At 43.2% G+C, this 57,671-nt stretch carries 52 protein-coding genes, 1 tRNA gene and 3 pseudogenes (1 of these 56 only partly in view); 34 read left to right on the top strand and 22 right to left on the bottom strand.

The features are described 5' to 3' along the window. Positions 1-518, top strand: partial view of a 5-deoxy-glucuronate isomerase gene (gene iolB / locus C0J08_RS17460; protein ID WP_212653182.1) — the 3' portion only. 298 nt of this gene lie to the left of the window's left edge; the window shows 518 of its 816 coding nt (coding positions 299-816); the start codon falls outside the window, past its left edge; the stop codon is at positions 516-518. A 96-nt stretch (positions 519-614) separates the two neighbouring features. Here the strand turns inward: iolB and C0J08_RS17455 are convergent. Both C0J08_RS17455 and C0J08_RS17450 read right to left on the bottom strand, forming a co-directional pair. Then, positions 615-1,184: pseudogene (locus C0J08_RS17455) on the bottom strand (transposase). A 79-nt stretch (positions 1,185-1,263) separates the two neighbouring features. After that, entirely contained in the window at positions 1,264-2,187 is a 924-nt protein-coding gene (locus tag C0J08_RS17450; RefSeq protein WP_212653181.1) for a DMT family transporter, read from the bottom strand. 105 nt (positions 2,188-2,292) lie between these two features. Between C0J08_RS17450 and C0J08_RS17445 the strand changes: the two genes are divergently transcribed. The 3 genes from C0J08_RS17445 (at position 2,293) to C0J08_RS17435 (ending at position 6,249) form a co-directional block, all read left to right on the top strand. Further along, the gene (locus tag C0J08_RS17445) at positions 2,293-3,144 is read left to right on the top strand and encodes a LysR substrate-binding domain-containing protein (RefSeq protein WP_349304792.1); all 852 of its coding nucleotides are present in this window, start codon (positions 2,293-2,295) and stop codon (positions 3,142-3,144) included. 178 nt (positions 3,145-3,322) lie between these two features. After that, positions 3,323-4,249: a substrate-binding domain-containing protein gene (locus C0J08_RS17440; RefSeq protein ID WP_212653180.1), complete on the top strand. Its 927-nt coding sequence runs from the start codon at positions 3,323-3,325 to the stop codon at positions 4,247-4,249. A 14-nt stretch (positions 4,250-4,263) separates the two neighbouring features. Further along, positions 4,264-6,249 (top strand): methyl-accepting chemotaxis protein, encoded by a 1,986-nt coding sequence (locus C0J08_RS17435; RefSeq protein WP_212653179.1) that lies wholly within the window; start codon positions 4,264-4,266, stop codon positions 6,247-6,249. A gap of 8 nt (positions 6,250-6,257) precedes the next feature. Here the strand turns inward: C0J08_RS17435 and C0J08_RS17430 are convergent, their stop codons facing one another. The 14 genes from C0J08_RS17430 to C0J08_RS17365 form a co-directional block, all read right to left on the bottom strand. Then, positions 6,258-6,539, bottom strand: coding sequence for a hypothetical protein (locus C0J08_RS17430; protein ID WP_212653178.1), 282 nt, complete (start codon positions 6,537-6,539; stop codon positions 6,258-6,260). Between the two features lie 127 nt (positions 6,540-6,666). Continuing rightward, the gene (locus tag C0J08_RS17425) at positions 6,667-7,599 is read right to left on the bottom strand and encodes a sugar ABC transporter substrate-binding protein (RefSeq protein ID WP_212653177.1); all 933 of its coding nucleotides are present in this window, start codon (positions 7,597-7,599) and stop codon (positions 6,667-6,669) included. Positions 7,600-7,672: 73 nt separating this feature from the next. Then, complete coding sequence (locus tag C0J08_RS17420) at positions 7,673-9,175, bottom strand: CoA-acylating methylmalonate-semialdehyde dehydrogenase (protein ID WP_212653176.1); 1,503 nt, start codon at positions 9,173-9,175, stop codon at positions 7,673-7,675. An 82-nt stretch (positions 9,176-9,257) separates the two neighbouring features. Continuing rightward, entirely contained in the window at positions 9,258-10,157 is a 900-nt protein-coding gene (iolE, locus tag C0J08_RS17415) for a myo-inosose-2 dehydratase (protein ID WP_212653175.1), read from the bottom strand. A 28-nt stretch (positions 10,158-10,185) separates the two neighbouring features. Next, complete coding sequence (iolD, locus tag C0J08_RS17410; protein ID WP_212653174.1) at positions 10,186-12,036, bottom strand: 3D-(3,5/4)-trihydroxycyclohexane-1,2-dione acylhydrolase (decyclizing); 1,851 nt, start codon at positions 12,034-12,036, stop codon at positions 10,186-10,188. An 11-nt stretch (positions 12,037-12,047) separates the two neighbouring features. Further along, complete coding sequence (locus C0J08_RS17405) at positions 12,048-13,985, bottom strand: bifunctional 5-dehydro-2-deoxygluconokinase/5-dehydro-2-deoxyphosphogluconate aldolase (protein ID WP_212653173.1); 1,938 nt, start codon at positions 13,983-13,985, stop codon at positions 12,048-12,050. A gap of 278 nt (positions 13,986-14,263) precedes the next feature. Continuing rightward, a complete protein-coding gene (locus tag C0J08_RS17400; protein ID WP_212653172.1) occupies positions 14,264-15,109 on the bottom strand; it encodes a sugar phosphate isomerase/epimerase family protein in 846 nt (281 codons plus the stop codon). 10 nt (positions 15,110-15,119) lie between these two features. Continuing rightward, positions 15,120-16,355, bottom strand: coding sequence for an NAD(P)/FAD-dependent oxidoreductase (locus C0J08_RS17395; RefSeq protein ID WP_212653171.1), 1,236 nt, complete (start codon positions 16,353-16,355; stop codon positions 15,120-15,122). A gap of 26 nt (positions 16,356-16,381) precedes the next feature. Beyond that, positions 16,382-16,702, bottom strand: coding sequence for a MocE family 2Fe-2S type ferredoxin (locus C0J08_RS17390; protein ID WP_212653170.1), 321 nt, complete (start codon positions 16,700-16,702; stop codon positions 16,382-16,384). A 96-nt stretch (positions 16,703-16,798) separates the two neighbouring features. Beyond that, positions 16,799-17,830: a fatty acid desaturase family protein gene (locus C0J08_RS17385; protein WP_212653169.1), complete on the bottom strand. Its 1,032-nt coding sequence runs from the start codon at positions 17,828-17,830 to the stop codon at positions 16,799-16,801. A 252-nt stretch (positions 17,831-18,082) separates the two neighbouring features. Further along, a complete protein-coding gene (locus C0J08_RS17380) occupies positions 18,083-18,892 on the bottom strand; it encodes an AraC family transcriptional regulator (RefSeq protein WP_212653168.1) in 810 nt (269 codons plus the stop codon). Positions 18,893-19,013: 121 nt separating this feature from the next. Then, on the bottom strand, positions 19,014-20,024 hold the full coding sequence (gene iolG / locus C0J08_RS17375) for a bifunctional inositol 2-dehydrogenase/D-chiro-inositol 1-dehydrogenase (protein ID WP_212653167.1): 1,011 nt from the start codon (positions 20,022-20,024) through the stop codon (positions 19,014-19,016). A gap of 45 nt (positions 20,025-20,069) precedes the next feature. Next, positions 20,070-20,969: a sugar phosphate isomerase/epimerase family protein gene (locus C0J08_RS17370; protein WP_212653166.1), complete on the bottom strand. Its 900-nt coding sequence runs from the start codon at positions 20,967-20,969 to the stop codon at positions 20,070-20,072. Positions 20,970-21,022: 53 nt separating this feature from the next. Continuing rightward, positions 21,023-21,829 (bottom strand): TIM barrel protein, encoded by an 807-nt coding sequence (locus C0J08_RS17365; protein WP_212653165.1) that lies wholly within the window; start codon positions 21,827-21,829, stop codon positions 21,023-21,025. 544 nt (positions 21,830-22,373) lie between these two features. Between C0J08_RS17365 and C0J08_RS17360 the strand changes: the two genes are divergently transcribed. From C0J08_RS17360 to C0J08_RS17350, 3 genes are read left to right on the top strand one after another with little or no spacing between them, the layout of a single operon-like run. Continuing rightward, positions 22,374-23,300: a sugar ABC transporter substrate-binding protein gene (locus tag C0J08_RS17360; RefSeq protein ID WP_212653164.1), complete on the top strand. Its 927-nt coding sequence runs from the start codon at positions 22,374-22,376 to the stop codon at positions 23,298-23,300. Positions 23,301-23,356: 56 nt separating this feature from the next. Continuing rightward, positions 23,357-24,910 carry a sugar ABC transporter ATP-binding protein gene (locus C0J08_RS17355; RefSeq protein ID WP_212653163.1) on the top strand — a complete coding sequence of 518 codons (1,554 nt, stop codon included), beginning with the start codon at positions 23,357-23,359 and terminating at the stop codon, positions 24,908-24,910. A gap of 28 nt (positions 24,911-24,938) precedes the next feature. Further along, complete coding sequence (locus tag C0J08_RS17350) at positions 24,939-25,982, top strand: ABC transporter permease (protein WP_212653162.1); 1,044 nt, start codon at positions 24,939-24,941, stop codon at positions 25,980-25,982. 230 nt (positions 25,983-26,212) lie between these two features. On the opposite strand, the gene C0J08_RS17345 is transcribed toward C0J08_RS17350, so the two are convergent. Further along, positions 26,213-27,244: a LacI family DNA-binding transcriptional regulator gene (locus C0J08_RS17345; protein ID WP_212653161.1), complete on the bottom strand. Its 1,032-nt coding sequence runs from the start codon at positions 27,242-27,244 to the stop codon at positions 26,213-26,215. A 71-nt stretch (positions 27,245-27,315) separates the two neighbouring features. Continuing rightward, positions 27,316-27,504, bottom strand: coding sequence for a hypothetical protein (locus tag C0J08_RS17340; protein ID WP_212653160.1), 189 nt, complete (start codon positions 27,502-27,504; stop codon positions 27,316-27,318). 189 nt (positions 27,505-27,693) lie between these two features. Between C0J08_RS17340 and C0J08_RS17335 the strand changes: the two genes are divergently transcribed. Then, positions 27,694-28,554, top strand: a complete 861-nt coding sequence (locus tag C0J08_RS17335) for a MurR/RpiR family transcriptional regulator (RefSeq protein ID WP_212653159.1) — start codon at positions 27,694-27,696, stop codon at positions 28,552-28,554. Between the two features lie 227 nt (positions 28,555-28,781). Here C0J08_RS17335 and C0J08_RS17330 read toward each other — a convergent pair whose 3' ends face one another. After that, positions 28,782-29,693, bottom strand: coding sequence for a LysR substrate-binding domain-containing protein (locus C0J08_RS17330; RefSeq protein ID WP_212653158.1), 912 nt, complete (start codon positions 29,691-29,693; stop codon positions 28,782-28,784). A 99-nt stretch (positions 29,694-29,792) separates the two neighbouring features. On the opposite strand from C0J08_RS17330, the gene C0J08_RS17325 reads away from it, so the two are divergent. The 3 genes and pseudogenes from C0J08_RS17325 to recA all read left to right on the top strand — a co-directional run. Then, entirely contained in the window at positions 29,793-30,953 is a 1,161-nt protein-coding gene (locus C0J08_RS17325) for an alanine racemase (RefSeq protein ID WP_212653157.1), read from the top strand. A gap of 1 nt (position 30,954) precedes the next feature. Then, positions 30,955-31,872, top strand: a complete 918-nt coding sequence (locus tag C0J08_RS17320) for an ornithine cyclodeaminase family protein (protein ID WP_212653156.1) — start codon at positions 30,955-30,957, stop codon at positions 31,870-31,872. Positions 31,873-32,412: 540 nt separating this feature from the next. Then, positions 32,413-33,291: pseudogene (recA, locus tag C0J08_RS17315) on the top strand (recombinase RecA); the annotation flags it as partial. Between the two features lie 111 nt (positions 33,292-33,402). Here the strand turns inward: recA and C0J08_RS17310 are convergent. Further along, positions 33,403-34,503 (bottom strand): MBL fold metallo-hydrolase, encoded by a 1,101-nt coding sequence (locus C0J08_RS17310; protein WP_212653155.1) that lies wholly within the window; start codon positions 34,501-34,503, stop codon positions 33,403-33,405. A gap of 93 nt (positions 34,504-34,596) precedes the next feature. Here C0J08_RS17310 and C0J08_RS17305 point away from each other — a divergent pair, with 93 nt between their 5' ends. The 18 genes from C0J08_RS17305 to C0J08_RS17220 all read left to right on the top strand — a co-directional run bounded on the left by C0J08_RS17305 (position 34,597) and on the right by C0J08_RS17220 (position 52,645). Further along, the gene (locus C0J08_RS17305) at positions 34,597-35,094 is read left to right on the top strand and encodes a GNAT family N-acetyltransferase (protein WP_212653154.1); all 498 of its coding nucleotides are present in this window, start codon (positions 34,597-34,599) and stop codon (positions 35,092-35,094) included. Next, positions 35,091-35,612 (top strand): GNAT family N-acetyltransferase, encoded by a 522-nt coding sequence (locus C0J08_RS17300; protein WP_212653153.1) that lies wholly within the window; start codon positions 35,091-35,093, stop codon positions 35,610-35,612. The genes C0J08_RS17305 and C0J08_RS17300 overlap by 4 nt, the downstream gene beginning before the upstream one ends. Before the next feature lie 325 nt (positions 35,613-35,937). Then, positions 35,938-37,221 carry an urea ABC transporter substrate-binding protein gene (urtA, locus tag C0J08_RS17295; RefSeq protein ID WP_212653152.1) on the top strand — a complete coding sequence of 428 codons (1,284 nt, stop codon included), beginning with the start codon at positions 35,938-35,940 and terminating at the stop codon, positions 37,219-37,221. A gap of 149 nt (positions 37,222-37,370) precedes the next feature. Next, positions 37,371-38,993 (top strand): urea ABC transporter permease subunit UrtB, encoded by a 1,623-nt coding sequence (gene urtB / locus C0J08_RS17290; RefSeq protein ID WP_212653151.1) that lies wholly within the window; start codon positions 37,371-37,373, stop codon positions 38,991-38,993. Continuing rightward, positions 38,990-40,123, top strand: coding sequence for an urea ABC transporter permease subunit UrtC (gene urtC, locus C0J08_RS17285; protein ID WP_212653150.1), 1,134 nt, complete (start codon positions 38,990-38,992; stop codon positions 40,121-40,123). Before urtB ends, urtC begins: the two co-directional genes overlap by 4 nt. Further along, positions 40,120-40,992, top strand: a complete 873-nt coding sequence (gene urtD / locus C0J08_RS17280) for an urea ABC transporter ATP-binding protein UrtD (RefSeq protein WP_212653149.1) — start codon at positions 40,120-40,122, stop codon at positions 40,990-40,992. The genes urtC and urtD overlap by 4 nt, the downstream gene beginning before the upstream one ends. Continuing rightward, entirely contained in the window at positions 40,989-41,696 is a 708-nt protein-coding gene (gene urtE, locus C0J08_RS17275; protein ID WP_212653148.1) for an urea ABC transporter ATP-binding subunit UrtE, read from the top strand. The genes urtD and urtE overlap by 4 nt, the downstream gene beginning before the upstream one ends. A gap of 53 nt (positions 41,697-41,749) precedes the next feature. Next, on the top strand, positions 41,750-42,688 hold the full coding sequence (locus C0J08_RS17270; RefSeq protein WP_212653147.1) for an urease accessory protein UreD: 939 nt from the start codon (positions 41,750-41,752) through the stop codon (positions 42,686-42,688). A 70-nt stretch (positions 42,689-42,758) separates the two neighbouring features. Further along, entirely contained in the window at positions 42,759-43,061 is a 303-nt protein-coding gene (locus C0J08_RS17265) for an urease subunit gamma (RefSeq protein ID WP_110575688.1), read from the top strand. A 60-nt stretch (positions 43,062-43,121) separates the two neighbouring features. Then, positions 43,122-43,439, top strand: a complete 318-nt coding sequence (locus C0J08_RS17260; protein WP_012068673.1) for an urease subunit beta — start codon at positions 43,122-43,124, stop codon at positions 43,437-43,439. Beyond that, positions 43,439-45,145 carry an urease subunit alpha gene (gene ureC / locus C0J08_RS17255; protein WP_212653146.1) on the top strand — a complete coding sequence of 569 codons (1,707 nt, stop codon included), beginning with the start codon at positions 43,439-43,441 and terminating at the stop codon, positions 45,143-45,145. Before C0J08_RS17260 ends, ureC begins: the two co-directional genes overlap by 1 nt. 22 nt (positions 45,146-45,167) lie before the next feature. Beyond that, positions 45,168-45,611 carry an urease accessory protein UreE gene (locus C0J08_RS17250; protein ID WP_212653145.1) on the top strand — a complete coding sequence of 148 codons (444 nt, stop codon included), beginning with the start codon at positions 45,168-45,170 and terminating at the stop codon, positions 45,609-45,611. Beyond that, on the top strand, positions 45,592-46,284 hold the full coding sequence (locus C0J08_RS17245; protein ID WP_212653144.1) for an urease accessory protein UreF: 693 nt from the start codon (positions 45,592-45,594) through the stop codon (positions 46,282-46,284). Before C0J08_RS17250 ends, C0J08_RS17245 begins: the two co-directional genes overlap by 20 nt. A gap of 81 nt (positions 46,285-46,365) precedes the next feature. Beyond that, on the top strand, positions 46,366-47,007 hold the full coding sequence (gene ureG / locus C0J08_RS17240) for an urease accessory protein UreG (RefSeq protein ID WP_012068677.1): 642 nt from the start codon (positions 46,366-46,368) through the stop codon (positions 47,005-47,007). 70 nt (positions 47,008-47,077) lie between these two features. After that, the gene (locus C0J08_RS17235; RefSeq protein ID WP_212653143.1) at positions 47,078-47,662 is read left to right on the top strand and encodes a HupE/UreJ family protein; all 585 of its coding nucleotides are present in this window, start codon (positions 47,078-47,080) and stop codon (positions 47,660-47,662) included. A 57-nt stretch (positions 47,663-47,719) separates the two neighbouring features. After that, positions 47,720-51,208, top strand: coding sequence for a hybrid sensor histidine kinase/response regulator (locus C0J08_RS17230; protein ID WP_212653142.1), 3,489 nt, complete (start codon positions 47,720-47,722; stop codon positions 51,206-51,208). Beyond that, positions 51,192-52,106, top strand: a complete 915-nt coding sequence (locus tag C0J08_RS17225; protein ID WP_212653141.1) for a response regulator transcription factor — start codon at positions 51,192-51,194, stop codon at positions 52,104-52,106. The genes C0J08_RS17230 and C0J08_RS17225 overlap by 17 nt, the downstream gene beginning before the upstream one ends. Before the next feature lie 125 nt (positions 52,107-52,231). Continuing rightward, entirely contained in the window at positions 52,232-52,645 is a 414-nt protein-coding gene (locus tag C0J08_RS17220; protein WP_212653140.1) for a GNAT family N-acetyltransferase, read from the top strand. 460 nt (positions 52,646-53,105) lie between these two features. On the opposite strand, the gene C0J08_RS17215 is transcribed toward C0J08_RS17220, so the two are convergent. Beyond that, on the bottom strand, positions 53,106-53,636 hold the full coding sequence (locus C0J08_RS17215; protein ID WP_212653139.1) for a peroxiredoxin-like family protein: 531 nt from the start codon (positions 53,634-53,636) through the stop codon (positions 53,106-53,108). Between the two features lie 124 nt (positions 53,637-53,760). Between C0J08_RS17215 and C0J08_RS17210 the strand changes: the two genes are divergently transcribed. Continuing rightward, complete coding sequence (locus tag C0J08_RS17210; protein WP_212653138.1) at positions 53,761-54,603, top strand: AraC family transcriptional regulator; 843 nt, start codon at positions 53,761-53,763, stop codon at positions 54,601-54,603. A gap of 1 nt (position 54,604) precedes the next feature. Here C0J08_RS17210 and C0J08_RS17205 read toward each other — a convergent pair whose 3' ends face one another. Further along, positions 54,605-55,549: a GlxA family transcriptional regulator gene (locus C0J08_RS17205; protein ID WP_212653137.1), complete on the bottom strand. Its 945-nt coding sequence runs from the start codon at positions 55,547-55,549 to the stop codon at positions 54,605-54,607. Between the two features lie 142 nt (positions 55,550-55,691). Here C0J08_RS17205 and C0J08_RS17200 point away from each other — a divergent pair, with 142 nt between their 5' ends. The 4 genes and pseudogenes from C0J08_RS17200 to C0J08_RS17185 form a co-directional block, all read left to right on the top strand. Beyond that, positions 55,692-56,213, top strand: a complete 522-nt coding sequence (locus C0J08_RS17200) for a cysteine hydrolase family protein (RefSeq protein WP_212653136.1) — start codon at positions 55,692-55,694, stop codon at positions 56,211-56,213. Positions 56,214-56,385: 172 nt separating this feature from the next. Continuing rightward, positions 56,386-56,462 (top strand) — tRNA-Ile (locus tag C0J08_RS17195). Positions 56,463-56,577: 115 nt separating this feature from the next. Further along, positions 56,578-57,372 (top strand): annotated as a pseudogene (locus C0J08_RS17190) (IS110 family RNA-guided transposase); the annotation flags it as partial. A 65-nt stretch (positions 57,373-57,437) separates the two neighbouring features. Continuing rightward, positions 57,438-57,671 (top strand): transposase (locus tag C0J08_RS17185; protein ID WP_212653135.1); only part of this gene is annotated, 234 nt, incomplete at its 3' end.

Below are 57,671 nucleotides of genomic sequence, written 5' to 3'. Positions count from 1 at the left end.
CCATTACCGATGTGGAAGTGGCTTTTTGTAAGGCACCAGGCAAAGGTGGATTCCAAGCGAAATTGATCACACCGGAGCAATGCCAATACGAAACGCGAGGCGTCACCAGCAACACTCGCCATGTGTGCAATATCTTATTCGGTAACGAACCTGCTGACAGCTTGTTAGTCTGTGAAGTGATTACGCCAAGTGGCGGCTGGTCAAGCTATCCGCCGCATAAACACGATACCGATGCGGCGCCTGCTGAAACGCAGCTGGAAGAAACCTATTACCACAAGATTGATCCGCCACAAGGCTTTGCCTTCCAACGGGTTTATACCGATGACCGCAGCATTGATGAAACCATGGCCGTGGAAGATGGTGATCTAGTCATGGTGCCAGAAGGTTATCATCCAGTTGGCGTGCCTCATGGTTATCAATCCTATTATTTAAACGTCATGGCGGGGCCAAGTCGTAATTGGATTTTTCATAATGATCCGGATCATGAATGGATTATTGAGCGAGATAAAAAAGCTTAAAAGCCCAATCGCAGTCATAAGTGTGGCTGGTTTATTACTTTTTACCACTAAACGAGACAATTGAGCCTTGGCCTTGGTTAGTGGTTTTTAAACGGATTAACCTCTTACAGCTTTTATCATATGGCCGAATCGAAACACGTTGGTAATAGCAAGAAACATGGCGAGCTTATTGTTATTCTTTTGTTAGCCTACTATAAATAGCTCTTCTAAAACTAAACTGACACTTGATGATTCTAAATGATGTCCGACTTTTGCTCGAATACATGCTTTGGTACCTTTTAGCTCTTCTCGCTTTGAGCGCCACAATAGCCAGAATCCGCCGATATAAAACACTCTTCGCTGTGGAAGGTTGGCTTTTTCGGCGAAGTCATGGACATTGGCTGCTGTGATACTCACTCTATGAGTTAACTCCGTTCTAGCATCAATAGCAATATGGGCTTTGAGACAAATACCTGTGTCAGACAACCATCTATTCACTTCTTTAAAAACCTGACTTGAGAGTTTAATAAATGCCTGGAATTCATGATTGTGGCGTGATCAGGCATGGAGTTTTTTAACGATAAGTCAGTAAGTAAACGCTTCACGTTAATCCCAAGCCATAAATTCATTCATGCGAGAAAGGAAAATTTCTTTGCGTGTTTTATGATGTTTGTTGTTGAATTCGATGTCGGCAAAGGTGAGTCAGTGCGACATGGCTGAGACTCGAAGCGCTATTATCTCATAAGAGAGCTTATTTTCATCTTTCCTAGTTTTTCATTGCAGTTCGACATTTTAAGCCCTGACGCCATTTAGCAAAAGGTATATTGCCAATAAGGGTACCGGTTAGAATTAGTATCAAAGCAATCATTAACCCCAGTGTCCAATGCTCACCAAACAGTGGTACGGCTAATACGCTGGCAAACACAGGAACCAAGGCCATCAACCCACCCATTTTCGTTGCACCTAGAATATGTACTGCGCGTCCGTAAAATACCATTTGTACTGTGGTTGCCATTACGCCTTGGTAGAAAGCCTGTAAACCGATCATTTTCCAAGACGCGTCAGTCAAATGTTGTGGCAAAAACAATATGTAAACCGGTGCAAATAGTAGCGTTGTGACAGCAATAATACCTAATGTTGCCTGCCAAGGCGCAAATTTCCAACGGCGAAGCAAAACAGTAAAAATACCCCAAAATACGCAGGCGATTACAAAGCTGATATCTCCTAACCAATAAGATGCGTCAGACAGCATTGTCTCAGTTAGTAAGGCGAGAATGCCTAAACTGCTTACTAGAATACCAACCCAAGATGCAACTGTGTGGCGCTCGCCCGCTAAGAAATAGGCAAATACCGCTATCATGATTGGCATTAACCCTGGCAAGAGTAGCGCAGCGTGTGTTGCTGGTGCATGTTGAAAGCCATTAAAAACAGATAGCGCATAAGCCAAGCCACCAATGCTGCCTAAAACAAACATCCGCCATTGCAAAATTGTTTTACGATGTTGCCAAATGAATGGAAAAAATAAGATAAAGGCCGTTCCAAAGCGTACTATCATCATGTCTGGTAACGCTAACGATGCCAATGCTCCGGCCTTAGATACCAATATAAAACCTGTCCAAATGGCAACGGCCGCTAAAGCGTACACCAGCCCAGCAACTGGCAAGGGGGATTTAACCGTTGATTGATTCATTTTTTGATCCTCTTGTTTGATTTTTTTACATTATAGAGTTACCTTTTTTTCATTAATAATGAATAATAAAGAACAATACCTTCATTAAATATGAAAGAGTGAGTCATCATAGATATTTCAGACCTGATTGTTTTTAAGACCGTTGTTGAGCATAAAGGCGTTACTCGGGCAGCAGAAGCTCTGCATCGAGTGCCATCTAATGTCACCGCTCGGCTTAAAAAACTGGAGAGCGAGCTCAATATAGATCTCTTTTTAAGAGAAAATAATCGCCTGTCTGTTACCTCCGCAGGTCTTCGCTTGCTGGACTACACTGATAAAATTTTGCAGCTGCAAAAAAGTGCCATCGCAGAATTAACACAGGCGGAACCGTCTGGATTATTACGTTTGGGATCTATGGAAAGTAGCGCTGCCTCGCGCTTGCCAAACATACTTTCGCGCTATCACGATAAGTACCCAGCCGTGCAAATTGAACTGATGACCGCTGCGTCTATGCCGTTAATTGAGAGAGTTTTAGAAGGCGAACTCGATCTTGTTATGACTTCTGATCCACCAAATGATCCAAGGCTTTCTTGTACTCATTGCTTTGATGAAGAGTTGGTGCTTATTATGCCGTTGGCTTGGGGAGAGCAGGAAGAACTACCTGATACTTTAACCATGGTGGGTTACAACAAAGGGTGCTCTTATCGAGATAGGCTTGAAAAGTGGTTAAAAAGCCAAGACCGTACTTGTGAACGCATCATCGAAATCCCCAGCTATTACACCATGATCAGCTGTGTGATTGCTGGAATGGGTATTGGCATGGTGCCGCGCTCGTTATTGGCATTGCATAAAACCGGAGGCTTAGCGTTTCGTCCCGTCGAAACAGAAATAGCTCACGCGCAGACGTATCTCGTATCGCGCAAAGACAACCCATCCAGCGCGATTAGCGCTTTTGTAGAGTGTACGTTACAGGCTTAGCAGTTCACTTTTTTATTTCAGATATTCTCTAATTTGTTCATACTTTCCATAGTCTCCATAAAAACGACAAATACTTACAAATAGATAAATAAACCTCACATGTATTTATGAGCAAAAATCCTAAAATACTTCTTAAATTACTATGAATATCCATTAAAAATAAAAAGGTGATTGCATCATGATTCAACGACTGTGCCTTGCTTTTATGTTAGTGAGCTTTGTTTTTCAAGCGCATGCGAGCTTAATTGCTGTGAGTTTGCCAAGATACAACGATAACTTTATCAATCTATTACGCACGAATATTGAGTCGACCATCGATAAAAGCGGCCATGATGTTTATATCGATCAAGCAGAAGACTCAAAAGAAAAGCAATTTGCGCAGATAAAGCGTTTCGCGGAGGCAAAAGTGGATGCTTTGATTGTGATCCTAGTGAACCCTTCGAAGGACTTCGCCCAACCCATCGTAGATTTAGCCACGAAAAGTAACATACCTTTGGTTTTCGTCAATGTGAAACCGGATATCTCTCCGCTTCCAAATGGTGTCGTTTACGTGGGTTCCAATGAACTTGAGTCTGGCACTTTGGAAATGGAAGAGCTAGCTCGCTTGGCAAATTACAAAGGCAATGTTGTTCTTCTCATGGGAGAAGAGTCACACCCTGCGGCTAAGATTCGTACCTTAGACGTGGATACTGTCATAAAAAAATACCCAGATATGAAAGTGATTGTTCGAGAGCGTGGTAACTGGGAGCGTAATGAAGGCTTAAAAATCACCACAAAATGGCTTAAAGAATACGCGGGCCAATTTAATATTATCGTTGCGAATAACGACGAAATGGCTATTGGCGCGATAACTGCTATAGAAGAAGCTGGCCTAAATCCGCGTGATTATTTGATTGGTGGCGTAGACGCCACAGCTGATGCATTGAAATACATGGGGGACGGAAAACTCGATGTCACTGTGTTTCAGGATGTTGCTGGGCAAGCACAAGGTGCCGCCAATGCCGCTATTGATATGGTAAATGGGAAATCTGTGTCGAAAGAAATCTGGGTGCCATTTAGATTGGTAAACAAAAATAATCTTCATCAATTTACCAACGATCATTGAGATTGGAGCCAAATATGTCTTTATCTATTATTCAAAGGATCTACATCGGCTTCGCGATTCTCATATTGGCCCTGATTCTTCTGGCTTCATCGAGTTTACTTTCATTGGATAAGTTAAACGAGCAACTTGTCTCCATGACCGATAAAGCCGTGCCTATGACTATTGACGCGGGAAACTTAAAAACTACATTGTTGTTAGCAGATCGTCAGTTGAATTTAGCGATTAGTGATAATTTTAAAAACGATATTAACAGTAAAGATCAGCAGATTATCGCATTGTTTAATGACTTTTCTAAGCAGTTGAGGGAGTTAGAGCAACGCAATAGCACTATAGAAACGGCGGACGATTTGAACGTTATTCGTGATAATTCTCGCTTGATACAAGAGCAAGCAGATGTCATTTTAAAAGCGCATGTGCAATCGTTAAAAACCCGTGACGCAGTTTTACAGCAACAAAATACAGTCAATCAATTAGCGTCGCAGTTGGATTATTATCTGCGTAAATACAGTGCAGGTTATTATCCGAATGATCCGAACTGGAAGCTGGAAATAACCACGTTAAATCGCAGTGTATCATTGATTACAAGTGGTTTTAACGATTACCTCGTTACTGGGGATTTTGGTTTATTAGCGAAAAATTTAGATGGTCAAGATGTACTGGTAAAACGTAGCTTTGATAACCTTGCTAAAATAGATAAAGACAAGGGGCGCTTGTTTAAGCTGATGATCGACCCACTTTTATTCCAAATGCAATCACCTGACGGTTTGTTTTCTCTATATAAGCAACAGATTTTACAACAGAAACAAGCGGCAAGTGACATTGGTTCGCTCACTAATCAAATGGAAAAAGTGCTAGCGCAAATTGATACCTTGGTTAACGAACTTACTTCCAGTATGGAAAAGGTCAAACAGGCCTCTGCAAAAGATGTGGCTTTAAGCCAAATGATACAGGCTTCTATTGGTGGGGCGGCTATTTTTGCTGCCATTTTGGTTGCATATTTAGTGGCGCGTAATCTACGTAAATCTTTACAACGCTTTCGCGACACTATCCTGAAAATCTCAAACGGGGATTTGACAGTAAACTTTGCTGTAACAGGTAAAGATGAATTGTCTGAACTGGGGGGCTACTTACAACAATTGATTACCACGTTACGAGAAACATTTGGTCTGTTAGCCATCACCTCTGAACGTTTGCTGGAGACAGCTGAGCAGAATGCCAGATTCAGCCAAGAATCCAATGCCAGTGCTAATTCTCAGAAGGAAGTCGCCAATCAAACAGCGGATGCTATGGAGCAAATGGAAGAAGCGGTACGTGAAGTGGCCAACTTATCTCAAGAAACGATGAGAACCGCATCTCAAGTTAAATCATCGATGACGGAAACACGGCAGCAGATCCAAAATACGATTGACTCTGTCCACTCTCAAGCAAAGCAGATTAATCGTGCTAGTGAGGCGTCAGAAGAATTAAATCAACATGGTCGTCGTATCGATAGCGTCATTGAAACCATTAAAGACATTGCGGAGCAAACAAACCTATTGGCACTGAATGCAGCAATTGAAGCTGCTCGCGCTGGTGAACAAGGTCGAGGTTTTGCGGTTGTTGCAGACGAGGTTCGCTCTTTGGCAGGTCGTACTAAACAATCGACAGAAGAAATTCAAACGACAATCGAAAAAATGCAGGGCTTAATTAAAGCCACTGTTGATGTGATGAAAGAAAGTCAGGATATGACAGGAAGCATGATATCGGTTTCGGAAGCGTCTTCAGCAAGTATCGATAAAGTCAGCTCCAGCGTAGAGCTAATCGTATCGATGAACGAGCAAATAGCCAGTGCGACAGAAGAACAAAGTTACACCGCAAAAGAAGTAAACGAACGAGCACAACATATCAGCAGCAGCGCAGAGAAAAATGCGCAAGGTGCTAAGGATTTGTCTGCGATTGGTAATGACATTCGTACACTCACAGAAGAGTTACAGTCTTCTATTTCTCGTTACAAGGTTTGAGCATAACTTCAAAGTTTCAAAAGGGCTGATGGCCCTTTTTTGTTTATGTTTAAAAAATTCACCATCATTGCTTTTTTGACGCCTTTGTCAATCATTTGGTGTATTAAGTCAAAGTTATGTTTTAAGTACATATCAATATTGTGCTGTTCACATTGCAAATACAGGGAAGTGATAACTTTAAACATGATTTGATTTCTGATGACTCTGAATAGGACTGGTTTGCTCTTATCCATAATAGTGGATGCCTCTGAGTTTATTTTGAAGTCATTTACTGCACTTTCCAGACTCACAAAACCCCCGCCTTCGAACAGTGGCATTGTTAATGATTTAAAAAAAAGCCCACCAAATGGTGGGCTAAAAAGTCGCTTACTAGAGAGTTAGACAATAACAATCTGCGACTGAGCTAAGGTATTCCCATTACTTTGAAGAGTATTGGGAAAGATTCTGTTTTGTTACCAGTTCAAAGGGCACCCAAAGATTACGATCTACAGGGTCGCCATGAACCATTTTATAAGCGGTTTGAACAGCTACTTGGCCTTGTTTTGTTGCATTCTGAAAAACGGTGATACTCAGTTCACCAGATCTCATAGCCGCTAAGCCATCAGCTGTTGCATCAATGCCAGCTACAACAATATTGTCGATGTTAAGACTGGATGCTTCTATTGCTTGAATGGCACCGATGGCCATTTCATCATTGTTGGCTATGACTGTATTAAACTCTATGCCAGAAGTAATCCAATTGGTCATTAGGTCGTAGGCTTGTGTTCGAGACCAGTTAGCCACTTGCTTATCAAGAATTTTAATGCCTGAGCATTCAGGACGTGACAATACTTTTTCTACATCTTTAGTGCGTGTTAGCGCTGCATGATTCTCAAGAGGACCTATGATGACCAACGCGTTACCTTTACCATTTAATAGACGACAAACTTCTTCTGTTTGTAAAGTGCCTGAATCTAGCTCATTAGAGCCGACAAAACTGGCGGTATCAGGTAATTGATTAATGTCGATAGGTGGATGATTTACATAAACTAAAGGTATGCCCGCTTCATTTGTCATTTGTGTGATTGCCATAGTGGAATCACCATCTACAGCGTTAACGATAATGGCATCAACCCCACTTGCAATGAAACTTTGGACTTGGTTTAACTGACGTCCAATATCACTATTGGCATCTTCAAATTGTAGTGTTATATCGTCATTTGATTGGTCCGCAGACTTCATTCCATTGATCAAAATATTTAAAAAGGGGTTATCAAAGGATGTCATGCTTATGCCTATATTTGTGGCCTGAGCGTTGCTTATTGTTCCTACTGATAAAAGTAGCAATGCTATTTTATTTATTTTGTTCATGCATAACTCCTATTAAATAACGATATAAATATTGAAAGAAAATGAGCGGTGTAGATACACCGCTCACTGATGTTTACTTCATAGTTGGCATTGAGAATTCAGCGCCAGCACGAAGACCTGTTGGCCAGCGTGCTGTGATGGTTTTCATGCGAGTGTAGAAACGAACACCATCTGGTCCGTGCATGTGTAATGGACCAAATAAAGAGCGTTTCCAGCCACCGAAGCTATGGAAGGCCATAGGTACTGGAATTGGCACATTCACGCCAACCATTCCTACTTGAACGTCTTCACAGAATTGACGAGCTGTATCGCCATCACGGGTGAAGATTGACGTGCCATTACCGTATTCGTGGGCATTGATCATATCCAATGCTTCTTGGTAACTGTTGGCGCGAACCACGCATAAAACAGGGCCAAAAATTTCTTCGTTATAGATGCGCATACCTTGTTTCACATTATCGAACAAGGTTGGTCCAACGAAGTATCCATTTTCATTGCCTGGATAGACAAAATCACGACCATCACGAACCAAAGTAGCGCCTTCTTCCACACCGATACCGATGTAGTCTTTGATTTTTGCGCAATGCTCTTTGGAAATGACTGGGCCCATGTGTGCCTCTTCTGGCAAGCCGACACCTGGCCCGACTCGCATTCCATCAATTTCAGTACTTAAACTGTCGATCAGATTATCGGCAACATCATCACCAACACAAACTGCGACAGAGATCGCCATACAGCGTTCACCAGCAGAACCATAAGCAGCACCCATTAGGGAACCAACAACTTGGCTTGGATCAGCATCTGGCATCACAATCATATGGTTTTTGGCACCGCCAAGCGCTTGTACTCGTTTGCCATGAGCAGAAGCTGTTGCGTAAATGTATTCTGCAATAGGTGTTGAACCAACAAAGCTAACTGCTTGAACTCGTTCATCCGTTAGCAACACATCTACCGCTTCTTTATCGCCATTAACGATATTGAAAACGCCATCAGGAAGACCTGCTTCAGTAAGTAGCTCTGCCAATCGTAGTGGTACAGAAGGATCTTTTTCTGATGGCTTCATTACAAAAGCGTTGCCGCTAGCAATAGCAACAGGGAACATCCACATTGGGACCATAGCAGGGAAGTTGAACGGTGAAATACCCGCGCAAACACCAAGAGGTTGCATTAAAGACATGCTGTCTACACCGCGACCAACGTTTAGACTGTGCTCGCCTTTTTGTAGATGCGGAATGCCGCAGGCAAATTCCACTACTTCGATACCGCGTGTTAATTCACCTTTGGCATCCGAAAACACTTTGCCATGCTCATTGGTGATCATCTCTGCGATTTCATCTGCGTGCTGTTCTAGCAATGCTTTAAATTTAAACATGACTCGAGCACGGTTAAGTGGAGTAACTTTACTCCATGTTTTGAACGCTTCTTGTGCAGATTCAATCGCTGTGCGAGTTTCGTCAGCACTAGAAAGCGCAACGCTAAGGCTTTGAGCGCCAGTAGCTGGGTTGTAAACTGGACCTGTGCGGCCGCTTTGGCTGGCAATTTGCTTACCGTTAATGTAGTTACCTAATGTTTTCATGAGAATACCTAACGTTTGCATGTGTTTTTGTTGACGCTAACGCCATTAATCTAGCATTAGCATCACGAATAAATATTGGTGGTTATTTGACGATTTCTAACCCGGATTCAGCGCATAACGCTTTCAGGTTGTTTGCCCCAAGTGTTGCGTATGTTAATGGATGCGCAACACTTGGATCTTGTTCTGCTTCCACAACCAACCAGCCAGAATAGTTACTTGCTTTAAGTTGTTTGAATAAACTGCCGTAATCAATAAAACCATCACCCGGCACAGTAAAAACGCCATTTAACATAGCATTCAAGAAGCTTATGTCGCGGTTCTTAGCGTCTTTTAGGATCTCAGGGCGAAGGTCTTTGCAATGCACGTGAATAATGCGATCTGCGTGTTTTGCTTGAACTTCTAATGGATTACCGCCCGCAAAGGTCATATGGCCAGTATCTAAAAGTAGACCAACAGAAGGACCTGTGTATTTCATTAGTAGGTCAACTTCGTGTTGACTTTCAATGACTGTCCCCATGTGATGGTGGTAAGCAATTTGCACCCCTTGAGATAGGCAGTAGTCTGCAACTTGAGTCAGCTTCTTACTCATTTCAGCGATCTTTTCTTCGCTAATAATAGGGCGGTGTGACAGTGGTGTTTCTATTTGCCCATGGATGCAGTCTGTTATCTCGCAGTAAACCATGGCTTTAGCACCAAGAGATTTTAGCAGGTGAAGATGAGGCTTTATGGCCTCAATTTCTTCTTCTACACTGCGAGTCAATAATTCACCGCTGAACCAGCCAGAAACCAAGCTTAAATCATGCTCTTTTAAAATAGGGCCAAGAGCTTCTGGTGTGCGAGGGAATTTGTGGCCTAATTCAAAACCACTAAATCCTGCTTGTTTACCTTCACTTAGGCAGGTTTCAAGCGGTGTTTCAGCACCCAAAGTTGGTAGGTCGTCATTAGTCCAAGTCAGTGGATTTATACCGATTCGTACGCTCATTTTTATTCTCCAATCAGTAGATAGTGTTTTATAGGTTTTTAAACTGACGTGCTTTATGAGCGTCGTAGGTTTTTCTAGCCTGACGTACTTGCTCGCGTTCAGATACTTCTGGTACAGCTACATCCCACCAGTGACCACCATTTTCTGTCGTGATGTCTGGGTCTGTGTCTAGGGTGATCAGGTAGCTAATTGGTGATGCCTTGGCACGCACTAGAGCTTCTTCGAGTTCCGCTATAGTGGTCACTTTTTCAGAGCTTGCACCCATTGATTTGGCGTGTGCGGCAAAATCTATTTTTGGTGCGCCTTCAGGGATGGTTAAGCAATCATCCAACATGTTATTGAAGCCAGGGCCGCCACAGAATTGCTGAAGACGGTGAATACAACCATAGCCTCGGTTATCTAAGACTACCATAATGATTTTCTGTCCTATCATTACGGAAGTAGCAATTTCAGAGTTCAGCATTAGGTAAGAACCATCACCTACCATAACAAACACTTCTGATTGAGGGCTTGCCATTTTTGCACCTAGTCCGCCTGCAAGCTCGTAGCCCATACAGGAATAGCCGTATTCCATGTGGTAGCCACGACTGTAACGAGTACGCCACAGTTTTTGTAATTCGCCAGGCAAACCGCCAGCAGCACAAACCACCATGTCTTTTTCGCCTGCTGCGCGGTTTACCGCACCGACGACTTCACCGTCGCTTGGTAGTTGTGTGCCTCGATCTGCAGTGACTTTATCTATGACTTTTTGCCAGTCAACTCGTTCTGCTTCAGCTTTAACGCTCCAATCTGTATCAATTTTCCAGCCTTGAAGTGCTTTACTTAAAAGAGTAAGTGTCAGTTTTGCATCACCAACTAAGGCTTGGCCTTTGTGTTTAATCGCATCAAAAGATGCCACATTGATGCTAACGATTTTGGCATCTGGATTTATCATCGAGCGTGACCCCGATGCAAAATCACCCAATCGAGTTCCAATGGCAATAATTAAATCGGCTTCAGCACACAACTTGTTTGTTGATGCTGCCCCAGTTACACCTATGGTTCCCATGTTATATTTGTGATCCCAAGGAAGAGCACCTTTACCCGCTTGAGTTTCGCCAACAGGGAGCTGGAATTGACTAACAAAGTTGTCAAACTCTTTCAGAGCGCCGGAATAATGGACACCACCTCCAGCAATTACGACAGGTTTTCTAGCCTGACGGATCAGTTTTAGGGCATCATTTAATTCATAGAAATCCGGTTCTTGGCGGCGTAGACGATGTACTTTTTCATCAAAAAAGCTTAATGGATAATCGAATGTCATGGTTTGCACATCTTGAGGTAGGGCAAGTGTCGCGGGTCCACATTCGATAGGATCCATTAAAACTCGCATCGCTTGAGGCAGTGAAGTCAATAATTGTTCAGGACGAGTAATTCGGTCAAAGAAACGACTAACTGGGCGAAAACAATCGTTTGATGTGATTGTCATGTCTTGGAAGTTTTCCACCTGCTGTAACACCGGATCAGGCATACGCGTTGCGAAAGTATCGCCAGGAAGAAACAGGACGGGGATACGGTTCACATGAGCGACTGCGGCAGCGGTTACCATGTTAACAGCGCCAGGGCCTGCAGATGCGGTACAGGCCATCATTTGCTGGCGGTTTTTAGTTTTTGAATAAGCAATGGCGGCATGTGCCATACCTTGCTCATTGTGTGCACGATAAGTTGGAAGTTTGTCTTTTACATGGTAAAGCGCTTCACCTAAACCAGCGACGTTACCGTGTCCAAAAATCCCCCAAACACCGACAAACATAGGTTGAATGCCGCTGTCAGTTTCTACTTTTTGCGCCATCATGAATCTGACGACGGCTTGCGCCATGGTAAGTTTTATTGTTGTCATGTGGGTTTCCTTTAAGCCTGTTTCTGTTGTGGCTGAGCGCTGTGACGTTCTTTCCAGTAGGATACGAGTTCCAAATAATTCGATACGATAGCGTCGATAAGTTGCTGATCGCTATAACGATTTCCTAACCATGCACGGCTTGGCTCACTAAAAATAGATCGTCCAACAGCAAAGCCTTTACAAATATCGAATCCTGCACTGTTTGCAAAGCCTTCTTTGAGCTCGTTCATTGGAGCATCTAGACCTAACATTACTACACCACGGCAATGTTTATCATGATGATTGATAATGTCAGTAATTGCCTTCCAGTTTGACTTAGACTGAGGAGGTAGTTTCCACCAATCTGGGCGTACATCTAAGTGATAGAAGCGTTTGATAGAGTCAGTGAACACACTGTCATCAAACTCTTTGTCTCGTGGCGGAATAATTTCCAGTAAAAGTTCATGACCTGAAGCGCAGCATGCTTTATATAGCTCGATTACTTGGCGTTCTTGAGCAGTGCGCATCTCAATTTCATCTTGGGAGTGATAAAAAACAAGACATTTTACTATGTGCTCTTTCGGCCAGTTTTTAAGACGAGATCCAATGCTACGTCCGCCTTCTAATTCAATAGGGCGAGAGCTTGGAAGTTCAACAGGACGCCCAATCCAAAGACCGCGACCCGTGACAGCATTTAGCGCATCTTGACCATAAGTATCGTCAATGAGTACTCCGTATTGGCTGCCGCCTATCTCTCGAGCACCTACATCTAATGCATCAACTAATAGGCGTTTGAGTCTTTTAATGCGAGAAGGATCTGCACCTTCTTCACGAGCCATATCAAAGAGTTGTTTACGATGGTCGAAAGCAAAAATACATAGATCTTGCCAGTTGTAAGGTAATCGCTCTGTGGTGACTCGATGTAAATGGTTCAGTTCACGATCTAAATCTGGGCGTTTAATTTGTTCCGCACGAGCTATGTAGTTATCCAGTTCTTCCGCACTTGGAATAGCTGGAGCACAACCATGACGTGATACAACCAGAGCACCACATGCATTGGCATAGGTACAAGATTGCTCTGCTGATTCGCCACGAATCCAGCCTCGCAAGAAACCACTCATGAACGCATCGCCAGCACCAAGGACGTTGAGTACATCTACGCGAACGCCAACATGCAGTTTTAAGTCATCCATAGAGTTAGGGATTGCACCTTCAAGTACAGTACAGCCTTGAGAACCCAGTTTAAGTACTATAGTGGCGTTACTTAGTTCACGAATTTTTTTCAATGCCGCAATAGTGTTTGTGCTTCCACCGGCAATATGGACTTCTTCTTCTGTTCCAACGATAAGATCAAAGTCAGCCAAAATACTTTGTAAGTGAGTAGAGACTTTTGCGTTAGAAATGAAGCGAGTTTCACCGTCGCCGGGGCTGGTTAATCCCCAAAGAACAGGGCGGTAGTCGATGTCCAAAGCGCATTTTGTGCCAGCTTGTTTAGCATAGGCGATAGCCTGTTTGCTGGTTTCGTAAGTGCTTTCTGTAGAAAAATGAGTGCCAGTAATAACAAGCGCTTTTGCTGAGCCAATAAATTCAGCGTCAAAATCGTCTTTACTGACAGCCATGTCTGCACAATCATTTCGGTAGAAAATGAGGGGAAAGGTATCCTGATCTTTGATACCTAGGATGACCAAAGCCGTTAAGCGTTCTGGATCAGTGATAACATGGCTAGTGTCTACGCCTGCACGGCCCAATTCTTCTTTAACGAAACGCCCCAAATGCTCATTCCCTACACGGGTTAGCATGGCACTTTTTAGGCCAAGACGTGCAGTACCAAAAGCCATGTTGCCAGAGGAGCCACCTAGGTATTTTGCAAAGCTACTAACGTCTTCTAAACGGCTGCCTATTTGTTCTGAATACATATCGACTGCTGCGCGTCCAAGACAAATAAGGTCTAACGTTTTATCTTTGTGCATGATTCTTCATCTCCCATATCAGCCGAAATGACAACAAGGTGAGTAGCACTTTGTCAAAAATGAAGTGGCTGTTTTTTTATTGATTAATATATCTATGGTAATATTAGAATATATATTCTATATTATCAATAGATTAGAATAAAAAAATCACGATTGGTTTTTATTTAAATAATCTCTTTAAAAAACAAAGTGTTGCATTTTATTTTTCGTGTTTGTATGCCATTTCCATTGCATATAAATGAAACATTTTTTTATTTATATGAAAAATCTGTTTTTTTCTAATTTTTTGACAACGAATAAGTTTCTTGCCAAATATCTTCGGCCATTTCCTTTAGTATCAAAGACTCATTCCAGCGATTTGTAATGTCTTGATTATGTTGATCTGTTATTGAATAGGGGCGTGTTCCTAATTCGCAGGTGAACGACAAGGTATCGTCTTGATTGGCACGTTGTTGCCAATTAGCGAAGCCCCATTTCCATAAATCATAAAAAGCATCGACCCAGAGTTTGTGTTGAGGAAAGCTGATAGGGATTTGCACCTGCTCGCGATTGGCAACTCTGCCATGGTATGCATGGCAGTGAGACATAATGATTTGCAAGTGTTTGATATCTTCACTGGCGTCTTCATCAAGTGGTATTTCATGCCCTGCAACATAATGAGAGAGGTCACCTAGCAACTTCAGATTTGGCATTTCTGCTAATATTTCTAGAGTGAAAAGTAAGTCATTCGTAAGTCGGTATCGGTGAGTTTCAACTAATACAGGTGTGTCAATTTGTTCTGCTAAGCGCTGCCAGCCTTCTAACAGCTGAATCGCTTCTTTCAGATTGCGAGTACGGATATTGGGCTGGATGGTGATATGATGAGGCTTATAACGAGCGGCTAATTCAATGGCGGGTTTTAGTTCATCAATGTTAGCTGGAAAACATTGCCCTTCCATGGTTAGTCCATGTGCTTTTAGTTCAGTCATCAAAGGTGCGACTTTTTTAGCTTCCATCATATGGTCTGTTACACCATGGAATCCATGTTGAGCAATGCGAGTCACTGCGTCAGGCATAGGCAGAGTTTCACCGTTGGGTAATATGTTTTCCATTGCCCACATGGACTGCAAAATAATTAAATTCATTGATAGCCTGCTACTTTTTCAAAAGGTCTTTAAGTTTGACGTACGGGTCTGCTAACTCTTCTATTGATACTGTTTTTCTTTGGTTAATAAGGCGTTCAGCAAGTTTTATGTCCTTAGCTATTTGGTTACCGACACCAACCCCGCACGCTGATAAAAGATGCCCGTCACTGTGAGCTTCAAAATGCAAACAAGACGACTCTCCTAATAACCGAGTCACTGAATGTGTGGCTCCTAGAGGCAACCCAACCATCTGCAAACCTAGATTGTATTGGTCTGACCAAAACCAAGGAGCTAGGTCGTATACTTTACGGCCTCCAAGCATGTTTTGAGCTGCAACTTCTGCTTGCTCTTGTGCACAGCGCCAAGACTCCAAGCGGACTCGCTGCTGAGTGACGGTATAAGGAAAAGAACACACATCGCCCGCAGCATAAATATCCTTGTGAGATGTCTGCATCTGTATGTTAACTTTGATACCGTTGTCAATTTCTAGTTCTGCTTGCTGTGCAATATTTATGTTGGGGATAGAGCCGATGCCGACCACAAGCCAGTCTGCATCCAGATGCTCTCCTGACGACAGGGTGATGCGTGCTTGATGATCAAAAGTGACATTTTCAATAGACGAATTAAGCTTAATTTCGGTACCGTTTTGATGATGTGCTTGGTGTAGTATTCGAGCAACTGCTTCAGGCACTGCTCTTTGTAGAATTCGTGGCTGAGTCTCGAGTACAGTGACTTTTATTTGTTGTGCTTGAAGGCTAGCAGCTAACTCTAAACCAATAAAACCTGCGCCAATTAGCACGACTTTTTGTCCTGCTAATACCTTGCTTCGTATTCGTTGACAGTCGCTTGCTGTTCGTAAAGTAAACACGAAGTGCTCAAGGTCCTCTTCAGAGGCATTGGCGAATGGTAGGGTACGTGCAGATGCCCCAGTAGCTATGAGTAACTTATCGAACATTAATTTTTTGTGATTAGATAAGGTTACCTGCTTAGCTTGAGCGTCAATGGACTCAACAAGCACACCATCTATGAACTGAATGTGTTGTTCTGTTAGCTGAGCTTTTGTCACAATGTTTTTAGGCTCGAATAATTCGGCAGTTAGGCTCGATTTTGACAGTGGTGGGCGTTCATATGGATCGCCTTTTTCCATTTCAATTATGGTGATAGGAACACTCGAATTTAATTCTCGCAATTTAAGTGCTGCACGGACACCAGCTTCTCCGGCCCCGATGATTAACATTGAATTCATGGGATACTTACCTCGAGGCTGCTTAATTATTGGGTGTTTAATTCTAGGTAAATAACGTCATTTTCAACCTTGGTGTTAAAGGTTTTTAAATGCTCACATACAGGTGCGCCGAGTGCTTGCCCATTTTTGTAATTAAACCTGCCGTTGTGTTTGGGGCATTCAATGATTTCATTCATTACCAAACCGTCAGCAAGATGAATGCGTTCATGGGTGCACAAGCCGCTAGTGGCAAATACTTCGCCTTCAGGGCAGCGATAAATAGCAAAGGTTTGTTCACTATGGTTAAAGGGGATGACATCTTCTTCGTCGATCTCATCCAGAGGGCATACTTCAATCCAGTTAGACATAGTTGTTCTCCCGTTTTTAATTGTTTTTATAGAATGATTAGATACTTATTAATTCCAGAGCTTAATCCTTTGTTAAGCATGAGCCATTAGGGGGCATTAGAAATTTTCTCGTTTTATGGAATAATTCGGGTCTTTGCGTTGGCGCCACATTGCAGAGACAACTTCTTTGAGTGCGCTCCATGTGCTTGGGTAAACTGGCGGGCAGTCTCCTTTCATCAGTTGGTGAAGCTGAGGAAGTTGATGGTAAGGCACCATCGGGAACATATGATGTTCTGTGTGGTAATTCATATTCCAGTAGAGAAAGCGCATTACTGGATTCATGTAAATTGTGCGGCAATTTTGACGATGATCTAACACATTTTCGGCTAATCCAGCGTGCTGGGTTAATCCAAATATATAGGCTAGCCATACACCAGCCATCGCCGGTAATGGGCCAATCATCATGGCAAAGTACCAAGAGCGAAAATACACAGCTGTCGCAATGATAACTACGTATAGAATCAGCATGAGACGCGCAGTTTGAAATATAGACTTATATTCAGAGGCCGGAACAAAACTGTTCTCATCGGTAGATAGTCGACCTAACGCATGGCGAGTTAAGCTTTTTAATGTTCCCCATGTTTGTGGCAGACCAAATAGGGCAAGAATATGACGTAATACACGCGTTGGGCGACGCCCCATAATTTCATAATCGCGTCCAACCACAATAGTGTCTGTATGATGGCGAGCATGGCTCCATTTCCAAATCTTGGGTTCGCGAATTACCATAAAGCTCGCGATATAATAGACAACACTATTCATCCAAGGGGTTTTGAATGCTGTGCCATGACTACATTCGTGCCAACGAGAATCTGAGGCTGTCCCATAGAGTAATGCATAGATAAAAAACAAAGGAGCCACCCACCAAGTTCCCCAGGCGAAATTTATCATCCCTGCGAAAACAAAAAGCGCAATAAACCAAATGGCGGTATCACGAATCGCAGGCGCATCCGAACGCTTCATCAAAGCTTTCATGGTTTTTCTTGGAATGTCTGTTTGATACCAGGTGGCAGACACGAGGCCTTGTTGCTGTGCTTTTTGGCTCGCATCGCCCGTCAAACTGTAGTCGTAAGTTACTCTGGTTGGCATATTGGGCTCCATAAGTAATATCAGGTTTACATTAAGCAACTGATATCAGTTGTTATTTTTATTGGTTATAAGGTGATATTGATGGCGGCATCACGCTTATCTTATGGTTTTATTGTGCGCCACTTATAATGTGTTGGTACATGACTGGGATTTTGAAATAGATATCTAGGATCACATAGAGTGCTAATTTTACGATACGATTCGCTTTATCGATGCAGCGTTAAAGGAATTCAAATTTACTTATTTATAAGGTTATTCAGTTTTATCTTGGCGATACTGGCTAGGCGATAGCTGATGCCGAAGCTTAAACAGACGTGAAAAGTGAAAGGGAGAGGCGAAGCCGCATTGTTCTGCAATCACTGATATGGGTAGGCTAGTGTGACGCAGCAAGCCTTCAGAACGGTCTAGCCGAAATTGCCAAAGGTAGCGCATAGGTGTCATGTGAAAGCTGGCTTTGAACTGGTTGATCAAATGATTAATTGAACAATAAGAAGCAGAGGCTAGATCGTCAAGTTGAATGTTAGTCGAGAAATTCTGTTGTATATAGTGAATTGCATATCTGACTACGCGTGAGGTGGGATGAGGGCGAGCACTTTTTTCTAAGTAAGCAATTTCTTGATAATACTGTAATAAGGTTTCGCCCAGTCGATATAAAATCGTCTGATTATTAACTGTTTGTGTATTCGTGATACTTAACCCCAACTCCATTAATTGCTCAATCTCCTGGGTAACGGGTAAAATACAGGGTAAGGACGCTAAGTGCTCGATAAGTTCATCAGGACATTCGTGAAAATCTAACTGGCACCAAGAGTGTTCTGTTTGCTGTTCGCTATGAAAAATAAACAGTTCTTCTTTGTTTGGAAGTTGCATCGCCATATGGCTTGGCATCAGAGAGTATTGTTTCCCATCCACGACAATGTCTACTTTGCCAGTGAGTACATATACAAACTCTACGCCTCGCTGAATACGAGGTCCTAACGTGCTTTTTGCAGGGTGTTTGACGAAGCCAAAATATACTTCACGTATGGCTGGAGTAAGAGATAAGCTATGTTTGGTTACCATTATGCGATTCTGCCTCTGTAGATGATAAGTCAAATACTAGAGATGTCATAAAACACAAAAACTGCTTGCAAGTCATTAAAAAGTCGCCAAGCTTATTTGCGTGGCGACACAAGCCTAATTATTAACGGTAAAACTCTGGGCGATCTGGCAAGTTGATTGGTTCAATCAAACCGCTTTCCTGTGCTTTAACGCATGCATCTCCAGATACGGCTGCAGCAAGACCATTCCAAGAAGATGGGCCGGTTAATTTACCTGCTTGAACACCATTCACGAAGTCTTGTAATTCAACGTCGTAAGATTCAATAAAACGGTCTTTCCAGTCGGTTAAGATAGACTGCCCTAAGTTGGCGTTTTTACGCATGCTTAGTGCTTGAGGTTCAGGTAAATTTACTACACCTTCTTCACCTACTACAGAACACTGGATGTCGTAACCGTATTGACAATTTACGAAAACCTCAACGTCTATACGAGTGCCTTTTTTAGTTTCCAGCATAACGATTTGTGGATCAGCGACTTTATCGTGCGCGTATTTAGATTTACGAGGGAAAACGACTTGTGCAGATACGTACTCGTCATCTAGTAACCAGCGGAATACGTCTAATTCATGTATTAGCGTGTCATGAATGGCCATCGGAGTAATGTACATTTCTGGAACGCTCGGATTTCTGTGAGCAGCATGAATCATTAATGGTTCACCAATGGCTCCAGAGTCAATGGCTTTTTTAAGCATTTTGTAGCCAGAGTCGTATGGGCGCATGAAGCCAACCTGTACTAAGCGCTTTCCTGCAGCTATTTCCGCGTCCACAATGTTTTGGCAGCCTTGAGCTGTTGTTGCTAGTGGTTTTTCGCAAAAAACATATTTGCCAGCTTTTATAGCAGCCAGAACATATTCTTCATGAGTGCCACCCCAAGACGTTACTAATACGGCATCAACACCGCCTTTTTCGATAAGTTCATGGCCATCTTTATAAACTGTCGCATTAAGACCTAACGAATTTTTTACATTCTCTGCCTGCTCTTGGTTCACATCTGTCAGTGCAACTACTTCTGCACCTGTTAATTTGTTTGTGATGCGTCGAGTGTGATCTGCGCCAATAGCACCAACACCAATTACGCCAATTTTAATTGTCATTCTAGTTTCCTCAATAATTATTTTTGTGGTGTGTTTATCAAATTTTTATTTTTGCCAATATTTATCAACATAAAGTTGGATTTCATCGCGCATAAAGCGAGACGATTGTTCCGCTCTTTCTTCCCAGGCAAAGACACAGCTGGACAGCACTCCATCAAAACCAATTTCGTGTAGTGTCTTAAAGAAAGTATCCCAGTCTACTTCGCCTTCGCCCATATCCAAATGTTGATGTACTCGAGCGTTAGAGCCTGGCGGATTGACAATGTAACGTAATTGTGAAGAGCCTTTATGATTGTAGGTATCTGCTACACGAGCGTGCTGCAAGATGCCTTTTGTTGAGCGAATCGTCTCTGCCAAGTCATCTCCGTAGTAAAACGAGTGAGGTGCAATGTATGAACATTGGACCGCAGGCGAATTAATAGTTTTGATAATATCGATAGCAGGAGCCATCTCTTCCACCCAGTCTTCTGGGTGCGGCTCCACACACAAGGTTAAACCTTCTTTTTCTAGCAGAGGGACAAGCACATCCATAGAGCGCCAAAATGCATTTTCACAAGCTTCTGGTGTGTGAATACCCTGACGGTCAGTATTAGAACGTTCAGGAGATCCACCACGACCAAATTCAGAAATCAGTAACGGATTATCCAGTTCAACGGCAATTTCTATGGTTCTTTTCCAGTTATCCATAGCCATTTTCCATTCGTCTTCGTATGGGCTAGACCAACGATACATGGGTTGGATAGTGGACAAAGAAACGTCATGATCTTTCATGGCTTTTTTAAAGTTTTGCAAACGTTCAGGATATACGCGAGGACGCGTCCACCACTGTAAAAAATCAGCACGAGGCGACAGTTCGATGTGGTCGTAGCCCATTTCTTTAGTGGCTCGGCACAAATCTTCTAAAGAAAGGTGACGGTGCATATAGGGATCGAGTGCTATCTTCATGTTAAAACCTGCTTTTTATTTTTAAATTTTTCTCAATTAGGGCATTAAAAGGTCTAGTTTGTCAGTGCTTTATTGACGTAATCGATACTCTCTTGAACGGCTTGTTTTGGATTCTCCACATTCCAGACTTTCTTAGAGAATGGTTCAAATGAGACTGGACCATTGTAGCCAGCTGCAAGTAGGGTACGAAGCTGTCCAACGTTGTCTAGTCGATCATTTGGCCCGACTAAAACACGGTCACCATCAAGCATGTCATTAAAGGTAATGCTATCTTCTAAACCTGATATATGAACTAAACCAGTACGTTCTGGGAAAAATTCATCTTCACCTGCACCTTTGTGGTGGAAGGTGTCATGAACCAAAGAAAATAGGTCCTGTTTACCAATTTCGTCAATCGCTTCGAGAGCAACTCTTTTAGAGCGCAGTGAGGAAATGGGGAAGCCTAGTGGTTCAACAAATCCTTTAAGATTAAATTCTTCTAAGATTTTTGCCAGTTCTGATAAGGCATATTTAAGGTCCTCAAAGCTGACCTCATTGCCATCATTTAAAGGGCAAACAACTAATCCTTCAGCATTGGCAGCTTTTGCAAGCTCTGCCATTTCTCTAGCCTGCTGAGCGCGTTCGTCATTCCAAACGTTAAATGGATAGAGTGCATTAATGGATAACACTTTGATATTGAGCTCACCAGCCAACTTCCCTGCCATTTTTGCAGAGGCTAGGTCTGTTAGGCTGTTATCGCCAACATCGTTGCGAAATTCGACTGTTTGAGCTTTAAGCTGAGAAGAAAGTGTTAGGAAATCTTTAATGGAATAAGAAGGGCAAACCATGTGGTTTAAGCCAAATTTAGGTAGCGTAGACATGTATTAATACCTTTATTAAGTATCGCTTATCATCAGTCCTATTGAGGTGAAGAATAAGCGAAAATGGTTTTTTAGAATTATTTTTCTATTTGCATACTACATCTGTCAAAAAAAAATCGTCAATCAAGTTTGTGATAAACATGTCATAATCTATCAAAAAACATCATTCCGATGTTAATTCATCAAAATGGTTCGAATCCGTCTTCTATCGATGTAGACTAATTTCGTTAATCATAGAGTTTAGATGGAAGTTAATGTTGGTAAAAATACCCTCAAATGTTCCTATCAAATTAAATCAAATTAAATCAAACTTTAGGCTTGACAAAATACATAATATGAATCAAATTGGAATATATATTCCATATTCAGTGATTGTGGAATGTATATGTTCGAATTGATTATGTTACTAAAATATAAGCAAGTCGGATGTTTAGAGGTGGATGGTTAGCTATAAGTTTTGCTTGCCTTGATCTCTAAGCGCGTTTTACCGGAAAAATAAAAACAACTAGAGCGTATCAGCGCTCACTTTCGAGGAAATCGCATAATGAAAAAATTACTTCTTACAGCTATTACATCTTCGCTTTTGGCGACATCTGTTTCTGCAGCAGACCTTAAAATCGGTGTTTCAATGGCTCTTTTCGATGACAACTTCCTAACGGTTTTGCGTAATGGCATTCAATCTGCCGCAAAAGATCAGGGTGTTGATGTTCAGATAGAAGATGCTAAAAATGGCGTTGGTAATCAATTAAATCAGGTTCAGAACTTCATTGCTTCTGGCGTTGATGCCATCATTATTAATCCTGTTGATACTGATGCTACGGTCTCTATTTCAGATGATGCGCAAGCAGCAGGTATCCCTCTGATTTATGTTAACCGTCAACCGATCAACGTTGATTTGCTTCCAAAAAATCAAGCGTTTGTAGCGTCTGATGAGAAAGTGTCTGGGACACTTCAAACTCAAGAAGTGTGTCGTTTGCTGAATGGCAAAGGCAATATCGTAGTTATGATGGGCGAGTTGACCAACCAAGCTGCACTTCAGCGGACTCAAGATATTCATGACGTTCTTGATACACCTGAATGTTCTGGCTTGAAAATCGTTCAGCAACAAACTGCAGAATGGTCGCGTACCAAGGGTAGTGACTTAATGACTAACTGGATTGCTGCGGGTATTCAATTTGATGCTGTTGTTGCAAACAACGATGAAATGGCTATTGGTGCGATTCAAGCGCTGAAAGCATCAGGCCGCTCAATGGATGATGTTGTTATTGCTGGTATTGACGCAACGACAGATGCGCTGGCGGCAATGAAAGCGGGCGAGCTAGATGTGACGGTTTATCAAAGTGCAGATGGTCAAGGTCGTGGCGCAGTTGATACAGCTGTCAAACTTATTAATGGCAAAACTGTTGACCGTAAGGTTTGGGTGCCATTTGAATTAGTTACACCGAAAAACCTTAATAATTACCTTAAGTAATTCTAGGTTTAGAAACGATTAACCCTATTAAAATAAAAAATTGGAGGGATTGCGTTATGAATAGCGCTGCTGTTAAAGAAACCGGGTCTGTGAGTGGCGCAACTCCTCCCAGGGACCACTCTAATGAATACGTATTAGAAATCGTTAATGTTTCTAAAGGATTTCCGGGTGTATTAGCTTTGGATGATGTGCAGCTTAAAATTCGCCCAGGTACTGTGCATGCCTTAATGGGTGAAAATGGAGCCGGAAAATCTACCTTGATGAAAGTCATCGCGGGCATTTATCAGCCAGATAGTGGTCAAGTAATATTAAGAGGCGAGCCTATTACTTTAGAAACGCCTTTGAAGGCGCAGCAGTCTGGAATTGCCATGATTCACCAAGAATTGCTATTGATGAATCAAATGACTGTCGCTGAAAATATTTGGATTAGACGTGAACCAACTAATGCATTTGGTTTCATTGATCATGCAAAAATGCACACCATGACCGCTGAACTATTTGAACGTCTCAATATCAATCTTGATCCGGAAGATGAAATTAGCTCTTTATCTGTAGCTAACCGTCAAATGGTTGAAATAGCAAAGGCTGTTTCCTTTGAATCTGATGTATTAATTATGGATGAGCCGACTTCAGCGATTACTGAAACTGAAGTTGCTCATTTATTTGAAATTATTAGAGGTTTACGCAAGCAGGGGATCGGCATTGTTTATATCACTCATAAAATGAGCGAGTTATTCGAAATCGCTGATGAGTTTTCTGTGTTTCGTGATGGAAAGTACATAGGAACGCATGCCTCAGCTGATGTCACTCGTGATGAAATAATCCATATGATGGTTGGTCGTAATGTGGATCAGATGTTTCCAAAAGAAGAAGTTGAGTTAGGTGATGTTTTACTATCAGTAAAAAACCTGACTTTAGATGGCGTATTTAATGATGTGTCATTTGATGTAAGAGCTGGCGAAATTTTAGGTTTTGCGGGCCTTGTTGGTTCTGGTCGATCTAATGTCGCGGAAGCTATTTTTGGTGTCACTCCCGCAGATTCAGGAACCGTCTGGATTGATGGTGAAGAAGTTCATATCGAAAATCCAAATGATGCAATCATGAAAGGAATGGCTTTTCTAACAGAGGACAGGAAAGAAACGGGCTGTTTTTTATCGTTAGATATTCAGGAGAATATTCAGTCTGCCGTTCTGCATGAGAACTTTGTGAATGGCGGCGGGTTTGTTAATCAAGCTAAGTTAAATGAAGAGTCTGAAGAACTGTGTAGAAAATTGCGCGTAAAAACACCAAATATGGAAGAGGCAATCGAGAATCTTTCAGGTGGTAATCAGCAAAAAGTATTAATAGGTCGTTGGTTGCTTACTCACCCACGCATTTTGATTTTAGACGAGCCTACTCGAGGTATTGATGTCGGTGCAAAAGCCGAAATCCATACTTTGGTTACACAGTTAGCTCATAAAGGGGTGGCGGTTATCATGATTTCTTCCGAGCTGCCGGAGGTGTTAGGTATGAGTGATCGTGTACTTGTCATGCACGAAGGGCGTGTTACAGGCATTTTAGATCGTTCTGAAGCTGATCAAGTGTCAGTAATGAATTTGGCAGCGCAATAATACTGAATTAGAAAAATAAGAGGTTTTTATGACTACATTAGATAACACCGTGAAAGAAGCGAATGACGGCCAAGAAGCCCATAAGAAAAAGCGTATTCCTGCAGAAGTCAGTATTTTATTAGTATTAATAGGTATTTCGATTATGTTCGAAATACTAGGTTGGATATTTGTTGGTCAAAGCTTCTTGATGAACATGAGTCGCCTGCAAATCATAATATTACAAGTCTCTGTTATTGGTATTATTGCGATTGGGGTGACCATGGTCATCATAACTGGCGGTATAGATTTATCCTCTGGATCTGTTGTCGCCATGTCCGCCATGATAGCTGCTACTTTTGCGCAATCCAGCAGTTGGCCCAAAGTGATATCACCATCGTTAACGGATTTGCCATTCTTTATACCATTGATGGTCGGGCTTGCTGTAGGTGCTGCTGCTGGTTTTGTTAATGGCTGGTTAGTTACAAAAACACGTATACCACCATTTATTGCTACATTAGGAATGATGGTGTCTGCTCGTGGTGTGGCTCGCTGGTATACTGATGGTAGCCCAGTATCTGGTTTTACAAATGAATTTGCTATGTTAGGGAATGCCTTAGACCGTTGGATGCCTGTTGTTATCTTTATAGTTGTAGCGATTATTTTCCACGTGGTAATGCGTTATACACGCTTTGGTAAGTTTACTTATGCTATTGGTGCAAACCCTCAAGCGGCCCGTGTTTCTGGTATCAATATTGATCGTCACCTAATCAAGGTCTATGCAATTGCTGGTTTGTTAGTTGGATTGGCGGCCATGGTTGCGATTGCACGTATTAAAACAGCTCAAGCTGGTATGGGGCTGATGTATGAATTGGATGCCATTGCCGCAGCTGTTATTGGTGGGGTTTCTTTATCTGGTGGCCGAGGTAGAATTGCTGGAACTGTGATTGGAGCCTTAATTCTTGGGGTGATGCTGTCTGGTTTTACCTTCCTTCGAATTGACGCTTATTACCAAGATATAATCAAAGGGGCCATCATTGTTACTGCTGTTATCATTGACCAGCAACGTCAGAATAAGCGTAAGAAAACTACTTAGCATTATTGTTTACCATAATAACATTGCCGGGAATTTGAACTCTTCCGTTACCGCTCAGTGTTTCATTGAGCGGTTTTTTATACTCGTAGAAAACCTTTGTATAATGGTGGTGCTGGTTAATATTTTATTAAAAACAAACTTTGGAATACCTATCTCATATAACCCATAAATTCGGCTTTGGTATTGCTGAAAATTATAGGGTTAGAAGAGATAGAACAGTTTGACGGTTTTTATAGGTTTTCTGCGACATGTAGCTCGACTGATAGTTTAACCGGTGCAATTTTTTGGTGTTTTTTACTACTGAATGATTCTGCAAACAGGTCGGAAAGTCTGTAGGCGAGTTTTTGTACTGGCGTAGCAATGATCATGTCGATTGTGTTATCACTCAGGGCTAAGCGAGTGTAAGAGGTGAGTTCGTTACAAATGAGCGTTATTTTTTGATCTTTTTTGTCTTCTTTTAACGCTTGTATGATGCCTTTTACTCCACCGCCGGCGCTATAAATAGCGGTCAGATCTTGATGTTTTACCAAGAGTTCCTTTGTGGCTTGATAAGCCAGATTTTCGTCATCTAAATTTGTCAACGGCGGAAGCAAATGAAAGTTATGCTGAATTTCTCGAAAGTAGGATATGAAGCTAATTTCGGCGATATCTTGATTTAAATAACGATGACTGCCCAAGAGAATTCCAATTTTCCCTAGTGTGGTTGTTAGTCTTGAAATAGCCCACGCTGCGGTACGTCCTGCTTTTCTGTTATCGACACCAATATGACCTGTACAAGTATTGGTCGAGAGAGGAGACAAGATAGTAAAAACGTGAATACCTCGTTCAACGAGCTGTTCAATATGGCGATTTAGCGTGTGGTCGTCCAATGCCACAAGCGCAATGCCATCTGCATGTCCGCCTTCTTGGATGATCTTGTCTGTAATGTATTCAGGAGAGACCTCATCCATAAAAACGATTTTCGTTGCGAACTGAAACTGCGTTTCTTGTGAGCATGCGTTACAAATTGCCGCACCAAGCTCTTTATAGAATTCATCATTACTGCGTTGCAGTAAAATGGACAATCGTTTAACTGGTTTCGATTCGCGAACACGTCTTTTGAGTAAGCCAGAAGCATGATAACCAATGTCTTCAGCTGCTAATAGAACACGCTGAGATGTTGACTCACGTACTTTAGAGCGCTTGTTCAATACTCGATCCACAGTTGCGATGCTAACGCCTGCTGCATCAGCTAAATCGTGAATAGTCGGTCTTTTAGACATAGAAAATAACCTGATATTATGCAGTTCGTAGTTGTTATTAGGGTGGATATCTTAGTGTGGAATTTAATGTCTTATGCACCTTGGTTTTCATCGAATTTATAAAAAAAGTGCCATAAACAATAAAAAGTGATACCTGCAGCAATGATCCCCCAGAATGGTTCTTCTGATAACCACTCGACCAATGTCCAGCAAAAACAGAATATAGTAGTTGCAACACGACGCCATTTTGGGCGAAAAAATTTACGATCTGTTTCGTTCAATTTCAATATCCTATGTTTTATTGAATAAGTGTCTTTGTCTAGACGTTTTGATACTAGACATGTTACTAATTACTAAGCTAGAATTTTTATTCTAAAATTGCAATAATTACTTCTCTCTATAGGCTCACAATTTTTCTATGTGATGATGCTTGTTTTTTTGGGGAGAACTTTGAGTACAGAGAGTATTACATGTCAGATGTCCTTGCCCCAGAATCTCTAACAGATTTGAAAGAGACTATTAAACAGCATTATTCAAAATTAAGTAAACGACTTCGCCAGGTCGCTGAGTTTGTATTAGATGCGCCAAGCGAAGTTGCTTTTGGTACAGTTGCTACTTTGTCTAAAGAAGCTGGAGTACATCCTTCTACGTGGGTTCGGTTTGCAAATGCGTTTGGTTTTAGTGGCTTTAGTGAAATGCAGAAGTTATTTCAGCAAAACTTAATTGAAGAAGCCCCGAGTTATCAAGATCGAATTCGTTTGGCTAGGGAAGTGTTTGGGGAAGACTTTAATCAACAGTCACCATCCCAATTATTAACTCGTTTTTCTAATGCGAATGCGATAGCGCTTGGACATTTGGGTGAAACGACATCGGCTGAGGATTTGGATAAGGCAATACAGATATTGTCTCATGCACATGCCGCGCACATTGTCGGTGTAAGACGTGCTTTTGTTGTCGCCAGTTATTTTGCCTATGCCTTGCGTAATATTGATCAAAAAGCGTATCTGGTTGATGGTGTGGGTGGTATGTATAAGGAACAGGCTAGCGCTTTAGATAAGAATGATGTGCTTATTGCGGTGAGTTTTCATCCTTATGCAGCGGAAACGCAAAGTGTTGCGAGATCGGCACTAGAGAAGAATGTGCCTCTCATTATTATTACGGACAATCAGATAAGTCCGTTAGCTTCTATTGCATCGGTCTGTTTTGTTGTAAAAGAAGCAGAGATAGACTCTTTCCGCTCTTTGTCTTCTTCATTATGTTTGGCGCAGGCGTTATCGATTGGTTTGGCTTATGAATTACAAAGTAAGGGTAACCCCCCCCTAAAAAAATAACAGCAGTCCAAAGTAGAATTTTCTCGTAATCTAAACGCAGCAGATTCGGCATAAAAATATTTAGTTAACTCTAATAGTCAGACTATGACCCTTTAAAACAAGTTGGAGCATTCCTGAACTCTGTTGAGAAAACGGCATGAGTTCCGCGTTAAATGTCGTGGTATGGATGCATTTTCTTGATTCACCTCCCTTTAAACCCCGAAAGATTCATTCGTGATCTTTTGTATCTAGGTCTTTTTCCATGGGGGCATACTTAATGATGTTTTTAACATATCAATAAAGCCAGATACTCGTGCTGAACGTTCATTTTTCCCACTGCTCACCAAAGCAACAATATCAGCATCAGGCAACTGATAACTAGAAAGTAATTGTACTAATTCTCCCCGCTTTATTTCTGGCGATACGTCCCACTCTGATCGCATAATGATGCCCAATCCTAAAAGAGCCCAATCTTTAACCACGCGCCCTTCATTACTTGCCAAGCTTGGGTGAATACGAATCGAGAAACGTTCACCATCAAGGTTTTTAAAGTCCCAAAGCGTGACGTCTTCATTGTTTTCTCGCAGAGCAATACAGGTATGACTTAACAAATCTTTAGGCGTTTGGGGGACTCCATTTTTCTTGAGGTAATCAGGAGAAGCGCAAATAAAACGCTTATTCCGCGCTAACGGAATCATTTTCAAAGACGAATTTTTCAGCTCTCCAATATAGATAATCACATCCCATTTATGGTGAGTAGACCAGTTCGGGTTATCTGATAGCTCTAACTCAATTTCCAATCCAGGGTGGTTTATTTTGTATTTAGCTAATAATTTAGCGACGTAATCATTACCAAAACCCAGTGGCGCGAGTACTCTTAATTTACCTACTACATGCGATCTCACGTCATTAAGCTGTGTTTGTAAATCATCAATCTGCTCTAAAATTAGCTCTCCCTTCTCCACTAGCAACTTAGCCTCATCGGTCAAGCTCACCACTCGAGACGGTCTCTGCACCAAAGGCACCGCTAATTTTTTCTCAATATGCTGAACCCTTAACGTCACGGAGGGGGCACTTACATTCAGCACACGAGCCGCTTCAGCCATTGTCTTACAACGACTAAGTTCCAGTAAAAAAGACAAATCTTCCGTTGTTATCATTAAGTTCCAACTTAACCAATCAGTAATATCAGATTAATTTACTTTAAATCACTTTCACCAAATACTACAACTTAATCATCACATAGGGTTGAAACTGACATGAAAGTAAAAACAAAACACGACCTCGATAAAAAAGCGCGAGCGTTAAACACTCCTTTTTTAGCTGTCGATAAAGTAAAATTTCTACATAACATCAAGCGACTTAATAGGATCCTAAGCGGCTTCAATACAGATCTACGCCCCCATTTTAAAACCATCCGCTCTATTGAGGCATTGCCATATTTACTCACCGATAAACAAAGCCCTATTACGGTTTCAACTATAAAAGAAGCACAGTCCTTGGTCGAAGCAGGATACACCAATGTGCTTTATGCAGTCGGTATAGTGGAAGACAAACTGGATAGAATCCACGCCCTTAATGAGCAAGGCGCTAGCATGATGGTCATTCTTGATAGCCTAGATCAAGCTCTAAGCATTAATCGCTACTGTGAAACAAACAATTGCTCTATTCATGTTTTAATTGAAATTGATTGTGATGGGCATCGAGGTGGTATAGCACCGAATGACCCAAAACTGATCACCATTGCAGATACCTTAAACCAAGGGCAAGGAAGTTTTTTTGGCATTCTCACCCATGCTGGCGAGTCCTATCATTGCGCCGATAAAACCAGCCTGCAACAAGCAGCACAAAATGAAGTCGATCAAGCCCGCTTAGCCGCTAAAAAGTTGTTAGAACACGACATTCACTGCCAAGTTGTGTCCATCGGCTCAACACCAACCGCACATAACTACACGGAATTAGAAGGCATCACCGAAGTAAGAGCAGGTGTTTATACTTTTTTTGATTTGGTCATGACAGGCATCGGGGTATGCAATACAAATGATATTGCTGCTACGGTTGTCGCAACGGTTATAGGACACAACAAAGAAAAAGGCTGGCTATTTATTGATGCTGGATGGATGGCACTATCTGCAGACAAAGGTACTGCTGAACAATCTAAAGATTGCGGCTATGGCCTTGTTGCAAACGCTGATGGCCAATTACTAAGTCACATGAAGGTCATCAGCGCTAATCAGGAGCATGGCATTGTTGCCAGTGCGACAGCGCAAGCCATCAATCACGATGACTTCCCCATAGGAACACGGTTACACATTCTACCGAATCACGCTTGCGCAACGACATCCATGCACACGTCTTATCATGTTTTTGATCATCTAGAAAACACTTACGAAACTTGGAACCGCATACAAGGCTGGTAATATGATCCATCTTAATGAAGCACACACATCCAAACTCATCACACACGAATTGGCCTATGACGCTATTAAAAATGCGTTAACGGCCGTTATTTCCGACAATGCGACACTCTTTCCTGTCGTCAATGCAGGTGGTGCCGCCCCAAATACCGTGTTTTCACTGAAAGCCGCTTGTACCGATAAGGTTGTCGGTTGGAAAACCGGAAGCTATTGGCCGAACAATGCGTCACTAGGACGGCCTTGCCATGGCACAACAATTTTCTTGCTTGACCCAGAAACAGGCGTATTAAAAGCCATCATTGAAGCCAGTGCGGTAAACGCTTATCGCACAGCTGCCGCAGATGCCGTCGCCGTTGATTATTTAGCTCGAAAAGACTCAACCACCTTAGCCATTTTTGGAACGGGTCACCAAGCAGAATATGAAGCCATGGCGGTGTGTAATGTGAGATCAATTAACTCTGTGTTCGTCGTTGGTCGTTCTACTGAGAAAACCAATATTTTTGTCGAAAGGTTAAAAGCAAAAGGACTAAATGCCAAAGCCGTCGATGCCCAGTTCGCCTGTATGAGCGCTGACATTATTGTCACAGCAACCACCTCAAGCGAACCCTTATTTCGCGCTGAGTGGGTAAAACCTGGCACCCATATCTCAGCCATGGGAGCGGATAAGAAAGGCAAACAGGAACTTCCTGTCGAACTGTATTCAAACGCCTTATTGTTTTGCGACTTCGCCAAACAATCGGTTGAGATTGGCGAACTTCAACATACTAGCAACAGCAATATAACCAACATTGGAGAAGTGATTAACGCTACATCCTCTGGACGAACGTCAGCGAATGACATTACGATTTTTGATAGTTCAGGCATCGCGCTTCAAGACCTTTTCATTGCTGAAAAACTGCTCAACATTCACGAGGGGAATTAATGATGAATTTTAGGATAATTGGAGTTAATGATGTCAACGAGCTGAGGTTGGAATAAATCCTTTTGGGGTATGGTCTCTGTCTGACGAGGCTTCATAAAACTCACCTGTTTTGCAACTTTTTGGGCCTTATTCGAAAGACGTGCTAGGGACTGGGACTATGGCTATGATCCGGAATGGAACAGCAGGTTTGACCAACACCTTAGTTATAAAGCTGAAGTTTGTGTAACTCTAATGGGGCAGAATGCAAATGCAAATACAAAGCCGATCAAAGGGTTTGTATTAGAAGTTTGTAGAAATGAATTGGCTAATGAAGGAATTGAAAGCGTCCCTACTAGAAACTAGAAACTAGAAACTAGAAACTAGAAACTAGAAACTAGAAACTAGAAACTAGAAACTAGAAACTAGAAACTAGAAACTAGAAACTAGAAACTAGAAAGGGCCGGTGGGCTTATCCCACACATATAAGTAGTCAAACTTAATGTTGTAAGCTTGGAATTCACCTAATTAATAACCTGTACCATTATTGAGTATTTCTTCTATATAACCTTAATCTATGGACCAGAGTCTTCAGGTAAAACAACCCTAACCTTGAGTGTGATTGCTGAAGCTCAGAAGCAAGGTAAAACTTGTGCTTTTATCGATGCCGAGCACGCGCTTGACCCTTCTTATGCTGAAAAGCTTGGGGTGAATATTTCAGACCTTTTAATCTCTCAGCCAGATACGGGTGAGCAAGCACTTGAAATTGTGGATATGTTGGTTCGCTCTAACAGTGTTGATGTCGTCATTGTCGACTCGGTAGCGGCCTTGGTGCCTAAGTCTGAGATCGAAGGCGAAATGGGCAGTTCTTCTGTTGGTGTTCAAGCTCGTTTGCTTTCTCAAGCAATGCGTAAGTTGACAGGTTCTATTAAAAACGCCAATTGTTTGGTTGTTTTCATTAACCAAATTCGTATGAAAATTGGTGTGATGTTCGGTTCTCCTGAAACGACCACAGGTGGTAATGCGCTTAAGTTTTATTCTTCTGTTCGCTTGGATATTCGCCGTATTGGCTCAGTGAAGCAGGGTGATGAAGTAATTGGTAATGAAACCCGCGTTAAAGTGGTGAAAAACAAGATTGCTCCGCCGTTCAAGCAAACTGAATTCCAGATCATGTACGGTGCTGGTATTTACCGCATGGGTGAAGTGATCGATTTAGGCGTTAAGCAAGGCTTTGTTGATAAAGCGGGCGCTTGGTACGCATACAATGGTAATAAGATCGGTCAGGGTAAAGCCAACGCCGCTCAATTCTTAGCGGACAACCCTGAAATTGCCGCAGAGATTGAAGCCAAAATCCGTGAAGATTTATTGCCTAAGAAAATTAAAGCAGATGATAAAGCTGACGCGGCAGAAGACAAAGATGCCACTGATGAGTTGGCCTTTTAATTTCGCTTAGCAGTGTATTAAAACCGATTGTAGATTCACAATAGTGAACCTAGACTGAAAACCCCGATACCAATCATTGGTATCGGGGTTTTTTATGTTTGTAATGGTATTTTACTTGGTCGAGCCTTTTTGCCACCAAGGTGTTAGCGGTGGTAAATCCTGAATCGAAAAAATACGGCCAAATTCTGGTGTGCTCAAGGTGACATTTCGGGCTTTTGCTTCCACCACGACACGATCAAATGGATCATGCCATGTATGAAAGGCAAGATCGAATGTGCCGTTGTGAATGGGCATCATGGTCTTCCCTTGTAGGTCGATATTTGCCTGAACGCTTTCTTCGGGCTTCATGTGAATATCGGCCCAGTCTTTATCATATGCACCGGTTTCTATCATAGTAAGGTCGAATGGCCCGTATTTATCTCCCGTTTCTTTGAATCCAGAGAAGTAGCCAGAATCACCACTAAAAAATAGGCTTTCATGAGGCGTTTTGATGACCCACGCTCCCCACAAGGTTGCATTGCCGTCTCCCATTCCTCGTCCTGAAAAGTGCTGAGTGGGTGTGAAGGCGACCAAACCTTGACCAGTTTGATGCTCCTGCCACCAATCGAAGCTGATGATTTTATTGGCCTCGACACCCCAATCAACCAGATCCCCATCTACGCCTTTTGGCACCAAAAACTCTTGTGCTTTATCGCGCAAAACCTTGATGCTGGCTTTATCTAGATGATCGTAATGGTTATGGGAAATCAGTACCTTATCGATAGGCGGTAAGTCTTCTAAACGTATGGGCGGCTGGTGGAATCTTTTTGGGCCAATGAACTGGAATGGCGAAGCTCGATCAGAAAATACCGGATCGATAAGCCAGTATTTACCATACATTTTTAACAAAATAGAGGAATGGCCAAGTTTCACTAGGTGAATGGTATCTGTGCTCAAGTCATCTAAATCAGCACGACTAATGGCGCGAACAGGAATATCGATATTGGGTACCGTATCGACTTTTTTATCCGTAAAGAAACGCACCCACAATGCTGCGGTATCAGAGAAAGTCATTGGTTTACGTGGCGCTGTATTATGAAATTTAGCATTTTTATAGGGAGCCGTTGTGACATCCTCGATAGGATTTACCTTAGATTTAATGTTTAAATTAACCAGATAAACCACCAGAGCAAGTGTGAGAAGCAAGGCAACGAAGAGTTTGATGAAAAACATAAACAACCATTTTGAATGAGATTAGTGGTTATAATTTGGCCTAATAGGTGTAATTCAATAAGGTAAAAGAGAAAACAATGAGAAGGAGAGAGGATGATAAGCATTGAAAAGATGACCACGCGGCATCTGGCAGACGTGATTACACTTGCGGTCATGGATGAACAAAAGCCATTTGTCGGAACGATAGACGACATTTTGAAGAACGCCAATGCGCAAGTTCGTCCACACGTAATCTTTGCTGATGACACTATGGTTGGCTTCTTTCTTATTGATACAACTTATTCGAAAAGTTTCGATTTTGCGAGCCGCTCTAATGCCATTGGCCTGCGTAGCTTCTTTATCAGCAAAGAATACCAAGGCAAAGGCTATGCGAAACAAGCGATTTTGGCCTTGCCCAACTACCTAAGTGAAGCCTACCCAAACCATACGGCCGTGATGTTAACCGTTAACTGTCAAAATCCCATCGCCAAGCAACTCTATGAAAAAGGGGGTTTTGAAGACACCAACGACCTTTATCATGGCGGCCCTTCAGGACCTCAGCATATTATGACGATGGCTATTGAATCGAGTATTAGAGCTGCGAACCTATGACAACAAGGCCAATACAAGCCATTAACCAAAACAACTGGCCAGAGGTACTAAGGATCCAAGCGGAAGTGTATTCAGAAATCGAACCTGAAAGCCTAGAGGTACTGCAAAGCAAATGGCAACAATCCCCAAGCTGTTGTTTTGTTTACCATGCAGAAACAGAATTAGCAGAGCAAAGCAGACCAGAAGAGCAAAACGTATTGGGCTATTTATTGGCTCACGCTTGGCACAGTGAAACACCACCCAAGTTATACCAAATCCTTCCAGAGGAAAGCCATGGCGCGACCTTATTCCTACATGATTTAGCCATTTCAAAACACGCGGCGGGTAGAGGAGTCGGTTCTAACATGGTCACACATCTACTTGATAGCGCCGCCTCATCCGGCTTTGAAAAAGCCTTACTCGTCTCTGTCCAAGACTCCGTATCCTTCTGGCAAAAACACGGCTTTGTCGAACTAACGAATCAACAAGCCAATGAGAGCTACGGGGAAGATGCTAGGGTAATGATGCGCAGCATATGAAATTTAGTTAGTTTTGCTTTTCTTTAAACTGAAGTTTTTGGGCTCTAGCAAAAGTTACCCGCCCAGCCTTTTCCTGAATTTAAGAGCGGAATAAAGGTTGGGAATGCATGAAAACAGTCAAAACCATAACCCCTCCCTAACCCTCCTCTTGAAGAAAGGGGAGGGAACAAAACCTTTGTATACGTCAAATGACGTATCCCCGTAAGTCATTTCGCGCATACCTTTCTATCGATGATTTTTTAATACTGGCTCTACGGATTTGAGGTGTTCATACCTCGTCTAAAAAACCAAAAATATTATAAATCACAATAGGACGGCTCCAACTATGAAAATCAAAACGCTTACATCTGCGATTGTGCTCTCTGGTGCAACGCTTATTGCGCTTCCTTCGCTAGCGGCAGACACAATTAAGGTCGGTGTGTTGCACTCCTTGTCTGGCACCATGGCGATTTCTGAAACCACGCTTAAAGATACTGTCTTGATGATGGTGGAAGAGCAAAACAAAAAGGGTGGTTTGTTAGGTAAGAAGATCGAGGCAGTGGTTGTTGACCCAGCGTCAAACTGGCCATTGTTTGCAGAGAAAGGACGCGAGTTATTAACCAAAGACAAAGTGGATGTGATTTTTGGTAGTTGGACATCGGTTTCTCGTAAATCGGTTTTGCCTGTATTGGAAGAGTTGAACGGTTTGATGTTCTACCCAGTTCAGTACGAAGGTGAAGAGTCGTCTAAAAACGTGTTTTACACAGGGGCTGCGCCAAACCAGCAGGCGATTCCAGCGGTGGATTATTTGATGAACGATCTTGGTGTAGAGCGCTTTGTGCTTGCCGGAACCGATTATGTTTATCCACGTACTACTAACAAAATTCTTGAAGCTTATTTAAAAGCCAAAGGCGTTGCAGCAAAAGACATCATGATCAACTACACGCCATTTGGTCATTCTGATTGGCAGTCGATTGTTTCTGATATTAAGAAATTCGGTAGTGAAGGTAAGAAAACGGCCGTGGTTTCTACCATCAATGGCGATGCCAACGTGCCTTTCTATAAAGAATTGGGTAACCAAGGTATTTCTTCTGAAGATATCCCAGTGGTGGCTTTCTCCGTGGGTGAAGAAGAACTTTCTGGTCTAGATACTACGCCATTGGTTGGCCATTTGGCCGCTTGGAACTACTTCCAAAGTGTAGAAACACCTGAAAACGAAGCATTCATCAAAGCATGGCATGCGTACACCAAGAACCCTGATCGTGTAACCAATGACCCAATGGAAGCCACTTATATCGGTTTCAAAATGTGGGCTAATGCGGTAACGAAAGCGGGCACAACGGATGTTGATGCGGTTGAACAAGCCATGATCGGTCAAACAACGCCAAACCTAACGGGTGGTATTGCAGTGATGAACAAAAACCATCATTTGAGCAAGCCTGTGCTGATTGGCGAGATCCAAGACGACGGTCAGTTTGAAGTGGTTTGGGAAACCGATGGTGTGGTAGCGGGTGATGCTTGGTCTGACTTCTTACCAGGTTCTAAAGATCTGATTTCAGATTGGACGGCACCGATCAAGTGCGGTAACTACAACACGAAAACTAAGACATGTTCTGGTCAGAATTACTAATTTGACCCATTCCCAGGGGTAACCTCGACTCTCTGACTAGCGAGCTAGTCTAGTCAGAGAGTCAACTTTTTCCCCAATAGCAATATCCCGAATTCTTTTTCGCGTTGAGTTTTTGAACGCTGGCGCAATAACCCACCGACACATGGAGTATGACCTTGAGACGTATGACCTTGAGACATTGCATTGCACTTTGTTGCTGTCTTTTTGGGCTCTTATCCCTTTCTACTCACGCAGCTGAATCGGCATCTTTAGACCCATTGTTTGCCGAGTTAGGTGAAGCAAAAATCAAAGATATGAAGCCTATTTTAATGAAAATAGAAGCGGTATCTGACGAAAGCGTTTTGCCATTGTTACGTACCCTATTAAATGGGGATTTGTATTACATCGAAGCTGAGAAAAAGGTGGTCGGCAAGTTCGAGGTGAATGGTGAAACCCATTATAAAAATGTTTTTACCGGTGAAATTAACACGGAGATAGGTCGACGTGATGTCGATAAAGTTCGTGTGAATAACAAACTACGTGGCTATTTGCGTAGCGCTATCGCGCGTATCCAACTGACTTCTAAATCACCAAGCGTACGTGAAAATGCCGTGCGTGAATTGTTATCAAAATTAGACGATAGCACGGTGGCAACATTAGAAAGCTTATACCCACAAGAAACCAATAAGAAAGTAAAAGAAGCCATGGCATTGGCGCTTGCCATGAATACCGCTGCGCAAACAACATTAGCTCCATCCAATCGTATTGCTGCGATTGAGAAAATGTCCACAAGCTTAGAAAGTGATGTTCGAAACCTGCTAACACGATTGACTGGTGATGATAATCCAGCCGTGGTTAGCGCGGCGAATAACGCATTAGAAACCATCGCGCAACGAGTTAACCGTTTTGCTTTTGTCGACCAGTTGTTTTTTGGTCTGAGTCTCGGGTCAGTGCTCTTGCTTGCTTCCATCGGTTTGGCGATTACCTTTGGTGTGATGGGCGTGATTAACATGGCTCACGGCGAAATGATCATGTTGGGCGCTTACACAACTTATGTGGTGCAGCTGATCATGCCGAATTACATCGACTATTCAATTTGGGTGGCGATTCCAGCAGCCTTCTTGGTGTCTGGTTTGATGGGCGTTTTGATTGAGCGATTGGTTATTTGTCGTTTGCACGGTCGTCCATTGGAAACTCTGCTCGCCACTTTTGGTATCAGTTTGATCTTGCAGCAATTGGTTCGAACTATTTTCTCTCCTCTAAACCGTCAAGTTTCTACACCCAGCTGGATGAGTGGTTCTTGGGAAATTAATCCCGTGCTGTCTCTGACATTGAACCGTTTGTACATTCTGGCTTTTGCTTTGTTGGTATTCATTGTCTTAGTGATTGTGTTGAAGAAAACCTCTCTGGGGCTAAACGTTCGTGCAGTCTCGCAAAATCGCAATATGGCAAAAGCCATGGGGGTAAAAACCAATTGGGTGGATGCGATGACCTTTGGTTTAGGTTCTGGTATCGCGGGTATTGCCGGTGTGGCGTTGAGCCAATTGACCAACGTAGGGCCTAACTTGGGACAATCTTACATTATCGACTCCTTTATGGTGGTGGTGTTCGGTGGTGTGGGCAACTTGTTAGGAACCTTGGTCGCGGCCTTCACTTTGGGTATCGCCACCAAATTTCTTGAGCCAACGACGGGGGCGGTTCTCGCGGCTATTCTGGTGTTGGTGTTCATTATTCTCTTTATTCAAAAACGTCCTAAGGGACTCTTTCCACAAAAAGGGAGGGCGGCAGAATGACACGTCTTACAGCTTGGTTTTCTGAAGGGCGCTCGACGGGCAAACACACTTTGCCATTTGTGGTGATTTTATTAGGTGTAACAATTTTGGCTTCGGCCGCGAATCTCTTGTTGCCTGCTGACTCGGTGTTTTATGTCAGTACTTATACCATTACTTTGCTGGGTAAATATTTGTGCTACGCCATGCTGGCATTAGCGGTGGATATTATCTGGGGCTATTGCGGTATTTTGAGTTTAGGTCACGGGGCGTTTTTTGCCTTGGGCGGTTACGCGATGGGAATGTATTTAATGCGCCAAATCGGTGATCGTGGCGTTTACGGTAACCCATTACTACCTGACTTCATGGTGTTCTTAGACTGGAAAGAGTTGCCTTGGTTTTGGCTGGGCATGGATCAGTTCTGGTTCGCTATGCTGATGGCGGTGTTTATTCCGGGGTTATTGGCCTTTGTGTTTGGTTGGTTGGCGTTTCGTTCTCGTGTTACTGGTGTGTATCTTTCCATCATGACGCAAGCGTTGACTTATGCCTTGTTGTTGGCTTTCTTCCGCAATGAAATGGGCTTTGGTGGCAATAATGGTTTGACCGACTTTAAAGAAATCCTTGGTTTCAGTCTGCAAGCCGACAGTACTCGTGTTGCCTTGTTCTTAATCACCGCGATTTTGCTGGCGGTGATCTTTGTGATCAGTCAGAAGATTTTATCTTCTCGCTTTGGCAAAGTGGTGTTGGCGATTCGTGACTCTGAATCTCGCTCACGTTTCATCGGTTATCGCACTGATAGATACAAGGTGTGGTTGTTTGTCTATTCCGCTGTCATTGCGGGCATAGCTGGCGCTTTGTATGTGCCGCAAGTGGGCATTATCAACCCAGGTGAGTTTTCTCCAATCAACTCTATCGAGATGGTGATTTGGGTGGCTGTTGGTGGTCGTGGCACCTTGATTGGTGCGGTGATTGGAGCCTTATTGGTGAACTACGCGAAGACCCGTTTTACAGCCATCATGCCAGATGCTTGGTTATTTGCCCTTGGAGCCATGTTTGTCTTGGTTACCTTGTATTTACCAAAAGGTTTGATGGGCTTGTATGGCCAGCTAAAGGCTAAGCGAAACAGTGTTACGAAAAAGGAGTCGCAAGCATGAGTACCTTAGATAGTACCCGTGAATTCTTCCGCCGAGATCAGGTGTGGCCATTTTTGGCACCCGAGCAGGCCGCCGTAAACGTCGATAACCAGATGATTCTTTACGTGGAAGATTTGAATTTAAGCTTCGACGGTTTTAAAGCACTAAATAATCTGAATTTGTATATCAATGACGGCGAATTGCGTTGTTTGATCGGTGCCAATGGAGCGGGCAAAACCACCTTGATGGACGTGATTACCGGTAAGACTCAGTGCGATTCAGGTACGGTTTTCTTTGGACAGAATCACAACCTATTAAATAAAGACGAAGCGGAAATTGCTCAGCTTGGCATAGGTCGTAAATTCCAAAAGCCGACTGTGTTTGAAGAGCAAACCGTGTTCGATAATTTGGAATTGTCCCTGAAAACCGACAAACGTGTCTTGCCGACTTTATTCTCGCGTTTAACGCCAACGCAAATTGATCGCATTGATGAGGTGCTAAAAACCATTGGTTTGGCTAAGCAGCGCTTTATGCTGGCGGGGGCTTTGTCTCACGGACAAAAACAATGGTTAGAAATCGGCATGTTGCTAGCGGCTGATCCAAGGCTGTTATTGATCGATGAACCAGTGGCGGGCATGACAGCGCAAGAAACGGAACGCACGGCGGAATTGTTAACGTCTTTAGCCGGAGAGCGAACCGTGATTGTCGTGGAGCACGATATGGAGTTTGTGCGCAGCATTGCTCGCACGGTAACCGTTTTGCACCAAGGCTCAGTATTGGCCGAAGGCACTATGGATCAGATTCAAAGTAATAAAGACGTAATTGAAGTATACCTTGGTGAAGAAGCCGCTAGCGAGAAAGCGCAAACAATAGCAGGAGCCACAGCATGATTTCCATTAACAATGTCGATCAACTTTATGGCGGTACACAGATACTTTGGGGCTTGGATTTAGACATAGTTCCCGGCTCTATTACTTGCATCATGGGACGCAACGGCGTGGGCAAAACCACTTTACTAAAAGCCATCATGGGTTTGTTGCCGATCACAAAAGGCGAGATCACCATGGAGGGCGAAAGACTGAATAAACAAAGCGCCGAAAAACGTGCTTATTCAGGCATTGGTTATGTGCCTCAGGGACGAGATATTTTTCCCATGCTCACGGTAGAAGAAAACCTGCGTATTGGTTTGCCTGTGCGTGGTAAGCGCACGAAAGACTCTCCAAAAGAAATTCCAGAGAAAATCTTTGAGCTTTTTCCGGTATTGAAAGACATGTTGCATCGTCGTGGTGGTGATTTATCTGGTGGTCAGCAGCAGCAGCTAGCGATTGGCCGTGCTTTGGTATTAGAGCCAAAAGTCTTGATTCTGGATGAACCTAACGAAGGTATTCAGCCGAACATTGTGAAGCAAATCGGCGATGTGATTTTAAAGCTGAACGAAGAAGAAGGATTAACCGTTATCTTGGTGGAACAAAAGCTTGGCTTCGCTCGTCGCGTCGGGAAAGAATTTCGTCTGATGGAAAAGGGACGCATTGTGGCGGCGGATAAAATGGAAAATCTCAACGACACCCTGATAAAACAATACTTGGCGGTCTGATTTTTGCATTGTTTAGCGATTAGGCGATACGCAAAAAACGCTATAGGGCATCAATGAATAATAAACATAATCTTGCTTTAGCAGAAGAATTCGAACAAAAGCCGCTGATAGAAACGTCCATGTTGCCCGAAGTTGGTGCTTCGCAGTGGCATGCGTTTCTGACATTAGGCTTTAGTAAAACAGCCCGTGGTACTGTGCTGAAAACCTCTGACCATAAAGGGCCTTTGTATGTGCAAAAGCCTTTTTATCCTGAAGGTCGAGACACGGCACACATCTACTTATTGCATCCGCCAGGTGGTTTGGTATCTGGGGATCGTCTCACTATCACGGCAAACCTAGCCGAAAATACGCATGTTTTGATCACTACTCCGGGTGCTGGGCGTGTTTATCGTGCTCGTAAAGACAAAACTCTACAGCATCAAATTACCCAGTTGAACGTCGCTGAAAACAGCTTAATGGAATGGTTGCCACAAGAAACCATTCTGTATCCCAATGCCCACACGCGCCTTGAAAACCGTATACATCTTGCGGATAACGCCAAGTTTATTGGTTGGGAAATAACGTGTTTTGGTTTACCCGCCAATCAAGAGGATTTTGCGCAAGGTCATGCAGAGCAGGGCTTTGAGATTCGCCAAAATGGTCGTCTTAAGGTGCGTGAACGTTTGGTGATAGATGATAGTAGCCGAACGGTTTTCGCGGCCAAAGCTGGGCTAGCTGGCAAACCCATTAATGGTTTGATGATTGCAGGACCCTTTGACCTGACCAACGCTTCTCATTCAGCGAGCCATGATGAACTGATCGACTCCCTACGAAAACATTGCGCGCAACATAACTCAGTGAGTGGCGTAAGTTTGGTTGGCGAGTACATTTTCGTGCGCAGTCTTCATCATGACTCCGAACAAGTGAAGCAGCTATTTATTCAGTGTTGGCGAGAAATTCGCCCCGCATTAATCAACAAAGAATCCAATGAGCCAAGAATTTGGGCGACCTAAAATTGTGCGTACGCTCTATTTTGGTTCATTAAATTTAATTTAAAAGTCACACAATGAGGCATAGATATAAATGGAACTCCTGCCAAGAGAAAAAGATAAGCTTCTTGTATTTACCGCTGCCTTGCTTGCCGAGCGCCGTTTGAATCGTGGTCTAAAATTGAACTACCCCGAAGCCATGGCGTACATCACCATGGAAATTATCGAAGGCGCTCGCGATGGTAAAACCGTGGCGGAATTAATGGCCTACGGCAAAACCTTATTAAGCGCGGAACAAGTGATGGATGGTGTGGTGGAGTTGATCCACGAAGTGCAGGTGGAAGCGACGTTCCCAGATGGGACCAAGTTAGTCACCGTTCATAACCCTATAAATTAATGACTACTCGTTACGTCATTGAATGTATGTATCAGGTTCTTCTTTTAAAAGGAAAACATCATGATTCCAGGTGAAATTCAGGTAGCCGAAGGCGTTATCGAACTCAATGTTGGTCGCAAGACGGTGAAAATTCGCGTCGAAAATACCGGTGATCGTCCTGTGCAAATTGGCTCCCATTATCATTTTTACGAAGTGAACCCAGCCTTGTCTTTTGATCGTGAATTAACCAAAGGTTTTCGTTTGAATATCGCGTCTGGCACCGCTGTGCGTTTTGAGCCTGGTCAAGGTCGTGAAGTGGAGTTAGTCGAATACGCAGGTACGAAGACCATTTACGGTTTCCGAGGTGAAGTCATGGGTAAATTGGTAGGAGCAGAATAATGGCGACGATGGACAGACAAAGTTACGCGCAGATGTTCGGCCCGACTACTGGCGACCGTGTGCGCTTAGGCGATACTGATATTTGGATTCAGGTGGAAAAAGATTTCACCGTCTATGGTGACGAAGTGAAATTCGGTGGTGGCAAGGTCATTCGTGACGGTATGGGACAAAGCCAAGTGACCAATGAGATTGCCGTGGATTTGGTGATTACCAATGCTCTGGTGTTGGACCATTGGGGAATTGTGAAAGGCGATGTTGGCATCAAAGATGGCCGTATTTTTAAAGTCGGTAAAGCAGGCAACCCAGACGTACAAGATAATGTGGATATTGTGGTTGGCCCTGGCACCGAAGTGATTGCTGGGGAAGGTTCTATTCTAACCGCGGGTGGCATTGATGCCCACATACACTTTATATGTCCGCAACAAGTGGAAGAAGCCTTAACCTCTGGCGTCACCACCATGATTGGTGGCGGTACTGGACCTGCCACGGGAACGAAAGCAACGACTTGTACACCCGGGCCTTGGTATCTTGGCAAGATGTTACAAGCAACCGACAGTATGCCGATGAACTTAGGTTTTTTAGGCAAAGGTAACGCCAGTCTGCCAGAGGCCTTAGAAGAGCAGTTAGAAGCGGGAGCATGTGGGCTAAAATTGCATGAAGATTGGGGAACTACCCCAGCATCAATTGATTGTTGTTTGAGTGTCGCAGAAGCCTACGATGTGCAAGTAGCTATCCATACCGACACACTGAACGAATCGGGCTTTGTTGATAGCACCATTGATGCTTTTAAAGACCGTGTTATTCACACTTATCACACCGAAGGCGCAGGCGGCGGTCACGCTCCTGATATTATTCAAGCTTGTTCTAACCCAAATGTTTTACCTTCTTCAACCAATCCAACGCGTCCTTATACTCACAACACGGTTGATGAGCATTTAGACATGCTAATGGTGTGTCACCATTTGGACAGTAATATTGAAGAAGACGTAGCCTTTGCGGATTCGCGTATTCGTAAAGAAACCATTGCCGCGGAAGACATTCTCCATGATCGTGGCGCTTTCAGTATGATTTCCTCAGACTCGCAAGCGATGGGACGAGTGGGAGAAGTGGTAACTCGTACATGGCAAACAGCCCACAAAATGAAGCAGCAGTTTGGTTTATTACCAGAAGATCAAGAATTGGGTGCGGATAACTTTCGTGCTCGTCGTTATATTGCTAAGTACACCATCAACCCTGCCATTGCTCATGGTATCAGTCACGAAGTGGGGTCAATTGAACCGGGAAAAATGGCCGATTTGGTCTTGTGGAAGCCCGCTTTTTTTGCCGTGAAACCTTCGATGATTATCAAAGGCGGCATGATTGCCAGCGCTCCAATGGGTGACCCAAATGCCTCCATTCCAACCCCACAACCTGTGCATTATCGGCCTATGTTTGGCTCCTGTGGTAAGGCTGCGGCAGCCACGTCTGTGACCTTTGTATCTAAGGCCGCATTGAATAATGGCTTGAAGGAAAGTCTTGGATTGGAACGTACTTTGGTGGCTTGTAAAAACACGCGCAATATTTCCAAGCTCGATATGATCCATAACGATTGGCTCCCAAATATTACTGTCGATCCGCAAACCTATGAAGTGCGTGCGGATGGGGAGTTATTAACCTGTGAGCCTGCGGAGAGGTTACCTCTCGCACAACTTTATACGCTTTTTTAAGCGCGCTTTTTAGGACGGTACTATGCTAGATATTTACGAAAGATTAGGCACACATTGCCATGATCCGGTTTACACCACAGTGACGTTAACCCATGAACAGCGTGACCGCGGACGTTTAAAACTTGTCGGTGAAAATAACGAGGAAGTTCGTGTTTTTCTTGAACGCGGTAAACCGCTTTTAGTAGGGGAATTCTTAAAATCTGAATGCGGCAAGATAGTTCAAGTCGCTGGTGCCGTAGAAAATGTGGCTCATGCCAGTTGCGAAGATTGGGAAGCTTTTTCCAAGGCTTGTTATCACTTAGGTAATCGCCATACCAAAATCCAAATTGGTGAGCGTTGGCTACGTATCAAACCAGACCATGTATTAGAAGACATGTTACATATGCTTGGTTTGATCGTTACCCATGAAGAAGCGGTGTTTGTGCCTGAATCTGGAGCTTACAGTCATGGACACAGTCACCACTAACATTGTCACCACTGACATTCGCTTATTGCGGCTTTTGCAATTAAGCAGCGTGGGTTTGCCTGTGGGTGGCTTTGCTTTTTCTCAGGGCATGGAATATGCCATCGATCAAGGTTGGGTGAAAAACAAAGCCGAAGTATCGGACTGGATTGGCTTGCAATTGCAACAATCGCTAGCTCGTGTGGATTTACCTGTGCTGCGGTTATGTATGGACGCCGCTAAGCAGCAAAACACAGAAAGATTATTTGAACTGAATGATTTGGTACTGGCCTGCCGAGAAACTAAAGAGCTGCGACTGAATGATACTGCGATGGGAGAAGCTTTATTTCGTCTAATGGGCAGCCTGCAAATAGATACGCCATTTAAGCGTTTAGATGAGATGAGCTTTGTTACCTTGTTTGCCATTGCGGCCAACCATTGGGGGCTACAAGCGGATCTTGCTTGTCTAGGCTTTGCTTGGTCTTGGCTAGAAAACCAAATTGCTGCGGCAACCAAGCTAGTCCCGCTTGGGCAAACACAAGCGCAAGAATTGCTAGGTGAGTTACAGACAGATATTCGACATGCCATTGCCATGTCATTAAATATTGAAGAAGAGCGTGTTGGTGCTGGATTACCCGCTATCGCCATCGCTAGCGCGCTACACGAAACACAATACTCGCGGCTATTTCGCTCTTAATGTTTTAGTTCCCTCCTTATGGAGACGAGGAGCTAAGAACCGCCGAGTATTAATTATTGAGTTAAGAACAAGGAACCTAATATGAAAAAACAAACATTACGAATTGGTGTAGGTGGTCCAGTAGGATCAGGCAAAACCGCTTTATTGCGTTCTTTGTGTAGTGCTATGCGTGACTATTACAACATTGCCGTGGTGACCAATGATATTTACACCCAAGAAGACGCGAAGTTCTTAACCCAGCATGAAGCTTTGGATGCGGATCGTATCTTGGGTGTGGAGACAGGCGGCTGTCCTCATACGGCAATTCGTGAAGACGCGTCGATGAACTTAGCGGCAATAGATCAGTTATTAGAACGCCATGGCGCATTGGATGTGGTATTTGTGGAAAGTGGTGGTGATAACTTAAGTGCGACGTTCAGCCCAGAGTTATCCGACTTTACTATTTATGTAATTGACGTATCTGCTGGTGACAAAATTCCTCGTAAAGGCGGTCCTGGTATTACGAAATCGGATTTATTGATTATTAATAAAACCGATCTAGCACCTTTGGTTGGCGCGTCTTTGGATGTTATGGCGCACGACGCCAAAATTCAGCGTGGCGATCGTCCTTTCATTTTTTCTAACCTCAAAAGTGCCCAAGGTTTGGATGAAATTATTCAGATAATTGTGTCTGAAGGGATGTTGGAAGCAAAAGAAATACCTGCAGCGAAAGCCGTCGTTTAAACGGTATCTGTGCTCATAACCTTGTTGGGAAGTATTAAGTTTTGGTTGATCAAGTATTAGGAGAAAAATCATGAAGGCATTGAAAACAAAAGGCTTGTTTGCTGCGGCTTTGTTAGTAGCGACAGGTTCTGTATTTGCTCATCCGGGGCATGAACACGCGTCCAGTTTTATGACGGGCTTTTCTCACCCTATGGGTGGTTTAGATCATCTTTTGGCTATGGTGGCGATTGGTCTTTGGGCGGCGAGTATTGGTGGTCGTGCTTTGTGGGCAATCCCCGTCGCGTTTGTTATGACGATGATCCTTGGTGGTGGACTGGCTGTCGCTGGAATGACAGTGCCATTTGTTGAACAAGGTATTTTGCTGTCGGTGATCGTTTTGGGTGCTTTGGTGCTGTTCGCTAAACGTTTGCCAACCTTAGTTTGTGCTGCGATTGCTGGTGGTTTTGCGTTATTCCACGGTGCCGCTCATGGTATGGAAATGCCGTTAACGGCGAATGGTTTGCAATATGCACTGGGGTTTGCTTTGGCAACAGCGGGTTTGCATGCAGTTGGTCTAGGCTTTGGTCAGGTAATGGCGAAAATCGGTACGCCTTTGGTGACACGCATTAGTGGTTCTTTAATTGCGACAGCGGGTTTGGTGCTTGCTTTTGCCTAACTCACTTTTGTTTTGTAAGCCAGGGAGCGGCGCTCTACTACCTAAGTCTGAGATGTTATGACCGCGGCACAAAAGATCTTTAAAGTGCGACGCCACTATAACAAGTGGGTTGCCGACCAAACGATGGAAGATTACGCGTTACGCTATACTTCCAAGCAAGGTCATACCATGAGCATCGAGCGTGTCGGTCATACGGCGCTCGGTGCTACTGCGTTTTTAGCTCTAGAAGGATTGGCCGCGGTTATTACACTGGCGTATGGTTTTACCAATGCCGTAGCGGCCATTCTCACGGTATTGGCGGTGTTTTTCATTACTGGCTTTCCCATTGCTTATTATTCTGCCAAGCATGGCTTGGACATAGATTTACTGACTCGAGGAGCGGGTTTTGGCTATCTTGGGTCGACGATAACCTCACTGATTTACGCCACATTCACATTTATCTTTTTTGCTATCGAAGCAGCGATTTTAGCCTCGGCGTTTGAAGTTCTGTTGGGCATTCCGTTGGCCTTGGGTTATGCGCTTTCGGCTATCTTTGTGATTCCTATCGTAACGCACGGTATTCGTGCTATCAGTCGTTTTCAAAATGGCAGCCAGTGGATTTGGTTGGTGTTGCAAGTCGCTGCGATTGGGGTGGTAGTGACTCAGGAGTACCAAAACTTCGAAGGTTGGACGCAATATGCACCAGCGGAATTACCACAAAGCACGCATTTTGATTGGGTGTTGTTCGGAGCTGCTGCATCTGTATTGTTTGCTTTGATGGCGCAAATCGGCGAGCAGGTCGATTATTTACGTTTTTTTCCCGTTAAGACCAAGCAAAACCGCCGACGCTGGTGGTTTTGGTTGATTTTAGCTGGCCCAGGTTGGGTGTTTATAGGGGCGATCAAAATGCTGTTAGGCTCATTTTTGGCCTATTTAGCGATTTCTGATGGTGCTAGTGTGGTTCAAGCGACAGACCCTACTTATTTGTATCAGCGCATCTTTTTCTTTTTGACTACCTCTCCGACTACGGCCTTGTTGTTGGCTGCGGTGTTTGTGTTTATCTGTCAGATGAAAATCAATTTAACCAACGCGTATGCGGGTTCCATTGCTTGGTCAAATTTCTTTTCGCGCTTAACTCATTCCCATCCGGGGCGTGTGGTTTGGTTAGTGTTTAACGTGACCATTGCGTTATTGCTGATGGAGTTAGGGATTTACCAAGCTTTGGGCGCGATTCTAGGCGTGTTTGCGATAGCTGCCGTGAGCTGGTTGGGGAGTTTGGCAGCAGACTTATTAATTAACAAACCCTTGGGACTAAGCCCTAACTATGTGGAGTTTAAACGGGCGCATTTATACGACATTAACCCAGTAGGAACTGGGTCGATGTTGATCGCGACGACATTAGGATTAGTGAGTTATTTAGGTGTCTTTGGCGAAGTGGCAAAAAGTTTGTGTCACTTTATTTCGCTGGGCTCGTGTTTTGTCTTTGTGCCACTGATCGCATGGCTCACCAAGGGGAAGTATTACTTAGCACGCCAAAGTCCCGAACTGATTCCAATGATAGCATTAGCAAAGCAGCAGAAGCCAAACTATGTCACTTTGACCTGTGGGATTTGTGAAAATGTTTTTGAAAAGGAAGACATGAGTTTTTGTTCGGCTTATATGCAGCCGATTTGTTCTTTGTGTTGTTCCTTGGATGTGCGCTGTTTAGACAGCTGCAAGCCACAGGCGAGCATTGGTCAGCAAAGTGATTATTTCTTAAAACTGTTTTTGCCCAAAGGTTGGGTGAAAGCTTTGAGTTCGCGCTTTGGCCGTTTTACGTCGTTATTGTTGGTGATCAATATTATCAATGCTGCGCTGATGATGTTGATTTACCGGCAAATGGCGCCCAGTTCTCTGAATGAAGAAGCTTTACTGAAAGAGACTATGTTGGCGCTGTTTTTTACTTTGTTGATTGTCTCTGGTGTCTTGTCTTGGTTATTTGTGCTTGCCCATGAAAGTCGTGTGGTGGCACAGAAAGAGTCGAATCGGCAAACTCGAAAATTGATTCGCGAGATTGATGCTCACCAAGAGACGGATCGCGCTTTACAGCATGCCAAAGATCAAGCAGAGCGAGCAAATGAGGCGAAAAGTCGTTATCTTACGGGGATCAGTCATGAACTTCGGACGCCGCTGCAATCGATTATTGGTTATGCACAGCTGTTATCTGAAAAAGCCAATACGCCATCGGGCCATCAAAATGGCTTGGATATTATTCATCGCAGTGGTTTGTATCTGGCCGATTTGATTGAAGGTTTGTTGGATATTTCGAAGATCGAAGCAGGGCGTTTTGATCTCTATCGCAACACAGTGGATTTACCTAAATTAATTGACCAGCTAAACAGCATGTTTGCTATGCAAGCGCGTGATAAAGGCATTCAATTACAGTCGAAAATTCTGGCACCTTTGCCTCAGCATGTGGTGACAGATGAAAAACGCTTGCGACAAATTTTGATCAATTTGCTATCTAATGCGGTGAAATACACACCAAAAGGCTCGGTTTTCTTTGAAGTGAATTATCGTAACCAAGTCGCCGAGTTTGTGATTCGCGACACGGGTGTTGGCATTAAAGAAGGCCATTTAAAGCGAATTTTTGATCCTTTCGAGCGAGTTCGTGACGTCAGTACGGGCAATCTTCCAGGCACAGGTTTGGGATTGACCATAGTGAAGTTGCTCACGGATATCATGGGCGGTGATTTGCAGGCTCATTCTGTGGTGGGCGAGGGCAGTGAGTTTCGCGTCAGTCTGCTGTTGCCTTGGGTGAGTCAAGGAGATAGCGCCACTTATGAATACAAACGTATTGTGAGTTATCAAGGTTATCAACGCACTTTAATGGTGGTGGATGATGATCCTGTGGTACGTGGTTTGTTGTCAGATATTCTTGTGCCACTTGGCTTTCATGTTTTGGAAGCATCTGATGCCGAAAACTGTTTGGATGAGCTGGAGTCCTGTTCGCCAGATCTGTTTGTATTAGATGTGTCTATGCCAGGAATGGATGGTTTGAGCTTGGCGAAGTTACTCCGTGATCGTGCTTATAGTGTGCCGATAATCATGTTGTCTGCCGATGCCAAAGAAAACCAACGCAAACCAGATGAGCAAGCCGCTTTTAATCAATATTTAGTCAAACCGGTGAACAACAGTGCTTTGTTGGACGCTATTAAACATTGGTTGGTGCTGGACTGGGTGTATCAAGAAACCGAGTTAGACACCATGACGCCGGTTCTAGTTGATAAGTCTTCTAGCTCGAATGAAGAGACGAGTCTCATTACATCAGATGATCAACAACCAACCACGATTCCTGATCATGAAAGTGTGCGCGAGCTGATGGCGTTTGCAGAAATGGGCTATAAAAAAGGCGTGCGAGGCATTCTTGATCAACTCGCTAAAACAAAGGTGATTGCCGCTATTCATCTACAACAATTGGAAAGTTTGTATCAAAGCTTTCAATTCGACGGCATTGTCCAATATTTAAAACAGCATGCTTGTGAAAATCGTGACGTGAGTGAGAAATCTAATGATGAATCCAAGTAGTAAAAGTGACATTGTTTTAGTGGTCGATGATTCGCCAGATGCGTTGAGCCTGATTCATGACACCTTGGAAGCGGCCAATATGGATGTGCTCGTCGCTCTTGAAGGAAAACAAGCTTTAACCATTGCCAGACGGATTCGACCTGACATTATTCTACTGGATGCCATCATGCCAAATATGGATGGCTTTGAAACCTGTCGGGCGTTAAAAGCCGATCAAAGCCTAGCATCTATCCCCGTTATTTTTATGACAGGGTTGAGTGATACGGATGACATTGTGCGAGGGTTAGAAGCTGGTGGTGTGGATTACCTCACCAAGCCAATTCAGCCCAATGAACTGATTGCTCGAATGCGAGTGCATTTGTCGAATGCTCGCTTGAGTAACAACGCTCAGTCTGCATTGGACAGCATGGGGCAGTATTTGATGACGACCACCTTTGCTGGTGAAATCGCTTGGGCAACGCCACAAACCTATGCTCTGCTTGCCAAGGCTCGTGCTAGCACTGAATGGCAAGCTACGGAACTGGCTTTGCAAATACGACTTTGGTTGGCTCATCAACCTGTGGTTGGCAACGTATTGAAACTCGGTGGCTTGGACTATCCTTTGGCGCTGAAAATGATGGGAATGACTGAGCAAAAAGAAGTGTTGTTAAGATTGGAAGATGGAGATAAACCGACGGGGCCAGCATTATTAAAGAAAGAGCTGGATCTAACCGACCGAGAGTCAGAAGTCTTGCATTGGATCGCCAATGGTAAAACCAATCGTGAAATTGCAGAAATTTTGGAGATGAGTCCACGAACGGTTAATAAGCATCTTGAGCAAATTTTTCCTAAGCTCGGAGTTGAAAACCGCACTTCCGCTGCTGGAGTGGCATTGCGCATTTTATCGGCAGATCGCTAATGAATCTCTATTAGAAATAGCTTGGTCGCTCAGGCTTAACTTAAGGTAAGCATTTACTTATTTTATCCGTATAAAAATTACTCTATGCTGGTTTTTTTTATTGCATCGTAAAAGGTGTTTATCGTATGTCTATTCAGTACAAGGTTAATCAGTCTATTACCTCTGCTCAATTCATTGAGCTCTTGTCTAAAACCACGCTTGGTGCACGTCGTCCTATCGACCAAGTGGAAACGATAGACGCCATGTTAGAAAACGCCAACTTATTGATAACGGCTTGGCAAGGCGAGCATTTGGTGGGAGTAGCGCGTTCTGTAACGGATTTTGCCTTTTGCTGTTACTTATCTGATTTGGCGGTGGATGAATCGGTTCAATCGTCGGGAATTGGTAAAACCTTAATTCGTATGACCAAAGAAGCTTTGCAACCTAAGTGTTCTTTGATTTTATTATCTGCTCCGCAAGCGGTTGATTATTATCCAAAAATTGGTTTTATCCAGCATAATAGTGCATGGGTGCTGAGTAATATTGATGATTTAAAGTAGATACAAAAACTAATAACCGCAACGTCTCTTGAATTGGGTGGGGATGCCGGAAACTCAATTGCTTTCCAGAATATTAACCAAGCCGTCCAAACTAACAGCTGAAACGTTGAGTGTTGAAGAAAATAACCCTGTTGCTGCTATTGAGCGAGTGGCGTAAAACCCCATTGGAATATCGTGTTTCCCATGGGACCGCAGAAATCTTTTGTTACCAGATAGAGATCGCCTAATTATTTAAGGTTGTTCTATCATTCCCGCTGACTATTTTCTATGTTATGCCGTTTAAATGAGCTGGCATTGTCTTGTTAATAGAAATACTTAAGGCGTTTTCATGACGGTCATCGATGCACTTTTTTGTGTTGCAGATTGGCAATGTAAGGCTGTTGATTGAGGTGTGGCGGGATAAAAAGTAGAGCTGAAGCTTCAATTCTACTTTTTATGTTATGAGATTACATGGTCGTGGTTAAATTAGTTCGCCACGTGCTGGGTAGTTGTTGCTGACAGCGAATTCAATTGCTCCAAGTACTTCTTTGAAGTGCGGACGCGCAAAAGGCATGGTGCTGATGTTGCTCCAATAGAGGGTGTGATCAGGTCGAATTAAGAACAAGCCTGGTTCAGTAAATTCACTAGGTTCTTCAATTCCAATGCTGGTGATACCTCGGCCAGCACTTCTGTGTAATCCCCAAGCTTGGGACTGTTCAGCGGTAAGGCCGTAACCCATGGTTAAGTTTTCAATCTCCCATTCCCTTGATGCTTGTTCCGCTCTTTCTTTTGTGTCGGAACTTAGTACAAGAATAGTTACTCCTTTCGCAGCAAAGTCGTTTGCTAAGCGGCTTAGTTCTCTTAGGTAGTTTTTACAAATTGGGCAATGTAAGCCACGATAAACCACTACCATGGTAAAGTTTTCCGGTGTTTGTTGTGCCAGTACCCAAGGCTCTTTTAGAGTATTTATGGTGAGAGCAGGTGTGACTGTTCTGGGTTTTAGGACGACCATTTCGCTTACCTCATAATCTGTTGTTGGTTTTGATGAGGACAGTTTATGAGAAAAGGTGATACGATTGATGATCTATAGTGTTTTAAATATTGCAGATCGTATTTTTATATAAGGATAAATCCTCATGGATCGTCTTTCATCGGTATTAAGTGCCTTTCGTCCTAAGGCAGCTTCGATAAGTGTTTTTCATTTCACTCGTCAGAATGAGCCCTTGGCTTTGTCTGTTGATTCAAGCTATTGGCTTTACTTAGTGACTGGGGCGCTTTCGTTAACCGCGCAAGGCGATAACCGAACCGAGTTGCAACAGGGTGATGGTGTGTGGCTTGCGACGGGACAGGACCTCAGCGTATCGCTTATTCAAGGCATACACACTGAAAGTACATTATTCGTTTGTGAATTTGATTTTGCCACAAAAGCACTTAATCCCTTGTTGGACTTAGAATGGCAATGGGTGAGAGTCGACAAAGGTGATGAGATTGCTCAGCAATTGGCCCTCTTAAAAACCATCTTGCTCACTGAAAGCTTACAGCCTCGTTGTGGCTCCCAAGTGGTGACGGAAAGATTAGCCGAAGCCTATTTAGTGCAAATGCTTAGATTGTTTATACAGCATCAAAAAATCGAATTGGGCTTATTAGCTGGCTTAAGTGATGCCAGGCTGGCGCGGGCAATCGTTGCCATTCATGAACAACCTCAGCAAGCTTGGCAGGTGGCTAGTCTTGCCGATAAAGCCGGTATGTCGCGCTCGGTATTTAGTGGCTTGTTTAAAAGTACGATGGGCATGTCTCCCATGGCTTATTTAACATCATGGCGTATGCGTCTCGCCGCGCAACGGATAAAAAATGGTGACAGAAACCTCGCTATTTTAAGCGATGAGTTGGGATATCAAAGTGAAGCCGCTTTTCGTCGTACTTTTAAAAAAGTCATTGGTGTAACACCAGGAGATATTGGTCGCCAAGCTCGTCTATGAGTTACTGAGATATTGACGAGACAAAGCGCTGACGAAAAGCACTAGGTGTTAAGCCCATGATTTTCTGAAAAGCTTTTCGGCAACTCCCCACGTCTTCGTATCCTACTTGTAAAGCAATGCTTTCGAACGGTAGTGTTGTTTGCTCTAAGGTGTCACATGCCACTTGAATGCGGATGCGTTGCAAATATTCGTTCGGGTTTAGACCTGTGCATTTTGCAAAACGTCTTAAAAAAGTTCTTGGTGTGAGTTTCGCTAAAGTGGCCATGTTTGTGGTTCGTTGTTGTTCGTTAAAATGCCCCTGCAAGTAATGCTGAACAGTGAGAATAGCCGTATCACCATGGTCGAAGTTAGGTTGGAACTGCTGATAATAGCGTTGCTCTCTTTTGCCTGTATCTATGACTAACGTTTTGCTCAGCTGACGAACGATATTGGCATTCGTTAACGCTTGTATCAACTCCATTGCCAAATCCATCCAAGACATCATGCCGCCAGCACTGATGATATCGCCTTGATTAATCAATATTTTCGACGTATCTACGGCTTGTTTAGGAAAACGCTCTTTGAATGAGTTTTCTAACGCCCAGTGAGTAGTCATTATACGTTTCTCAGTTAGGCCAGTATAAGCCAAGAAAAAAGCACCAGCACAAGCACTGCACAGAATGGTTCCTTGTTGATGTTGTGTTATTAAAAAGTCAGTGATGACTTCGTTATTACTGCTGTAACTGGCCTTTTCTAACGTCGGTGATAATAAAACCGCGTGATAATGTGGTGCTTTGCTGGTGGCTTTAAGCAGGTCTGTCTCGCTTAAAATGTGAGTGGTGATTCGAACATCTAAATCAGTTTCTTCACAAGCTTCATTAGCCAGCTCGAATGTTTCTGAAAAACCGTGTACTGCCGATAAGAGGCTATAAGGGTAAGCGATCACTGCGATTTGATAATGTTTCAAAGAAAGAACCTATTTGTCAATTTTGACTTCTAATATGGCAAATTTGACACTGTAATGGAATCTATAGTTTTGCGATTCTAATTGGAGGCTTTTGCACGACGACTGTGCTTACCAATAACTTGTAAAAAATAGGAGCTAAATTATGAGCCGTACTGCTTTATTAGTCATCGATCCACAAAACGATTATTTTGATAAAGGGAAATTTCCTTTGTGGAACACTGAAAACACGTTAAAAGAGATTCTGAGCGCCATAGATGCAGCAAAAGAAAATGATGCTGCTATTGTGCTTGTGCAGCATGTCTCTGATAGTGAGTCGCCTTTTTTTGTAGAAGGCACCGAAGGGGTTAAACTTCATCAAGCTATTTTAGATGCTACTCCCGATGCACCTATCATAACCAAACAACACGCAGATGCTTTCCAAGAAACAAATTTAACGCAAGTGCTAGAAGACCTAGAAGTTGATCGCTTGGTTGTCTGCGGCATGATGACGCAAAACTGCGTTGCGCATACCGCAATTTCAGATGCGGCTAATCTTTATCAAATTAGTATTTTGCCAGATGCTTGTACGACAAGAGAGGAACTTTTACATTTGATTGCCTTGGATGCGATTAAGGATAAGGTTACCTTCAGCGACAATAAGTATGCTTTTGAGCGAGCTGAATAATCTACAAAGTCATGTATAAAAGTTGAGCAGAAATTGGTCAAACAGTGGGGCGAATGTGAGACTTTTTGAAAAATAGTCTGGTAATCAACCACTTTCGAAGATTTATTACATATAAATTGCATCGACTTCTTGGCAAGCGGCAAGCATGTCGTTATAATCTGCAACGCTTTTAGGGCCTGTAGCTCAGTTGGTTAGAGCATCCGACTCATAATCGGCAGGTCCCCCGTTCAAGTCGGGGCAGGCCCACCATATAAAATAAGCCCCTAGAAAGTTAGTTAACGCTAACTTCTAGGGGCTTAATTAGATGGTCCGCTTCACCTCTGAGCTATGCTTAGAGGGTGGCTAAACAAAGAGGCGAACCATCATGTTTACTATTAAAGTCATTGGAATCGATTTAGGCAAATCTTCTTTTCATCTTGTTGCTCATAATCATGTTGGACGAGAGCAATATCGAAAACGTCCTACACGATTTAAATTGCTAGAACATCTTGCGAATATACCCTCAACCATTATTGCAATGGAGTCTTGCGGAGGTTCTCATTGGCTGGCACGTCAATGTCAGAAGTTTGGTCATGAAGTCAAACTCATCCCCCCACAGTACGTAAAGCCCTATGTAAAGACCAATAAAAATGACTGCATTGATGCGGACGCTATTGCAGAAGCTGCGATGCGACCTAACATGCGTTTTGTGAGTATCAAAACAGAATCGGCCCAAGTGATCTCGGTGATTCAAAAAATACGTTCGGGCTATATCAAAGAGCGAACAGCCTGCATGTCTCGAATAGGCGCTATTTTATTAGAGTTTGGACTCAGTTTTCCGACAGGTCATGGCAAAATGAAGTCTTTGTTTCAGTGGCTGGCAGAGAAAAACGTCCCATTGTCTCCCATGCTCATGCAAGAGTTAATCGAGCATCATGAATATTATAATGACCTAAATGAACGCGTTGCGAGACAGGACGAAAAACTCAAAAAACTGGTTGATAGTAATAGTAATGCTCAACTTCTTATGTCTATCCCCGGTGTAGGTACACTGACAGCGGCACAGTGCTTATCCGATATCCCCAACGTGAACGAATTTAAAAATGGACGGCATTTAGCGGCTTGGTTAGGGCTGGTGCCTTGCCAATACTCCACGGGAGGGAAACCGACCTTGCTGGGTTGGTATGGACCCACTTTTGTAGACATCTCATAGCTATATAATAATAGGTAAAAATGAGGTGAATTATGAGTGGAAAACGTTATACCGATGAGTTCAAAATTGAAGCCGTTAAACAAGTCACTGAGCGGGGCTATAAGATTGCAGAAGTGGCTGAGCGACTTGGCGTTAGTTACAAAAGTATGCATGATTGGATTGCCCGATACAGCAAACCAGAAGTGAGCAGAAAAGCGGAAGATTCAGCTCTGTCAGAGATCCAGCGACTCAAAGCTGAACTAAAACGGGTGACCGAAGAGAGGGAT

Origin of the sequence: Marinomonas sp. CT5 (assembly GCF_018336975.1) — a bacterium.
Classification (GTDB): Bacteria; Pseudomonadota; Gammaproteobacteria; order Pseudomonadales; family Marinomonadaceae; genus Marinomonas.
Note: the sequence above shows the minus strand (reverse complement) of the source record. Positions and strands in the feature narration are given on the sequence as shown.

What these genes read in the sequence shown, in the direction of transcription:
- C0J08_RS17450 (WP_212653181.1), bottom strand. Translation starts at nt 2,187, where the DNA reads ATGAATCAATCAACGGTTAAATCCCCCTTGCCAGTTGCTGGGCTGGTG.
- C0J08_RS17440 (WP_212653180.1), top strand. Translation starts at nt 3,323, where the DNA reads ATGATTCAACGACTGTGCCTTGCTTTTATGTTAGTGAGCTTTGTTTTT.
- C0J08_RS17435 (WP_212653179.1), top strand. Translation starts at nt 4,264, where the DNA reads ATGTCTTTATCTATTATTCAAAGGATCTACATCGGCTTCGCGATTCTC.
- C0J08_RS17425 (WP_212653177.1), bottom strand. Translation starts at nt 7,599, where the DNA reads ATGAACAAAATAAATAAAATAGCATTGCTACTTTTATCAGTAGGAACA.
- C0J08_RS17420 (WP_212653176.1), bottom strand. Translation starts at nt 9,175, where the DNA reads ATGAAAACATTAGGTAACTACATTAACGGTAAGCAAATTGCCAGCCAA.
- iolE (WP_212653175.1), bottom strand. Translation starts at nt 10,157, where the DNA reads ATGAGCGTACGAATCGGTATAAATCCACTGACTTGGACTAATGACGAC.
- iolD (WP_212653174.1), bottom strand. Translation starts at nt 12,036, where the DNA reads ATGACAACAATAAAACTTACCATGGCGCAAGCCGTCGTCAGATTCATG.
- C0J08_RS17405 (WP_212653173.1), bottom strand. Translation starts at nt 13,985, where the DNA reads ATGCACAAAGATAAAACGTTAGACCTTATTTGTCTTGGACGCGCAGCA.
- C0J08_RS17400 (WP_212653172.1), bottom strand. Translation starts at nt 15,109, where the DNA reads ATGAATTTAATTATTTTGCAGTCCATGTGGGCAATGGAAAACATATTA.
- C0J08_RS17395 (WP_212653171.1), bottom strand. Translation starts at nt 16,355, where the DNA reads ATGAATTCAATGTTAATCATCGGGGCCGGAGAAGCTGGTGTCCGTGCA.
- C0J08_RS17390 (WP_212653170.1), bottom strand. Translation starts at nt 16,702, where the DNA reads ATGTCTAACTGGATTGAAGTATGCCCTCTGGATGAGATCGACGAAGAA.
- C0J08_RS17385 (WP_212653169.1), bottom strand. Translation starts at nt 17,830, where the DNA reads ATGCCAACCAGAGTAACTTACGACTACAGTTTGACGGGCGATGCGAGC.
- C0J08_RS17380 (WP_212653168.1), bottom strand. Translation starts at nt 18,892, where the DNA reads ATGGTAACCAAACATAGCTTATCTCTTACTCCAGCCATACGTGAAGTA.
- iolG (WP_212653167.1), bottom strand. Translation starts at nt 20,024, where the DNA reads ATGACAATTAAAATTGGCGTAATTGGTGTTGGTGCTATTGGCGCAGAT.
- C0J08_RS17370 (WP_212653166.1), bottom strand. Translation starts at nt 20,969, where the DNA reads ATGAAGATAGCACTCGATCCCTATATGCACCGTCACCTTTCTTTAGAA.
- C0J08_RS17365 (WP_212653165.1), bottom strand. Translation starts at nt 21,829, where the DNA reads ATGTCTACGCTACCTAAATTTGGCTTAAACCACATGGTTTGCCCTTCT.
- C0J08_RS17360 (WP_212653164.1), top strand. Translation starts at nt 22,374, where the DNA reads ATGAAAAAATTACTTCTTACAGCTATTACATCTTCGCTTTTGGCGACA.
- C0J08_RS17355 (WP_212653163.1), top strand. Translation starts at nt 23,357, where the DNA reads ATGAATAGCGCTGCTGTTAAAGAAACCGGGTCTGTGAGTGGCGCAACT.
- C0J08_RS17350 (WP_212653162.1), top strand. Translation starts at nt 24,939, where the DNA reads ATGACTACATTAGATAACACCGTGAAAGAAGCGAATGACGGCCAAGAA.
- C0J08_RS17345 (WP_212653161.1), bottom strand. Translation starts at nt 27,244, where the DNA reads ATGTCTAAAAGACCGACTATTCACGATTTAGCTGATGCAGCAGGCGTT.
- C0J08_RS17335 (WP_212653159.1), top strand. Translation starts at nt 27,694, where the DNA reads ATGTCAGATGTCCTTGCCCCAGAATCTCTAACAGATTTGAAAGAGACT.
- C0J08_RS17330 (WP_212653158.1), bottom strand. Translation starts at nt 29,693, where the DNA reads ATGATAACAACGGAAGATTTGTCTTTTTTACTGGAACTTAGTCGTTGT.
- C0J08_RS17325 (WP_212653157.1), top strand. Translation starts at nt 29,793, where the DNA reads ATGAAAGTAAAAACAAAACACGACCTCGATAAAAAAGCGCGAGCGTTA.
- C0J08_RS17320 (WP_212653156.1), top strand. Translation starts at nt 30,955, where the DNA reads ATGATCCATCTTAATGAAGCACACACATCCAAACTCATCACACACGAA.
- C0J08_RS17310 (WP_212653155.1), bottom strand. Translation starts at nt 34,503, where the DNA reads ATGTTTTTCATCAAACTCTTCGTTGCCTTGCTTCTCACACTTGCTCTG.
- C0J08_RS17305 (WP_212653154.1), top strand. Translation starts at nt 34,597, where the DNA reads ATGATAAGCATTGAAAAGATGACCACGCGGCATCTGGCAGACGTGATT.
- C0J08_RS17300 (WP_212653153.1), top strand. Translation starts at nt 35,091, where the DNA reads ATGACAACAAGGCCAATACAAGCCATTAACCAAAACAACTGGCCAGAG.
- urtA (WP_212653152.1), top strand. Translation starts at nt 35,938, where the DNA reads ATGAAAATCAAAACGCTTACATCTGCGATTGTGCTCTCTGGTGCAACG.
- urtB (WP_212653151.1), top strand. Translation starts at nt 37,371, where the DNA reads ATGACCTTGAGACGTATGACCTTGAGACATTGCATTGCACTTTGTTGC.
- urtC (WP_212653150.1), top strand. Translation starts at nt 38,990, where the DNA reads ATGACACGTCTTACAGCTTGGTTTTCTGAAGGGCGCTCGACGGGCAAA.
- urtD (WP_212653149.1), top strand. Translation starts at nt 40,120, where the DNA reads ATGAGTACCTTAGATAGTACCCGTGAATTCTTCCGCCGAGATCAGGTG.
- urtE (WP_212653148.1), top strand. Translation starts at nt 40,989, where the DNA reads ATGATTTCCATTAACAATGTCGATCAACTTTATGGCGGTACACAGATA.
- C0J08_RS17270 (WP_212653147.1), top strand. Translation starts at nt 41,750, where the DNA reads ATGAATAATAAACATAATCTTGCTTTAGCAGAAGAATTCGAACAAAAG.
- C0J08_RS17265 (WP_110575688.1), top strand. Translation starts at nt 42,759, where the DNA reads ATGGAACTCCTGCCAAGAGAAAAAGATAAGCTTCTTGTATTTACCGCT.
- C0J08_RS17260 (WP_012068673.1), top strand. Translation starts at nt 43,122, where the DNA reads ATGATTCCAGGTGAAATTCAGGTAGCCGAAGGCGTTATCGAACTCAAT.
- ureC (WP_212653146.1), top strand. Translation starts at nt 43,439, where the DNA reads ATGGCGACGATGGACAGACAAAGTTACGCGCAGATGTTCGGCCCGACT.
- C0J08_RS17250 (WP_212653145.1), top strand. Translation starts at nt 45,168, where the DNA reads ATGCTAGATATTTACGAAAGATTAGGCACACATTGCCATGATCCGGTT.
- C0J08_RS17245 (WP_212653144.1), top strand. Translation starts at nt 45,592, where the DNA reads ATGGACACAGTCACCACTAACATTGTCACCACTGACATTCGCTTATTG.
- ureG (WP_012068677.1), top strand. Translation starts at nt 46,366, where the DNA reads ATGAAAAAACAAACATTACGAATTGGTGTAGGTGGTCCAGTAGGATCA.
- C0J08_RS17235 (WP_212653143.1), top strand. Translation starts at nt 47,078, where the DNA reads ATGAAGGCATTGAAAACAAAAGGCTTGTTTGCTGCGGCTTTGTTAGTA.
- C0J08_RS17230 (WP_212653142.1), top strand. Translation starts at nt 47,720, where the DNA reads ATGACCGCGGCACAAAAGATCTTTAAAGTGCGACGCCACTATAACAAG.
- C0J08_RS17225 (WP_212653141.1), top strand. Translation starts at nt 51,192, where the DNA reads ATGATGAATCCAAGTAGTAAAAGTGACATTGTTTTAGTGGTCGATGAT.
- C0J08_RS17220 (WP_212653140.1), top strand. Translation starts at nt 52,232, where the DNA reads ATGTCTATTCAGTACAAGGTTAATCAGTCTATTACCTCTGCTCAATTC.
- C0J08_RS17215 (WP_212653139.1), bottom strand. Translation starts at nt 53,636, where the DNA reads ATGGTCGTCCTAAAACCCAGAACAGTCACACCTGCTCTCACCATAAAT.
- C0J08_RS17210 (WP_212653138.1), top strand. Translation starts at nt 53,761, where the DNA reads ATGGATCGTCTTTCATCGGTATTAAGTGCCTTTCGTCCTAAGGCAGCT.
- C0J08_RS17200 (WP_212653136.1), top strand. Translation starts at nt 55,692, where the DNA reads ATGAGCCGTACTGCTTTATTAGTCATCGATCCACAAAACGATTATTTT.